Origin of the sequence: Arthrobacter sp. CAU 1506, from assembly GCF_005047635.1 — a bacterium.
In the GTDB taxonomy this organism is placed as follows: Bacteria; Actinomycetota; Actinomycetes; order Actinomycetales; family Micrococcaceae; genus Crystallibacter.
Genome location: NZ_SUKC01000005.1, coordinates 112,560 through 169,393, shown reverse-complemented (window position 1 = coordinate 169,393; position 56,834 = coordinate 112,560). Strand labels below are relative to the sequence as shown.

General features: G+C 66.9%; 52 protein-coding genes and 1 tRNA gene (2 of these 53 cut by a window edge). 15 read left to right on the top strand and 38 right to left on the bottom strand.

Annotated features, from left to right (window positions below; genetic code table 11):
• Nucleotides 1–435 carry the 5' portion of a hypothetical protein gene (locus E4J89_RS08180; RefSeq protein ID WP_205754439.1) on the bottom strand. It extends 456 nt beyond the left edge of the window, so the window shows 435 of its 891 coding nt (coding positions 1–435); the start codon lies at nt 433–435; its stop codon lies beyond the left edge, outside the window.
• Between the two features lie 177 nt (nt 436–612).
• On the opposite strand from E4J89_RS08180, the gene E4J89_RS08175 reads away from it, so the two are divergent.
• A complete protein-coding gene (locus tag E4J89_RS08175) occupies nt 613–864 on the top strand; it encodes a DUF6458 family protein (RefSeq protein ID WP_136785702.1) in 252 nt (83 codons plus the stop codon).
• A gap of 77 nt (nt 865–941) precedes the next feature.
• On the opposite strand, the gene E4J89_RS08170 is transcribed toward E4J89_RS08175, so the two are convergent.
• Together E4J89_RS08170 and E4J89_RS08165 are read right to left on the bottom strand one after the other, a co-directional pair.
• Nucleotides 942–1,340: a hypothetical protein gene (locus E4J89_RS08170; RefSeq protein ID WP_136785635.1), complete on the bottom strand. Its 399-nt coding sequence runs from the start codon at nt 1,338–1,340 to the stop codon at nt 942–944.
• Nucleotides 1,341–1,470: 130 nt separating this feature from the next.
• Entirely contained in the window at nt 1,471–1,701 is a 231-nt protein-coding gene (locus E4J89_RS08165; protein WP_136785634.1) for a hypothetical protein, read from the bottom strand.
• Between the two features lie 276 nt (nt 1,702–1,977).
• Between E4J89_RS08165 and E4J89_RS08160 the strand changes: the two genes are divergently transcribed.
• On the top strand, nt 1,978–2,508 hold the full coding sequence (locus E4J89_RS08160; RefSeq protein ID WP_136785633.1) for a hypothetical protein: 531 nt from the start codon (nt 1,978–1,980) through the stop codon (nt 2,506–2,508).
• Between the two features lie 152 nt (nt 2,509–2,660).
• Here the strand turns inward: E4J89_RS08160 and E4J89_RS08155 are convergent, their stop codons facing one another.
• On the bottom strand, nt 2,661–6,110 hold the full coding sequence (locus E4J89_RS08155) for a bifunctional proline dehydrogenase/L-glutamate gamma-semialdehyde dehydrogenase (RefSeq protein ID WP_136785632.1): 3,450 nt from the start codon (nt 6,108–6,110) through the stop codon (nt 2,661–2,663).
• A 154-nt stretch (nt 6,111–6,264) separates the two neighbouring features.
• On the opposite strand from E4J89_RS08155, the gene E4J89_RS08150 reads away from it, so the two are divergent.
• Nucleotides 6,265–7,173 (top strand): LysR family transcriptional regulator, encoded by a 909-nt coding sequence (locus tag E4J89_RS08150; RefSeq protein WP_136785631.1) that lies wholly within the window; start codon nt 6,265–6,267, stop codon nt 7,171–7,173.
• A gap of 201 nt (nt 7,174–7,374) precedes the next feature.
• On the opposite strand, the gene E4J89_RS08145 is transcribed toward E4J89_RS08150, so the two are convergent.
• Both E4J89_RS08145 and E4J89_RS08140 read right to left on the bottom strand, forming a co-directional pair.
• The gene (locus E4J89_RS08145; protein WP_169303942.1) at nt 7,375–8,820 is read right to left on the bottom strand and encodes a glycosyltransferase family A protein; all 1,446 of its coding nucleotides are present in this window, start codon (nt 8,818–8,820) and stop codon (nt 7,375–7,377) included.
• A 172-nt stretch (nt 8,821–8,992) separates the two neighbouring features.
• Nucleotides 8,993–12,064: an FAD-binding oxidoreductase gene (locus E4J89_RS08140; protein WP_136785629.1), complete on the bottom strand. Its 3,072-nt coding sequence runs from the start codon at nt 12,062–12,064 to the stop codon at nt 8,993–8,995.
• A gap of 405 nt (nt 12,065–12,469) precedes the next feature.
• On the opposite strand from E4J89_RS08140, the gene E4J89_RS08135 reads away from it, so the two are divergent.
• Together E4J89_RS08135 and E4J89_RS08130 are read left to right on the top strand one after the other, a co-directional pair.
• Nucleotides 12,470–13,273, top strand: coding sequence for an ABC transporter ATP-binding protein (locus tag E4J89_RS08135; RefSeq protein ID WP_136785628.1), 804 nt, complete (start codon nt 12,470–12,472; stop codon nt 13,271–13,273).
• A 68-nt stretch (nt 13,274–13,341) separates the two neighbouring features.
• Nucleotides 13,342–14,655, top strand: a complete 1,314-nt coding sequence (locus tag E4J89_RS08130) for an FtsX-like permease family protein (protein WP_240691792.1) — start codon at nt 13,342–13,344, stop codon at nt 14,653–14,655.
• A gap of 213 nt (nt 14,656–14,868) precedes the next feature.
• Here E4J89_RS08130 and thpD read toward each other — a convergent pair whose 3' ends face one another.
• The 5 genes from thpD to E4J89_RS08105 form a co-directional block, all read right to left on the bottom strand.
• Nucleotides 14,869–15,774: an ectoine hydroxylase gene (gene thpD, locus E4J89_RS08125; RefSeq protein WP_136785626.1), complete on the bottom strand. Its 906-nt coding sequence runs from the start codon at nt 15,772–15,774 to the stop codon at nt 14,869–14,871.
• A gap of 84 nt (nt 15,775–15,858) precedes the next feature.
• Nucleotides 15,859–16,257, bottom strand: coding sequence for an ectoine synthase (locus E4J89_RS08120; protein ID WP_136785625.1), 399 nt, complete (start codon nt 16,255–16,257; stop codon nt 15,859–15,861).
• A 126-nt stretch (nt 16,258–16,383) separates the two neighbouring features.
• Nucleotides 16,384–17,655, bottom strand: a complete 1,272-nt coding sequence (gene ectB / locus E4J89_RS08115; RefSeq protein WP_136785624.1) for a diaminobutyrate--2-oxoglutarate transaminase — start codon at nt 17,653–17,655, stop codon at nt 16,384–16,386.
• A gap of 142 nt (nt 17,656–17,797) precedes the next feature.
• The gene (ectA, locus tag E4J89_RS08110; RefSeq protein ID WP_136785623.1) at nt 17,798–18,307 is read right to left on the bottom strand and encodes a diaminobutyrate acetyltransferase; all 510 of its coding nucleotides are present in this window, start codon (nt 18,305–18,307) and stop codon (nt 17,798–17,800) included.
• A gap of 750 nt (nt 18,308–19,057) precedes the next feature.
• A tRNA-Lys gene (locus tag E4J89_RS08105) sits at nt 19,058–19,130 on the bottom strand.
• A gap of 192 nt (nt 19,131–19,322) precedes the next feature.
• On the opposite strand from E4J89_RS08105, the gene E4J89_RS08100 reads away from it, so the two are divergent.
• The 3 genes from E4J89_RS08100 (at nt 19,323) to E4J89_RS08090 (ending at nt 21,898) form a co-directional block, all read left to right on the top strand.
• Entirely contained in the window at nt 19,323–19,970 is a 648-nt protein-coding gene (locus tag E4J89_RS08100; protein WP_136785622.1) for a hypothetical protein, read from the top strand.
• Nucleotides 19,971–20,269: 299 nt separating this feature from the next.
• On the top strand, nt 20,270–20,887 hold the full coding sequence (locus E4J89_RS08095; RefSeq protein ID WP_136785621.1) for a nuclease PIN: 618 nt from the start codon (nt 20,270–20,272) through the stop codon (nt 20,885–20,887).
• A complete protein-coding gene (locus E4J89_RS08090; RefSeq protein WP_136785620.1) occupies nt 20,888–21,898 on the top strand; it encodes an inorganic phosphate transporter in 1,011 nt (336 codons plus the stop codon).
• Nucleotides 21,899–22,055: 157 nt separating this feature from the next.
• Here the strand turns inward: E4J89_RS08090 and pstB are convergent, their stop codons facing one another.
• From pstB to pstS, 4 genes are all read right to left on the bottom strand, one after another.
• A complete protein-coding gene (pstB, locus tag E4J89_RS08085) occupies nt 22,056–22,835 on the bottom strand; it encodes a phosphate ABC transporter ATP-binding protein PstB (RefSeq protein ID WP_136785619.1) in 780 nt (259 codons plus the stop codon).
• Nucleotides 22,836–22,860: 25 nt separating this feature from the next.
• Nucleotides 22,861–23,976 carry a phosphate ABC transporter permease PstA gene (pstA, locus tag E4J89_RS08080; RefSeq protein WP_136785618.1) on the bottom strand — a complete coding sequence of 372 codons (1,116 nt, stop codon included), beginning with the start codon at nt 23,974–23,976 and terminating at the stop codon, nt 22,861–22,863.
• Nucleotides 23,976–24,890 (bottom strand): phosphate ABC transporter permease subunit PstC, encoded by a 915-nt coding sequence (gene pstC / locus E4J89_RS08075; RefSeq protein WP_136785617.1) that lies wholly within the window; start codon nt 24,888–24,890, stop codon nt 23,976–23,978. The genes pstA and pstC overlap by 1 nt, the downstream gene beginning before the upstream one ends.
• 164 nt (nt 24,891–25,054) lie before the next feature.
• On the bottom strand, nt 25,055–26,167 hold the full coding sequence (pstS, locus tag E4J89_RS08070; RefSeq protein WP_136785616.1) for a phosphate ABC transporter substrate-binding protein PstS: 1,113 nt from the start codon (nt 26,165–26,167) through the stop codon (nt 25,055–25,057).
• Between the two features lie 273 nt (nt 26,168–26,440).
• On the opposite strand from pstS, the gene E4J89_RS08065 reads away from it, so the two are divergent.
• The 3 genes from E4J89_RS08065 to disA all read left to right on the top strand — a co-directional run bounded on the left by E4J89_RS08065 (nt 26,441) and on the right by disA (nt 30,144).
• Nucleotides 26,441–27,568 carry an FUSC family protein gene (locus E4J89_RS08065; RefSeq protein ID WP_136785615.1) on the top strand — a complete coding sequence of 376 codons (1,128 nt, stop codon included), beginning with the start codon at nt 26,441–26,443 and terminating at the stop codon, nt 27,566–27,568.
• 29 nt (nt 27,569–27,597) lie between these two features.
• Entirely contained in the window at nt 27,598–28,965 is a 1,368-nt protein-coding gene (gene radA / locus E4J89_RS08060) for a DNA repair protein RadA (RefSeq protein ID WP_136785614.1), read from the top strand.
• A gap of 105 nt (nt 28,966–29,070) precedes the next feature.
• Nucleotides 29,071–30,144: a DNA integrity scanning diadenylate cyclase DisA gene (gene disA / locus E4J89_RS08055; protein ID WP_136785613.1), complete on the top strand. Its 1,074-nt coding sequence runs from the start codon at nt 29,071–29,073 to the stop codon at nt 30,142–30,144.
• A gap of 25 nt (nt 30,145–30,169) precedes the next feature.
• On the opposite strand, the gene E4J89_RS08050 is transcribed toward disA, so the two are convergent.
• Nucleotides 30,170–30,796 (bottom strand): hypothetical protein, encoded by a 627-nt coding sequence (locus E4J89_RS08050; protein ID WP_136785612.1) that lies wholly within the window; start codon nt 30,794–30,796, stop codon nt 30,170–30,172.
• Between the two features lie 87 nt (nt 30,797–30,883).
• On the opposite strand from E4J89_RS08050, the gene E4J89_RS08045 reads away from it, so the two are divergent.
• Nucleotides 30,884–31,852 carry an A/G-specific adenine glycosylase gene (locus E4J89_RS08045; RefSeq protein ID WP_136785611.1) on the top strand — a complete coding sequence of 323 codons (969 nt, stop codon included), beginning with the start codon at nt 30,884–30,886 and terminating at the stop codon, nt 31,850–31,852.
• A gap of 147 nt (nt 31,853–31,999) precedes the next feature.
• On the opposite strand, the gene E4J89_RS08040 is transcribed toward E4J89_RS08045, so the two are convergent.
• The 20 genes from E4J89_RS08040 to dacB form a co-directional block, all read right to left on the bottom strand.
• Entirely contained in the window at nt 32,000–32,509 is a 510-nt protein-coding gene (locus tag E4J89_RS08040; RefSeq protein WP_136785610.1) for an amino-acid N-acetyltransferase, read from the bottom strand.
• 9 nt (nt 32,510–32,518) lie between these two features.
• Complete coding sequence (locus E4J89_RS08035) at nt 32,519–34,639, bottom strand: alpha/beta fold hydrolase (RefSeq protein ID WP_136785609.1); 2,121 nt, start codon at nt 34,637–34,639, stop codon at nt 32,519–32,521.
• Nucleotides 34,640–34,782: 143 nt separating this feature from the next.
• Nucleotides 34,783–37,281 carry an ATP-dependent Clp protease ATP-binding subunit gene (locus tag E4J89_RS08030; protein ID WP_136785608.1) on the bottom strand — a complete coding sequence of 833 codons (2,499 nt, stop codon included), beginning with the start codon at nt 37,279–37,281 and terminating at the stop codon, nt 34,783–34,785.
• A gap of 165 nt (nt 37,282–37,446) precedes the next feature.
• On the bottom strand, nt 37,447–37,779 hold the full coding sequence (locus tag E4J89_RS08025; RefSeq protein WP_136785607.1) for an Lsr2 family protein: 333 nt from the start codon (nt 37,777–37,779) through the stop codon (nt 37,447–37,449).
• Nucleotides 37,780–38,008: 229 nt separating this feature from the next.
• Entirely contained in the window at nt 38,009–38,167 is a 159-nt protein-coding gene (locus E4J89_RS19365) for a hypothetical protein (RefSeq protein WP_169303941.1), read from the bottom strand.
• A 2-nt stretch (nt 38,168–38,169) separates the two neighbouring features.
• On the bottom strand, nt 38,170–39,687 hold the full coding sequence (gene lysS / locus E4J89_RS08020) for a lysine--tRNA ligase (RefSeq protein WP_136785606.1): 1,518 nt from the start codon (nt 39,685–39,687) through the stop codon (nt 38,170–38,172).
• A gap of 63 nt (nt 39,688–39,750) precedes the next feature.
• The gene (gene panC / locus E4J89_RS08015; RefSeq protein WP_240691790.1) at nt 39,751–40,641 is read right to left on the bottom strand and encodes a pantoate--beta-alanine ligase; all 891 of its coding nucleotides are present in this window, start codon (nt 40,639–40,641) and stop codon (nt 39,751–39,753) included.
• On the bottom strand, nt 40,638–41,555 hold the full coding sequence (locus E4J89_RS08010; protein ID WP_136785605.1) for a DUF2520 domain-containing protein: 918 nt from the start codon (nt 41,553–41,555) through the stop codon (nt 40,638–40,640). Before E4J89_RS08010 ends, panC begins: the two co-directional genes overlap by 4 nt.
• On the bottom strand, nt 41,545–43,212 hold the full coding sequence (locus tag E4J89_RS08005; RefSeq protein ID WP_136785604.1) for a PH domain-containing protein: 1,668 nt from the start codon (nt 43,210–43,212) through the stop codon (nt 41,545–41,547). The genes E4J89_RS08010 and E4J89_RS08005 overlap by 11 nt, the downstream gene beginning before the upstream one ends.
• The gene (locus E4J89_RS08000) at nt 43,209–43,721 is read right to left on the bottom strand and encodes a PH domain-containing protein (protein ID WP_136785603.1); all 513 of its coding nucleotides are present in this window, start codon (nt 43,719–43,721) and stop codon (nt 43,209–43,211) included. The genes E4J89_RS08005 and E4J89_RS08000 overlap by 4 nt, the downstream gene beginning before the upstream one ends.
• On the bottom strand, nt 43,714–44,211 hold the full coding sequence (locus E4J89_RS07995) for a DUF3180 domain-containing protein (RefSeq protein ID WP_136785602.1): 498 nt from the start codon (nt 44,209–44,211) through the stop codon (nt 43,714–43,716). The genes E4J89_RS08000 and E4J89_RS07995 overlap by 8 nt, the downstream gene beginning before the upstream one ends.
• Nucleotides 44,212–44,233: 22 nt before the next feature.
• Nucleotides 44,234–44,743: a 2-amino-4-hydroxy-6-hydroxymethyldihydropteridine diphosphokinase gene (gene folK / locus E4J89_RS07990; RefSeq protein ID WP_136785601.1), complete on the bottom strand. Its 510-nt coding sequence runs from the start codon at nt 44,741–44,743 to the stop codon at nt 44,234–44,236.
• Nucleotides 44,740–45,123 (bottom strand): dihydroneopterin aldolase, encoded by a 384-nt coding sequence (gene folB / locus E4J89_RS07985; RefSeq protein ID WP_136785600.1) that lies wholly within the window; start codon nt 45,121–45,123, stop codon nt 44,740–44,742. Before folB ends, folK begins: the two co-directional genes overlap by 4 nt.
• Before the next feature lie 8 nt (nt 45,124–45,131).
• Nucleotides 45,132–46,037 carry a dihydropteroate synthase gene (gene folP / locus E4J89_RS07980; protein ID WP_136785599.1) on the bottom strand — a complete coding sequence of 302 codons (906 nt, stop codon included), beginning with the start codon at nt 46,035–46,037 and terminating at the stop codon, nt 45,132–45,134.
• 26 nt (nt 46,038–46,063) lie between these two features.
• Entirely contained in the window at nt 46,064–46,672 is a 609-nt protein-coding gene (gene folE / locus E4J89_RS07975; RefSeq protein WP_240691789.1) for a GTP cyclohydrolase I FolE, read from the bottom strand.
• Nucleotides 46,673–46,682: 10 nt separating this feature from the next.
• The gene (gene ftsH / locus E4J89_RS07970) at nt 46,683–48,722 is read right to left on the bottom strand and encodes an ATP-dependent zinc metalloprotease FtsH (protein ID WP_136785598.1); all 2,040 of its coding nucleotides are present in this window, start codon (nt 48,720–48,722) and stop codon (nt 46,683–46,685) included.
• A 157-nt stretch (nt 48,723–48,879) separates the two neighbouring features.
• A complete protein-coding gene (gene hpt, locus E4J89_RS07965) occupies nt 48,880–49,431 on the bottom strand; it encodes a hypoxanthine phosphoribosyltransferase (RefSeq protein WP_136785597.1) in 552 nt (183 codons plus the stop codon).
• 15 nt (nt 49,432–49,446) lie between these two features.
• On the bottom strand, nt 49,447–50,559 hold the full coding sequence (gene tilS, locus E4J89_RS07960) for a tRNA lysidine(34) synthetase TilS (RefSeq protein WP_136785596.1): 1,113 nt from the start codon (nt 50,557–50,559) through the stop codon (nt 49,447–49,449).
• On the bottom strand, nt 50,556–51,719 hold the full coding sequence (locus E4J89_RS07955; RefSeq protein WP_136785595.1) for a zinc-dependent metalloprotease: 1,164 nt from the start codon (nt 51,717–51,719) through the stop codon (nt 50,556–50,558). Before E4J89_RS07955 ends, tilS begins: the two co-directional genes overlap by 4 nt.
• Nucleotides 51,720–51,786: 67 nt before the next feature.
• Entirely contained in the window at nt 51,787–53,205 is a 1,419-nt protein-coding gene (gene dacB, locus E4J89_RS07950; RefSeq protein ID WP_136785594.1) for a D-alanyl-D-alanine carboxypeptidase/D-alanyl-D-alanine-endopeptidase, read from the bottom strand.
• Between the two features lie 164 nt (nt 53,206–53,369).
• On the opposite strand from dacB, the gene E4J89_RS07945 reads away from it, so the two are divergent.
• The 3 genes from E4J89_RS07945 (at nt 53,370) to E4J89_RS07935 (ending at nt 55,187) form a co-directional block, all read left to right on the top strand.
• Nucleotides 53,370–53,894: an inorganic diphosphatase gene (locus E4J89_RS07945; RefSeq protein ID WP_136785593.1), complete on the top strand. Its 525-nt coding sequence runs from the start codon at nt 53,370–53,372 to the stop codon at nt 53,892–53,894.
• 143 nt (nt 53,895–54,037) lie between these two features.
• Nucleotides 54,038–54,664, top strand: coding sequence for a hypothetical protein (locus E4J89_RS07940; RefSeq protein WP_136785592.1), 627 nt, complete (start codon nt 54,038–54,040; stop codon nt 54,662–54,664).
• 97 nt (nt 54,665–54,761) lie between these two features.
• On the top strand, nt 54,762–55,187 hold the full coding sequence (locus E4J89_RS07935; protein WP_136785591.1) for a DUF1761 domain-containing protein: 426 nt from the start codon (nt 54,762–54,764) through the stop codon (nt 55,185–55,187).
• A 31-nt stretch (nt 55,188–55,218) separates the two neighbouring features.
• Here E4J89_RS07935 and E4J89_RS07930 read toward each other — a convergent pair whose 3' ends face one another.
• Together E4J89_RS07930 and serS are read right to left on the bottom strand one after the other, a co-directional pair.
• Entirely contained in the window at nt 55,219–56,124 is a 906-nt protein-coding gene (locus tag E4J89_RS07930; protein WP_136785590.1) for an HAD family hydrolase, read from the bottom strand.
• 126 nt (nt 56,125–56,250) lie between these two features.
• Nucleotides 56,251–56,834, bottom strand: the 3' portion of a protein-coding gene (gene serS / locus E4J89_RS07925; protein ID WP_136785589.1) for a serine--tRNA ligase. The gene runs 706 nt beyond the window's last position; 584 of the gene's 1,290 nt are visible here — the last part of the coding sequence; its start codon lies off the right edge, out of view; the stop codon is at nt 56,251–56,253.

Sequence of the window (56,834 nt, the reverse complement as noted above, 5' to 3'; positions counted from 1 at the left end):
GCCCTCTTCGCCCATCAGGATGGCCATCACCATCGCCTGCGAGCGCTCCGGGTTTTCAGTGTCAATGCCGTGCAGTTCTGCAATGGATTGGGCAAAGAGCGCCGTGGATTCCAGAAAGCCGACAGTTGCCACCGCGGAAAGGCCCAGCGAGGCGACCGCGGTTATTCCGGGAACGACGGCGGTGGCCCCTACCGCCGCGCCGCCTGAGCTCACGGTTGTCAGATAGTGCTTTTCCAGCGTCGCCGCCAGGTCAGCCGGGGTGGCGTCCGGGTACTTACGCCGCAGCCGATCCAGATTTGCCAGCACCAGCGGCCGCTGGACGTCCAAAGCCTTCATGAAGGCTGTTGTTGTGCCGGGCTTCAGATTGCCCTGCTTATCGAACGCCGCATCCGTTGCCACCCGCATGGCTGGATTGATCTTCCGTCCTTTGGCCACAAAACCTCCTGGAACTCTCAGCACCGCGATGGTGTTCCGGCCTTAAGCCTAAATCACAGCTTCCGGGACGATTCCGGAAACAACAAGTATGCTGACAATTGCACCATGTACTTCCTCACCGACGGTCGGCAGCAGCACTTGCTCGCCGACCGCCCAATGTCAAAGGAGTTACTGGCTATGAGAATTGGATCTTCAATTGCGTTGATCGCCATCGGCGCGATCCTTGCTTTCGCTGTTGCTGACGTCGTGGATTTCGTCGACCTGACCCTGATCGGATGGATCCTGATGGGGGTCGGCGCACTGGGCCTGATCATCTCGATCGTCATGGCCATCCCACGCAACGACCGCCGCGTGACTGAAACCCGCCAGGTGCAGGACCCCAACACCGGCGAAACCATCCGTCGCGACGAAACCCGCGGCAGCCTCTAGGCCGGCCTCTAGAACCAAGCCTTTGCTGCCGCCGGGATGGGGTCCACTCCGGGTTGACGGTTCGGCTCCGTGAAGTTTCAGCGCGGCTTCTTGCTCCCCAACGCCACCAGCGACAGCACAATGCCCGCCCCGCAAACCAGCGTGGCGAGGTAAGCCAAGGCCGGCGTGCCGCTGGCCGCGCCCAGTGTCAGGCTGAGCGGTAGCCAGAGGACGGCCCAGCCGAGCACGCCGAACAACGGCGCATAGCGTTCGCCCCGAGCAGTCCACCGGTACGCAAAAATCGCCAGCACCACGACGGCGAGCGCACCGCCCAGGGAGATCGTGGCAAGCGCGCCGCCCGCGTCCGGCTCGTCCGGCGGACCGGTGGGCTGCGCGGTCAGCGCGTCCACGGCCATCACTATGGTCACGGCCGCAATGGCCAGCAGCAGGACGTTGCCTGCCTGGATTACCAGCATGCGGCGCACGTCGGGTCTCACGCTGCCTCCTCCTTGCAGGTCCGGCCATGGGGCAGTCTGCGTGCTAACGCCTCTACAAGTGCAGTGCCCCGGCGGAACCTGTCCGCCGGGGCACTGCGTTCGGGCACTGCATTCGGGCAGTGCGCAGTTCCTACCAGCGCACTTTCTTCTCCGGCGGACCCTGCCGGCCGCTGGCGTGCTTCGGCTTGTGGCTATTGCCGATGCTGTGCCAGCCGGGCAGATCGCCGGTTTTGGCGCCCCGCGGTGACCCCAACCTGGCCTGTTGCTCGGCGGTCAACTTGGCTGCGGCAACCGGGGATAGGTGGATGTTCGGTGCATTAAGTTCTGCGGGCTTCGGTGCCCGCGGATCAATATCAGTCATGGCTCTCCTTCGGTAATCTCGTCGAGCCTGCTGGAGACTTTTCCGCCGGATCAGTGCTCACGGCGAAGACGCCAAAAGAGCCGGATCGGATCCGGAAAGCGGGGTGGATTCAGGGAACCACTCGCGAGGTAGAGCCTCAGCAAGCATTGTTTCGGTTGTCGGTTTTGACCGGTCCAGGACCTAGTTACTCGAAAATCAGAATTCCCATGCGGCACAGCCTAACAGCGTTGCCCGGCATCCGGTAGATTCACAGAAAGGACGGCGACAAGGGGGACCATGTCCGCATCACGATCACAGTTCGACCAGCGGTACGACACGATCTACCAGCGCGGCGGGGACGCCGCGGAGACTGCGCGAAGCGTCGGCCTGACCGCCCCCGGCCCGGCAGCTGGCGCCACCCCGGCGGCACCCGTGGCCGAACAATCCCAACCTGCCTTCCGTGCGCCTGCAGCGGAGCTTGGGGGCGACAGCATGGCGCAATCGACCGGCATCGCCGAGGTGATTCCGCCGGACGCGGCACCACAGGTCCGGCCAGAGGGGGCTCCCGCCGCGCGCCGGAAGATCAATCCCTACCTGGTGGCACTCTGGGTGCTGGGCTTGGGGCTCACCGCCTTTGGTGCGTGGGGGTCGGTCGCGCCGTATCTCGTCGAAATGGATCCCCAGGGGATGCAGGGCTTTATGCCCAACGGTTTCCCTTGGTTCATTATGATCTCGACTCTGGCGCCGAATGTCGTGTTCGCCGGTCTGGTCATCATTGCCGGCGCGCTCACCCTGCATGCGGTCGGCTGGATACGGCGGCACGGCTGAGCAGTTGCGGCCGCCGTCCCACCGGAGCGTTCGCAGACGATCCAGTACCTACGCCATCCAATATTCAGCAGGCGCCCTTCTCAGACTTGAAAAGGACGTCTGCTGAATAGTCGGCCGGGTGGGACGGGGCCCAAGCCGTGTTGCCGGAGCGGCTAGATCAGGGCGTCGGACAGGTGGTTAGGTGTGCCGAAGCGGTGCGCGGTGATGCTGACCGCCTGCTCGTGCAGGAAGGGGAGCATTTCCAACCGGCCGGCCTCGGTCACCTCGTGGGCATAGACCGCCACGTCCGGCCGTCCACCGGTGGCAACGGCGAGCGCCTTGGCGTCCCCGCCAATCAGGCGGATCCGCCCGGCACCGAGCCGAGGCACCCGAGCCAACCAGGCGTCGTCGTCCTCCACCGTCACTGCGACGCCCAACTCCGTAGCCACCGCCTGCAATGCCGCAGGAAGCGCGACGGCGGTGGAAACCGCCACGTCGGAGCCTGCAAGCACGCCGGCGGCGAGCACGCGGACCAGTTTCGCCAGCGGTTCGCCTTCGGCCAGCCGGACCGTCACCGGAACCGGCAGGTAGCGGAACACATTGCGCTCCGCCGTCAGCCCGGAAATGTCCCGGGCCACGCCGAACTCGTCGGCCCAGGCCGCGGCATCGGAACGCAGTGACCGTTCCAGTCCGCTCAATTCCTCTGCGGACAGCGCCCGCCCGGCACGACGGGCGGCGTCCAGCAGCTTGGCCGATGCGCTGTGCACCTCCGCCGCAGCCGTGGACGGGGCGGTCTCCCACTCGCCCAGCCCCATCAGGTAGTTGGGCCCGCCGGCCTTGGTGCCGGCACCCACCGAGGACTTCTTCCAGCCTCCGAACGGCTGCCGGCGCACAATGGCCCCGGTGATTCCACGGTTCACGTAGAGGTTGCCGGCCTGAATGTTCTGCAGCCAGTGATCCAGCTCGTCGGCATCCAGCGAATGCAGGCCGGAGGTCAGCCCGTATTCAATGTCATTGGTGATGGCCACGGCTTCTTCCAGCGTTTCGGCGGTCATCACACCCAGGATCGGGCCGAAGAACTCGGTCAAGTGGTAGCGGGATCCGCGCGCCACCCCGGTCCGCACGCCCGGGCTCCAGAGCTTGCCGGAGTCGTCCAGCTGCTGGGGCTGGATCAGCCAGCTCTCCCCGGCGCCCAGCGTTGTCAGCCCGTCCAGCAGCTTGCCTTCGGCCGGCGCGATGATCGGACCCATTTGCGACGTGGGGTCCTCCGGGTACCCCACCTTCATGGACGTGACGGCGTCCACCAACTGGTTGCGGAACCGCGGCGAGGTGGCGGCGGATCCCACCAGAATCACCAGCGACGCCGCGGAGCACTTCTGCCCGGCATGGCCGAACGCGGAGTACGCCACATCCTTGGCGGCCAGATCGAAATCGGCGCTGGGGGTGACGATAATGGCGTTCTTGCCCGAGGTCTCGGCCAGCAGCGGCAGGTCCGGACGGAAGGAGCGGAACTGTTCGGCGGTCTCGTAAGCGCCGGTGAGGATCACGCGGTCCACCTCGGGGTGGGAGATCAGCTGTTTGCCCAGCTCCCGCTCGCCCAGCTGGACCATCTGCAGCATGTCGCGCGGCACGCCGGCTTCATCCAGCGCCTCCCACACCGCTTCAACCATGACGGCGCCGGTGCGTGCGGCCTGCTTGGCGGGCTTAATCACGACGGCGGAGCCTGCAGCGAGCGCGGCAAGCGCACCTCCGGCGGGGATCGCCGTCGGGAAATTCCACGGCGGGGTCACCACCGTCAGTTTCGCCGGCACGAAGTCCGCGCCGTCCACGGTGTCCAGCTTCCGGGCCAACTCGGCATAGAAATGCGCGAAGTCGGCGGCTTCGGAGACTTCCGGGTCGCCTTGGTCCAGAGTCTTGCCAGCCTCGGCTGCCATCACTTCCAGCAGCCGGGCGCGGTTCGCGTTCAGTTTGTCGCCGGCCTTGTGCAGCACCTCCGCACGCTCGGCCCCGCTCATCGCACCCCAGCTCTTGGACTGCTGCACGGCGTTGGCGATCACCTGTTCCAGCCCTGCCTCGTCCTTGATCTGGGCGGCCGCTACGGTGTCCAGGCCCAATGTCGAGGCCGGCACCCGGGCCAGGATCTCCCGGCCCCAGGCCAGATTGGCCGGCAGCGACGGATCGGTGTCCGGAATGTTGTCGAAGGAGTCGGCCGGGCGGGCCTGTTCCGGCTTCGCCCGGTCCTGCTGACGACCCGGTTCCGGTACGTCGTCGTCGAGCGCCTCCAGCGAGGCGAGGAAGCGCTGCTTTTCGCGTTCGAACAGCTGCTCGTTCTTGCTCAGTTCGAAGACCGCGGACATGAAGTTTTCGCTGCTGGCGCCTTCTTCCAGCCGGCGGATCAGGTAGGCGATCGCCACATCAAACTCGGCGGGATGGACCACGGGTGTGTAGAGCAGCAGCGACCCGACGTCCTTTTTCACTGCTTCGGCCTGGCCCTGCGCCATGCCCAGCAGCATCTCGAAATCGATGCCGGTCTCCACACCTCGCTGCTTGGCCAGCAGCCAGGCGAACGCGACATCGAAGAGGTTGTGCCCGGCCACGCCGATCCGCACGTTGCCCATCCGCTCCGGCTGCAGCGCGTAATTGATCACGCGCTTGTAGTTGGTGTCCGAGTCCTGCTTGGTTTCCCAGGTGGCCAGCGGCCAGCCGTGCAGCGACGCTTCCACCTGCTCCATCGGCAGGTTGGCGCCCTTGACCACCCGCACCTTGATGGCGGCGCCACCGCGGGAACGGCGGGCGGCAGCCCATTCCTGCAGCCGAATCATGGCGCGCAGCGCGTCCGGCAAGTAGGCCTGCAGCACTATGCCGGCTTCCAGTTGCTCAAACTCGGGCTGGTCCAGGATCTTGGTGAAGACCGCCATGGTCATCTCCAGGTCCTTGTACTCCTCCATGTCCAGATTGATGAACTTGCGCTTCGGGGAGTTGGCGGCCTGTCGGTAAAGCGGGGTGAGGCTTTCGACGACGTGCTCCACCGCCTCATCGAACGCCCAGTGCGAGTGCGGGGCCACCGTGGAGGAGACCTTGATCGAGACGTAGTCCACGTCGTCGCGGGCCAACAGCTGCTTGGTGCCTTCCAGCCGGCGTTCCGCCTCGCGGCTGCCCAGCACTGCCTCGCCGAGCAGGTTGATGTTCAGCCGGACGTCCTCCTGGCGGATCTTGGCGATCGCCGGCCCCAGCTTGGCGTCGGTGGCATCAACGATCAGGTGGCCAACCATCTCGCGCAGCACCTTGCGGGCAGCGGGGATGACCACCTGCGGCAGCACCGGCGCCATGGTGCCGCCCACGCGCACGGCGGCGCGCATGTACCAGGGCAGGAAGGACGGAGCCTTTGGCGCCAGCGCGGCCAGGTTCCGGGCGGCAACCCTCAGGTCCTCGGGCCGGATAACGCCGTCGACGAATCCGACGGTGAATTCCAGGCCATGGGGGTCGTTCAGCACGCCGGCCAGCTGCTCGGCCGCGGCGTCGGCGGGAATCTTCTCTGCTTCCGTCAGCCAGTGCCGGACCAGTTTGATGGTGTCGGCGGCAAGGTCGGCTACCTGCGCATCGGCAAAACTTGTGGTCTGCATCGGTGCCTCCTTGAGGACGTCGGTCACGGCAGCATCAGTCCTTTCAACGTAATTGCATTGCCTGTTAAGGACCAGTATGGAACTAGACTTCGTGAAGAAAAAGCGATCTTTTCCGACTGGTAATCATCGGCATTTGTAATGAATGGAGCGCGCCATGCTGGATGTCCGGAGACTGCGGCTGCTGCGGGAGGTCAAGGTGCGCGGCACCTTGGCCGAAGTGGCCAGCGCACTGAACCTGAGCCCGTCCTCGGTGTCCCAACAGCTGACGCTGCTGGAGAAGGAAGCCGGGGTGGAGCTGCTGCGCAAGGCCGGCCGCCGGGTGCAGCTCACGCCGCAGGCGGAGATCCTGGTGGCCCACACGGAGTCTCTGCTGTCCCGGCTCGAGCAGGCCGAAACGGACCTCGCGGCGTCGCTGACCACGGTGACCGGGAGCGTCCGGCTGGCGGTCTTCCAGTCCGCGGCGCTGGCGCTGCTGCCGGATGCGCTGACCAGCATGCGGCAGCGCTTCCCGGAGGTGCGGATTGAAATGGTCCAGCGGGAACCGGAAACCGCGCTGTACGAGACGTGGGCGCGCGACTTCGACCTGGTGGTCGCCGAGCAGTATCCCGGCCACGCGGCACCGCACCACCCCGACCTGGACCGCAAGAGACTGACCACCGACGCTATCCGGCTCGCCGTCCCGCCGGCTGGCCTAGCTGGCGGGGAGGCCAGATCGCTCGAAGACGCCAGCGGCCTGCCCTGGGTGATGGAGCCGCGCGGGGCAGCGTCCCGGCATTGGGCCGAGCAAGCCTGCCGCCAGGCCGGCTTTGAACCCGACGTCCGCTATGAAACTGCCGACTTGCAGGCCCACATCCGGCTGATCGAATCCGGTAACGCCGTGGCGTTCCTGCCGGACTTGGTGTGGAGCGGCCGGGGCACCAGCTGCCGGATGCTGGACCTGCCGGACGATCCCCGTCGGACCGTCTTCACCTCCGCCCGCCGGGCCTCGGCCAACCGGCCCGCCATTCTTGCCCTCCGGGAAGTCCTGGAAGAAACCGCCCGAAAAGTCAGCGCCCGGCAATAACCTCCCGGAGGTCACCGGTCTCTACTCGGCGCTGGCGTGCCTCCGTCGACCACCGGAAATTCGACGGCCCACCAAGCGAGCGCCATTAACCCCGGTGGTCGACCAAGCGAGCGCCAGCGAGCGCGTGGAGACCCCCCACCCACCGGGTCTCTACTCGGTGCTGGCGCGCCTCTGCCGACCACTGGTAAAAAGAGCCGCCGGTCAGCGGCGCTGGTCCAGGCTGAGGTTGCCGTGGACTGTGGCGTAGACACGCAGACCTCCGGACTGCACCGGCAGCCCCTCCCCCGGCGCCAGGATCCGCCGCGGAGGCCCTTCCATGCCACCCAGCCCCAGCTGCACAAACAGGTCCACCAGCACATTGCCCAGTCCGGCCAATTCCGTCCGCGGCAGTACGGCACGGTACTCGCCGGCGTCGCGCTTGACGTCGAAGGTCCGAGCTTCAGTGGTGCCCCGCCCGCGAGCGACCACGCGGACGGAATCGAACTCGGCTGCCGGTTCGAAGCGCAGGCCGAACGCCACCGACTCGTCGTCCAGCTGCGGCGGCAGGGCTCGTGCTGTCGGTTTCAGGGCCTCTTCGGTGTCCGCCAGCTTCAGCAGGCCTTCGGTGTCCCGGGCCCGGACCAGCTGCGAGCGCTGCCGGAACGGAAAGCCCAGCTGCGCCTCCAGCCGCTCCGGGATGTACTGGTCCACAAAGCCCGCATGGGCTTCGACCCAGCGCTTCCGGATGGCGGCGGGCATCTGACGAAAGCGGGAGGGAACGTAAGCGCGCAGAAGTTTGCGCCGGTACAGATCCAGTACCAGCAGTTCGGCCTCATCGGCGTCGTCATGGTTCTCGGTGATGATCCGGGCGATCTCGGACACCGAGCCGGTGTAGCTTTCCGGTGCGGCCTTCTGCGCGCTGATATTCGTTCCGTCTTGCCGGGTACGGATGAAGTAGTAGTCGTAGTCGGCCGCAATCGCATTCCGCCGCGAGGCCAGATAGCAGCGGGTCAGCAGCATGCCGTCTTCCAGGCGGACCTTGCCCTCCGGGAAGCGGAAGCCGTGGCTGTCCAGCAGTTCCCGCCGGATCAGCTTCTGCGGCGAGAGCGTAGCCAGGATTTTCCGCACCGGCACGTCGGGGACGGTCTCGGTAAAAAGCGAGGACTGGACCCGCCGGCCGCCGATCCCCACCATCTTGGGCGCCAGCACATCCACCTGGTGCCGGTCGGCGAAGGCCACCATGCGGCGCAGCGCCTCGGCGCCCAGCTTGTCGTCGGCGTCGCAAAAGAAAACGTAATCGGACGTGCCGGCGTTGATCCCTACATTGCGCGGTTTGCCCGGCCAGCCGCTGTTCTGCTGGTGAATCACGCGCCAGTTCGGATGCCTCGCCGCGTACTCATCCAGCAGCTTGCGGCCGTCATCGGTGGATCCGTCGTCCACGGCCACCACCTCGAACAGCGCGGGGTCCATATCCTGCGCGGCCAGCGAATCCAGCAGCTCCTTCAGGTACGGCATGGCATTGAACACCGGGATGACCACGGACACGCGGGCTGTCTGGGCACTGGCCGTCGGCCCGGAGTCACTCTCCCGCACGCGGAATTGCCCCGCCCGCGCCGCGTACTTCTTCAGCTGTCGCTGGGCCCCCGCCAGCTTGTCCTTGATGGCCACGATGTCCCCTTTGATCGCTTGCCGATACTGCATTCTGCCACGGCCGATGTGGAGCCGGACGGGCAGGAAATCGGCCTCACGATCCCCACCGGACACTTCCGGAGTTGCCCACTGCTCTCCCCTCCGTCATTGCCCCGGACACTTCCGGCTATGTCCGCTGCTCTCCCCTCCGTCATTCCTCCGGCATTCCCGGCCCCGCTTCCAGGCCGGCTCCGTCTGGCCCCGAAGCACCATCCAGCAGCTGCGCCAGATGCAGGCCGCGCCGGTCGGTGAGATCGGATAGCTGGGTTCTGCAGGAGAAGCCGTCGGCCAGCAGCACGGCGTCGGCTCCGGCGGACCTGACCGCCGGCAGCAACTGCGTCTCCGCCACGGCCACGGACACGTCATAGTGGCCACGCTCGACGCCGAAATTGCCGGCCAGTCCGCAGCACCCGCCCAGGCTCTGCACGTTGGCTCCGGCGTCGTGCAGCAGCGCTTGGTCGGTGCCCCAGCCGAGAACGGCGTGGTGGTGGCAATGCGGCTGGGCCACTACTTCCTCCCCCGCTAACGACGGCGGAGTCCATCCTTGGGTGCCCGCCAGCAGTTCCGCCAGGGTGCGGGTGGATTGGGCAACCGGCAGCGCCCGCTCACCGAGCAACTCCAGCGCATCGGAGCGCAGCACGGCGGTGCAGGACGGTTCCAGTCCCAGCACGGGCACGCCGGCAGCAGCGTAAGCGGCGAGCGTCTCAACGGTGCCGCTTAAGATCCTGCGGGCGGTATCGAGCTGTCCGGTGGAGATCCAGGTCAGGCCGCAGCACGGCCGATCGTCCGGAACGAGCACCTGGTAGCCGGCTCGCTCCAGCACCCTGACCGCCGCCTGCCCGATCTCGGGCGAGAAGTAGTTGGTGAAGGTGTCAGCCCACAACAGCACGGCGCCGTTCGGGGCATTGGATGCGCCGGCGGCCTCGCCTTGGTCGCGCCGGGTCCGGAACCAGTGATCGAACGTCTCCGGTGCGAACTGCGGAAGTCCGCGCCGTCCATCCACTCCGGCCAGCCGCAGACCGGCGTGCCGCAGGCCCGGGACTTTCAGCAGTCCATTGGCCAGCTTCGGTGCGAACGAGGCCAGTCTGGCCCAGCGCGGCAGCCAGCCGAGCGAGTAGTGCGACGCCGGCCGCAGGCGTCCGCGGTAGCTCTGGTAGAGAACCTCTGCCTTGTAGGAAGCCATGTCAATTCCGGTCGGGCAATCGGAGAGGCAGCCTTTGCAGGACAGGCAGAGGTCCAGCGCCTCATGCACGGCCGGCGAGCGCCAGTCCGGCGCCGCATCGGCCGGACCGCCGCTTCCGCCACCGCCCCCGCCGAGCAAGCCTCCGTCGTGATACTCCACGCCGTCACCAAGCCGGGCACCGCCGTCGTCACGTCGGATGCCGCCATCACCAAGCCGGGCACCGCCGTCATCGTCATGACCGCCCGAGGCCCGCAGGATCATTTCCTGAAGCGCACGTGCGCGGCCGCGGGTCGAATCCTTCTCCTCCTTGGTGGCCATGTAGGACGGGCACATCACCATGCCCGGCCGGGTCGGCGCGTCCGTGCGGCACTGGGCGATCCCGGTGCAGCGGTGGATCGCCCGGCTGAAGTCACCGCCGTCGCGCTGGTAGGAAAAACCCAGCGGGATGCGGACCGGCTTGACCGCGGCGGTGCGGATGTCCGCGTCCAAGGGCCGCGGGTCCACCAGCACGCCCGGGTTGAGCAGGTTGTCCGGGTCCAGGATGCCCTTGACCGTGCCGAACAGGCGGATGGCTTCCGCCGAATAGATCCGCGGCAGCAGTTCGCCGCGGACCCGTCCGTCGCCGTGCTCGCCGGAGAGCGAGCCGCCGTAGTGGGCCACCAGGTCGGCGGCGTCGGTCATGAAGGCGCGGTATTCGCGGCGGCCATCGGTTTCGTTGGGGCCGCGGTTGCCGAACGGGAAGTCCAGCCGCACGTGCACGCAGCCGTCGCCGAAGTGTCCATAGGGGAAACCGCCGAAGCCGTGCTGCTCCACCAGGTCGTCGAACTCGCGCAGGTAGGCGCCCAGCCGTTCTGCCGGCACCGCTGCATCCTCCCAGCCGGAGTGCGCCGGCTCGCCCGCCGGCGACCGGCCCGAGAGCGCGGAACCGTCCTCGCGGATCTTCCACAGCGCGGCAGCCTCCACCGGATGGTCCACCACCCGGGCATCCACGGCCTCCGGCAGCCGGAGCAACCGGGCGGCGCGGTCCGCCACCTCCGCGGGTTCATCGCCGGCCAGTTCCACGAACAGCCATGCGGCGCCGGCGGGCAGCTGCGGCACGGAGCCCGGCCCCTTCCGGCTGCGCACCACGTCCACAATCCGCCGGTCCAGCCCCTCGCAGGCGGTCGGCGAAAGTGCCATCACCTCCATCACCACGTCAGCGGCGGTACCGATGTCGCCAAATCCCAGCGCCACCATGGTTTTGTGCGCCGGGTCCTTGACCAGCCGCACTCCCGCTTCCAGCACGACGGCGAGCGTCCCCTCACTGCCCACCAGCGCCCTGCGCAGGTCGAACCCCTTCTCCGGCAGCAGGTGCTCGAGCGCATAGCCGGACACCTGGCGGCCGAAGCGGCCGAACTCCGTGCGCAACGTCCCCAAATGCCCGGCAGCCAGTTCGCGCAGCGCCCCGGTTTCCGGAGTCTCGGGGACCCGTCCGCCGTCCAGCCGAAGCCTGCGTCCGGAGCCAGTGACCAGCTGGAGGTGCTCCACGTTGTCCACCGTGCGGCCATAGGCAGGGGTGCGGGCGCCACAGGAGTTGTTGCCGATCATCCCGCCGATGGTGCAGCGGGTGTGCGTGGACGGGTCCGGCCCGAAACGCAGACCGTGGGCCAACGCCATCCGCTGCAGTGTGGCGTGGACCGTCCCGGGCTGCACCGTGGCGGCCCGGGCCTCCGGGTCCAGCCGCAGCACGCGGTTCATGTAACGGCTGAAGTCCAGCACGACGCCGGGGCCCACCGCATTGCCCGCAATGGAAGTGCCGGCTCCGCGGGAGGTCAGCGGGACCCCGGTTTCGCGGCAGGCTGCCAGCACGGCCAGAACCTCGTCAACATCGTGCGGGAAGGCCACGGCCGCCGGCCGCACCCTGAAGAGCGATGCATCGGAAGAGTAGAGGTCGCGGGTGGTGGCGTCGGCCCGGACGTCCGCCACCCCGTTCCGCCGCAGCACTTCAAGCACGCTGGCCGCCGCCGCGTCGTCTATCGCAGCCTTATCAACGGTCTGCATGCGGCTCACCCTACCGACGGCGCCGCCAGGTGTCTGCCCCTTCCGCCTTAGCACTCAGCGGAGGAGGTGTTCTCGATGGTGCGGCCTGTGGGTGCCACCGTCAGCTGGGCTCGTGTGCCGCGGGGAAGTGCGCCGCGCACTCGATACGCCACATTGGCTCGCGGGGCTCGCCAGCGGAGGCTCATTTGCGGAGGCAACAAGCTTTTTTCCTTGCTTTTGCGGGCAGCGTGGTCGTCGCCTGCCTCCAATGTGGCGTATCCCGTACGGCCGATTGGACGGTGAGATGACAGCGCGGCCTGAGGCGGGCCCAACCGGGGTGGCTCCACCCTGGGTATGAGCTCCAGGCCGCCGTTTTCAGCCTTCGGCCCGAGGCGCCGCCTCCGTCCGCGCCGCGACGATGGAATCATGAACGAGAACCGCGACTCCATCCCGGCCCCGGCTTCCCCAAGCGCTTCCGCGGCCGCCTACCTCCAGCACCCCAGCCACCCGCCGGTACTCAGCGCCCGCAACCTCACAAAGTCCTACGGCCCAACCACGGCACTGGCCGGACTCTCGCTGGACATCAGGACCGGCGAATCCGTAGCCATCATGGGCGCATCCGGTTCGGGCAAGACCACGCTGCTACACGTGCTGGCCGGCATCATCCGCCCGGACAGCGGGCAGGTGCACTTGAATCTGCCCGGGCAGAGCTTGCTGGTGGAAGCGCTCTCCGAGTCCGCGCGGTCCAGGCTGCGCCGCGAGGCCTTCGGCTTTGTTTTCCAGCAGGGCCTGTTGATCCCGGAGCTCAACGCGTTGGAAAACGTGGCAGTTGCGCTGATGCTGAACGGCACGTCGCGCCCGGCGGCCGAGCAAGCCGCAGCGGGTTGGCTACAGGCGCTGGGCCTGGGCGGAATGGAGCAGCGCCGGATCGGCGAGCTCTCCGGCGGCCAGGCGCAGCGCGTTGCTATTGCCCGGGCCCAAGTGACGGGCGCGGGCGTGATTTTCGCAGACGAACCCACCGGTGCATTGGACTCCGCCACCTCGGCCGAAGTGATGCAAGTGCTGCTGGAGTCCACCATTGGCGCCGGGAAAACCCTGATCCTGGTCACCCATGACGACGGCGTGGCGGCCAGTTGCGGACGCGTGCTCACCATGCGGGACGGCCGGCTGACGGGAGACAGCGCCGGCGGCGTGATTGCGGCAGGCCTGGCGCAGGGCGGCAACCGATGAGCGCCCCGGCTGCTTCCCCAACCTCGCCCGCCAGACCGGCGGCTCCGCGGGGCGGGAGCACCGCCGTCGTGCCGTGGAAATTGGCTTGGCTGCTGTCCCGTCCGGGGAAATCCGGCGGCGGAACTGCGCTGCTGCCGGTGGTGGCGTTCGGATTGGTCACCGCGCTGTTGCTGACCGTGTTGGCCGGCGCGCTGTCCTTCCTGCGCTGGCGCGACGAACTGGCGTTTCTCTACCAACTGCTGGCGGTGCTGGCGGTGATCCTGCTGGTCTTCCCGCTGCTGACCCTGGGCGGGTCGGCGGCGCGGCTCTCGGCCCGGCGCAGCGACGACCGGCTGGCCACCCTTCGTCTGCTCGGCGCAACCCCGGCCACGGTTGCCGGCATCACCATCATTGAATCAACGGCGCTGGCGGCTGCGGGCGCCGTGGCCGGGGTGGCCGGCCATCTGGTGCTGGGTCCGGCGGTGCAGCTGATCCCGTTCCGCGGCGAGCCGATCGGCGGAGCCTACTGGCTCAGCCCGCTGACGGTAGTCGCAGTGGTGGCCGGCGTGGTGTTGCTGGCCGCGATCAGTGCAGCCGTGGGCCTGCGCAAGGTGGTCATTTCGCCGCTGGGCGTGCGGACCCGCCAGGCCCCGGCGAAGATGCATTGGCTGCGCGCGCTGATCGCCGCTGCGGTTGTGCTGGCCGGCTTCGTCGTGATGAATGCCGGCTATGCTTCCACCGCCGTGGCGGTGGCCTTTGTGCTGGGCGCCTTTGCCGCCGGGCTGGCGGTGCTCAACCTCATTGGCCCGTGGGCGGTTGCCGTGATGGGCCGCCGGCAGCTGCGAAAGGCGGGAACGGCGGAGAAGCTGCTGGCCGTCCGGAGCATTCTTGAATCCCCGAAGGCAGCGTGGCGGCAGGTCTCCGGGCTGGCCATGACCAGCTTTGTGGCCGTTTTCGGCGGGACCGGTGTGGCCATGACGGACGGCGCGCCGGGGCCGGTTTCGGGTCCGGAGCAGTTCCTTAGCGGAGACATCCGGACCGGCATCCTGATCACCATCGTGATTTCGTTCGTGATGGTGGCCTGCTCGGCGGGAGTGAATCAGGCCGCGGCGGTGCTGGACCGCGCCGACCTGTACATCAGCCTGGACCACCTGGGCATGCCGCTGAAGACCATGAACGCGGCCCGGACCCGCGCCGTGATGCTTCCGCTGGTGCTGGTTTCGCTCGGCTCCGCCGCGGTCTCCTTCCTGCTGATCTTCCCGCTGGCCGGCATGGCCCTGGTGCTGGCCCCGCTCTCCATCCTGACCATCGCTGGCTGCCTGGGCGCAGGCATCCTGATGGTGTGGGCCGGTCTGCGCACCACCCGCCCGGTGCTCAGCAAGGTTCTGGCAGCCGGGCACTAGGTTCCGGCCTGCCGTCCAGGGTCGGGACCAAAGCGGTGGCCCGCCGTCCGCAGGGTTTCCTTCGGAAGGCGGGCCACCGCCGTCGTTATTTTTGACGTCAGTCCAGCACGGCGGGCGTTCCGCGTGGCGCGCCCGCACCGGACCGGCGGGGACCGGCGGAGCTACCGGCGCGACCGCAGAGAACTACCGGAGCTACCGGCCGGACGCGGGGGCCTACCGGCCGGCCGGGGTGAATTCCCGGGCGCCGATGTAGTCCGGCCGCGGGGACCTGGCCGCAAAGGGTTCCTCAGCCGTGTTGTCCACGCTGTTGTACACGAAGAACAGGTTGGAGCGCGGGTACGGCGTGACGTTGCCGTTGGAGGCGTGCATGCAGTTGCAATCGAACATGGTGGCCCCGCCCGCCTTGCCTTCCATCACATCGATCCCGTAACGGTCGGCGAAGTCGCGCAGCGTGGCCTTGTCCGGGGTGCCGGCGCCCTGCATCACCAGCGACTGTTTGTAGTTGTCATCCGGGGTCTCGCCCACACAGGAGATGTACTCCTGGTGCGATCCGGGCATGATCATCAGCGGCCCGTTGTAGGAGTAGTTGTCCGTGAGCGAGATGGAGATGGACACCGTGCGCATACGCGGCAGCCCGTCCTCCGCATGCCAGGTCTCGAAGTCGGAGTGCCACATGAACTCCTTGCCCTCGAACCCGGGCTTATAGTTCACCCGTGACTGGTGGATGTAGACGTCGGAGCCGAGCAGCTGCTTGGCCCGGTCCACCACGCGCGGGTCGTTGGCGATCCTGGCGAAGACCTCGCTGATCTTGTGCACCTCGAAGATGGAGCGCACTTCCTGGCTCTTGGCTTCGACGATGCAGCGTTCGTCCGCGCGGACCGTTGGATCCGCGGCGAGCCGATCAAGCTCCGCCTGGTAAGCCTTCACCTCCTCGGGCGAGATCAACTCCTCGATGTTGAGGTAGCCCTTCTGCTCGAAGCCGGCCAGCGTTGCGGCGTCCATGGGGCCTGTCTCCGCGGATCCCCAGACAACCTTGTCCTGACGGGGTTGCACGCTAGCTGTTCCTGCCTCCCGCGTGGGGTAAAGGTCAACACGGCTTAGGTCTGCGGTCGCAGTCATCTTTTTCCTCCTCGTGGGTTATTCCTTGTGCCGGGTACGGAAAAGCCCGGCCGGCAAGGTCGCCGACCGGACTCCCGGTGCCGGTCAGTGGACCGGCTCAGCCTCAACGAGCGGGTACACGCCGTTCTCGTCGTGGACCTCGCGGCCGGTGACCGGCGGATTGAACACGCACGCCATGCGCAGCTCGGTGGTGGCCCGGACGGTGTGCTTCTCGTGCCCGTTCAGCAGGTACATGGTGCCGTCGCGCAGGTCGTGGACTTCGCCGGTGACCTCGTTGGTGAGGGTGCCCTCGCCCTGGACGCAGTAGACGGCCTCGATGTGGTTGGCGTAGTGGAAGGTGGACGTGGTGCCCGCGTAAATCACGGTGTCATGGAAGGAAAAGCCCACGCCTTCCCCCGCCAGCACCATCCGGCGGCTGCGCCACGTCTCCGACTTCACGTCGCGGTCGGTGTTGTTCAGGTCGTTCAGGTTGGTAACAATCATGGGGTCTCCTCGTCTGGATGGTCTGTTTTACGTTGTGGCGGCGCTGGGCCGGCCGCGGCTGGCGCAGCAGCGCGGGCGGCCGGCCGCGGCTGGCGCAACTGCGCGGGCGTGGCCGCAGCCGACGGGCTAGTGGGCTCCGGCCAGTTCCGGAACCGCGGTCACGGCGCGGGTGGCCTCGATCAGGATGTCCAGGCCGCGGTCTAGGTCGGCGGCACTGATGGTCAGCGCCGGCATCAGCTTCACTACTTCGCTCTCCGGCCCGGAGGTTTCCACCAGCAGCCCGTTTTGGTAGGCCTCGGCGGCAATCTTGCCGGCGGTCTCGTCGTCGGCAAACTTGACCCCCGCCAGCATTCCCCGGCCGCGCACGCTGGCGCCTTCCACCGATCCGGCGATCCGCTCCAGACCCTCGTGCAGCTGCGTGATCCGAGCCTTGACCTGCTGCTGGAACTCTCCGGTGCGCCAGTACGTCTCGAGCGCGGCGGTCGCCGTGACGAAGGCCGGGTTGTGGCCGCGGAACGTGCCGTTGTGCTCTCCGGCGTCCCACACGTCCAGCTCCGGGCGGAACAGGGTCAGCGCCATCGGCAGGCCAAAGCCGGAGATCGATTTGGACAGGCAGACGATGTCCGGGGTGATGCCCGCTTCTTCGAAGCTGAAGAAGGTGCCGGTGCGGCCGCACCCGGCCTGCACGTCGTCCACAATCAGCAGGATCTCGTGCTTCCGGCACAGTTCGGACAGGCCGCGTAGCCAGCTGGCGCGCGCGGCATTCAGGCCGCCTTCACCCTGGACTGTCTCCACGATCACGGCCGCCGGCTTGTCCACGCCCGAGCCGCTGTCTTCGAGCACGCGCTCCAGCCAGAGGAAGTCCGTGGTCTCGCCGGAGAAGTAGTCGTCGTAGGGGATCTTGGAGCTGTTGGTCAGCGGGATGCCCGCGCCCCGGCGCTTCATCGAGTTGCCGGTCACCGACAGCGAGCCCAAGGTCATCCCGTGGAAGGCGTTGGTGAAGGACAGGATGTGCTGGCGGCCGGTGACCTTGCGGGCCAGCTTCAGCGCCGCTTCAACGGTGTTCGTGCCGGTGGGGCCTGGGAACATCACCTTGTAGTCCAGATTGCGCGGCCGCAGGATGACGTCCTGGAAGGTTTCCAGGAACTTCCGCTTGGCCGGGGTCTTCATGTCCAGCGAGTGGACTACGGCGCCGCTGGCCAGGTACTCCAGCAGCGGCTGCAGCAACTGCTGGTTGTTGTGCCCGTAGTTGAGCGCGCCTGCACCGGAGAAGAAATCCAGGTAGGTGCGGCCGTCCTCGGCGGTCAGGCTGCTGCCCTCGCCGCGGGTGAACACGGCGGGCCAGTTGCGGCAGTAGCCGCGGACCTCGGACTCCAGGGTCTCAAAAATGTCAGTCATAAAACGCTTCCTTCCTCAGCGCGGCCGCGAACGCTCCCGGGTACGGGGCAGCGCCACAGCAGCCGCAGGTCGATTCGTGCGGATGTGCGTTGGTGCAGATGGTGTTTGGCTGGCGTTCGGTGCGCGACGACGCCGGCGGAAATTAGGTGAGCGGGCCGATCCGGTACAGGTACTCGGTGTCGTGCCCATCGGGGTAGAGCTCCGCGGTGAACAGCGGCTCGCGCTCCATTGGCGCCTCCCGGCGCGACGCGAAGCCGGCGAACAGCCTGATGGAGGCCTCATTGTCCGCAGTGATGGTGGTTTCCACGCGCTCGGCCCGCACTTGCGTGGCCAGGCGGTCCAGCATCTCGGCGGCCAGCTTGCGGCCGCGGAATTCGTGGTCCACGGCGACCTGCCACACCATCAGGGTGTCTGGTTCGCCGGGCCGCATGTAGCCGGTAATGAAACCGGCCGGCTCGCCGTCCACTGTGGCCATTACCGACGTATCGGAGAAGTCGCGGGACCACAACAGATAGGAGTAGGACGAGTTCAGGTCCAGGACCTGCGAATCCCTGGCCATGCGCCACAGAGACTGCCCGTCGTTCAGGGTTGGTTTACGGAATTTTGCTTCGATCCTCGGCTTGGACTGGGCTTCTGCTAGTTCTTCAACCATCCCTTCCAACCTAACGAGGATCGGGGCGTTATCAACCTGAACCTGCTGGATTTGACAAGGGTTCCGGGCATATTGGCGATCCGTTTGCTCCTCCCCGGTCCCTCCGGATCCCTTGTGCCAGTTGCCCTCCGAGGGAATAACGACGGCGGCGCCCGACCCTCGATTTTTCGTTATCATTTCGTGACATAGGGGTTGTGACGGACAGCTCATTCCTTGATCCGAACGGCGGAAAGAGCGCCCTTCCGCCCGTTACGTGGGGCTGATCCGCACATGCGGCGGACCGGGACGGACTGGGGTGGATCGGGCAGCGCGGCCGGCCTGTGTGAACCCTGGCCGGGGTGGAACATCAGCAGCCGGGCCCGACAGCGACCTCGGCCGCCGATGCACTGTCCGTGTTTTGGCCGGCCCGCCGACGCTAGGGGGTTGCCCCACAGTGGTCGCCACCCTCGGTGCTGTCCAGGTTTTGGCCGGCCCGCCGACGTCGTCGCAGGTCAGCGCCATGTGGGCAGCCAAAAGATGGACAATTTGGCCTGAACTTGGACAGCACTGGCACCTGGCGGAACCAAGCGCCGTAGCCTGAGCCACCCACGCCCCAGTTAGATGAAGGAAATGCGGCACCGGCTGGCAAGCTACCAGTCGAAGCCGCTTGATGGAGACCACCAGATAGACCACCTTGCGGGCCCCCGGCCGCCCGCCGGCCAGATAGAAAAAATCCCCGCCGTTCCAAAGAACGACGGGGATTTTTAGCGGTGGGCCCTGCGGGGATCGAACCCGCGACCCGCGGATTAAAAGTCCGATGCTCTACCAACTGAGCTAAAGGCCCGCCAGCCGGTTCCGTCCATCCTGGTCGAGACCGGGAGGTGGGCGGATTTGGCCGGTTCACAGTTTATCGCACCCACTGCCGCGCATTCGAATCCGCCGTGCCGGTCGTGGCATTGGCCTTGCTGGGACCCTGCCGCTGCCCCTAGAGACTGCCTCCCTGTACCGGCGTCAGAGGCGGGAGTAAGGTCGTGGCATGAGCCCGAACAACGGAAATGACGTCCCCCGGCCGCACAAGCCGAAGCCTTTCGCCCCGCTGGATTTTGAGGACTTCGCCGGCGGCGCCGACCCGGCACGGGTTTCCGAAGCTGCCCATCTGGCAGCCCAGGCGTTGGTGCACCGCGGCCGTGGCTCCGATGACCCCGAGATCACCAAGCGCCTGGTCAAGCTCGCCGACCAACAGGGGCTCGAGGCCATTGCTGAGATGTGGTCCGAGAGTCCGGCGCGGTCCCTGCCGGGCGCACTGTGGCGGCTCTACGCCATCCGCGCTGCGGTTCAGTCCCACCCGGACAAGCTCGCAGCATTCTTCAAGGCGGGCACGTCATCGGCGGAAGTCTCCAAGGTCATTGCGGGCGTGGCGGAGCCGCCGGGGGCGGATGAAGTACGCGTCATGGCTGACACGATCCTGTCCGGAGCCTTCGACGGCGATTTCGACGTGGCGCTCGACCGGTCCGCGGCCTTTTGCCGGATCGTCGCGCTCGGCCAGACCCATCACGCTGATTCCGCCGAGCCTTCGAATGAGAATCACGCCACCAAGTTGACGCTCAGTTCGCACCGGCTGGTGAAGACCGCGGAGGACCTTGAGGCGGCTGCCGCCGCCTGGCGCCGCGGCGAACTCGACTGACCAACACCCCTCAAACATGACGTCAAACATGACGCGCGCGTGTACCACAAATACGCCGAGTTGACACGTTTTTCCACGATTTTCCGGGGCTGTTGACATCGGCTCTGAGGCGTAGAAAACTGAAGGTGGTGTCGAACCGTGGCAGCCCCGGGCTCCAACTTTTAGCCGCCTCGAGCGGCCTTCCGCCGAGAGGCGCTCCCGGTTCGGCACCATTAATCTTGTTCACCCAGAGGCGCTAATCTAGGCACGGCGGATGCTTCCCTTCCGCCGTTCGGACCAGTGAGAAAACCGCCGGTGACATGAAGCTAAGCCTCTTCCCCCAGGACACCAAGAGCCTGGAACTGCTCGCACAAACGGCAGCCGAGATCATGGCAGGGGTCAAGACCCTGTCGGAAATCCTCGGGGCACCCGCAGACGACTACGACAAGCTCGCCGAAGAGCTGCACGACCGGGACGGCAATGTCTCGCGCCTGCGTTTTGCACTGCTCACCACCTTGCGCACCAGCTTTGTGAATCCCCTACCGCGCGAGGACATGTTCCAACTCTCGCTGCATCTGGTCAGCACCTTCGAACACCTGGACGCCGCCGCCGAACTGATCGCCCTGAACCGGGTCAAGCGCCTCTCTGCCCGCGCTTCCGAGCAGCTGGAAGTGATCGGGCGGATGTCGGAGATGACCCGGGACGCCATGCCGCGGTTGAACTCTTTGGAGGACCTCGAGGAGTACTGCATCGAGATGGTCCGGCTGGCAAAACGCGCCGAACGTACCCACCGGGTGTGGGTGTCGGAGCTCTTGTCGGACCACAAGGGTGCCACCTTGGCTCGGCACCGCGACGTAGCCGACCAGCTGGTGGGTGCCACCAAGACCCTGCGCCAGGCGTCCCACCATGTGGGGCAGATCCTGGTCAAGGAATCGTAGGTGGAGCTTGTCCTGCTGGTGCTGGTCGTCGCTTTCGCCGGCTGCTTCGCCTTCATCAATGGCTTTCATGACGTATCCAATGCCGTAGCGGCGGCCGTGCGCACCCGCGCTCTCACGCCGCGCATCGCCGTCGTGCTGGCCTCCATCTGCAACCTCGCCGGCGCCTTGCTTTCCAGCACGCTGGCCTTGCTGATCAGTACCGGCTGGATCGGCCTGCCCTCGGGACAGTCCGGACTGGCCATCCTGTTGGCCGGGCTGCTGAGCGCCAGCGCCTGGGGCGTGTTCACGTGGTGGCTGCGGATGCCTTCGTCGTCAACGCACGCCCTGGTCGGCGGGCTGGTGGGGGCAGGAGCGGCGTCCACCGTGCTGGGCGGCGAGAACATCAGCGCCACCGAGAATCCGATCTGGGCCCAACTGGTGCTGCCGTTGCTGCTCTCGCCGCTGGTGGCTTTCGCGTTGTCCTACCTGGTGATGGTGCCGCTGACCTGGCTGGTGCGCTACCGGACGCCGCGCGAAGTGGGCCGTACCACCCGGTTGGCCCAAGCGGTGTTTGCCGGAACGTTCTCGCTGGGCCACGGGCTGCAGGACGGCCAGCGGACGATGGCGGTAGTCCTGCTCGCGCTGGTCGCGGCCGGCTACGCCACGGGCGAGCAAATGCCGATCTGGGTGCAAGTCTTCGCGGCCGTGCTGCTGGCGGTCGGCGCGCTCTTTGGCGGCTGGCGCATCTCGCACACCCTCGGTTCCCGGCTGGTGCGGATTGATCCTCTGCACGGGGCAGCCGCACAGGGGGTCGGTTCCGCGATGCTGTTCATCGGCGCGATCGGCCTGCACATGCCGCTCTCCAGCACGCAGACCATGACGTCCTCCATCCTGGGCGCCGGGGCGAGCCAACGGATGAATACGGTGCGCTGGCGGGTGGCCATCCGCGTGCTGGCCACCTGGGTGCTGACCTTGGTGGTTACGTCGCTGCTGGGTGGCATCCTGCTGCTGGCGATGGATCCGGTGCTCTGACCCGGACGGCCGACAGCCGCGGTCCAGCGGCGGCTGGGGCCTCCTGAGCGGACCTCTCCCGCGCCACGGAGCCTCCGGCCACCCCGGCCTCGCTTAAGCGCGACGGCGGTGCCTCCCGCGCGTGGGGAGGCACCGCCGTCGTGCTTGCTGAGGAGGTCTATCCGAAGCGGCCGGACACGTAGTCCTCGGTGGCCTTCTCGAGCGGGTTGCTGAAGATCGTCGGGGTATCGCCGTATTCGATCAGCTTGCCCGGCTTGCCGGTGCCGGCGATGTTGAAGAACGCCGTCTTGTCGGACACGCGCGCTGCCTGCTGCATGTTGTGCGTGACGATCACCACGGTGTACTGGGTCTTGAGTTCCTCGATCAGGTCCTCGATGGCCAGCGTGGAGATGGGATCGAGGGCGGAGCACGGCTCGTCCATCAAGATCACCTGCGGCGAGACCGCAATGGCACGGGCGATGCACAGACGCTGCTGCTGGCCACCGGAGAGGCCCGATCCTGGCTTGTTCAGCCGGTCCTTGACCTCATTCCACAGGTTGGCGCCGGTCAGCGACTTCTCCACCAGCGCGTCGGCGTCCGACTTGGAGATCCGCTTGTTGTTCAGCTTTACGCCGGCCAGCACGTTGTCGCGGATGGACATGGTGGGGAACGGGTTGGGGCGCTGGAAGACCATGCCGATCTGGCTGCGTACGGTGACCGGGTCCACGCCGGAGCCATAGAGGTTGTCGCCGTCCAGCAGGACCTCGCCCTCCACCCGGGCGCCGGGAAGCACTTCGTGCATCCGGTTCAGGGTGCGCAGGAAGGTGGACTTGCCGCAACCGGAGGGGCCGATGAAGGCTGTCACGGACCGGGCGTCGATGTTGATGTTGACGCCCTCCACGGCGCGGAAGTTGCCGTAGTAGACGTTCAGGTCCTTGACGTCGATGCGTTTGGACATGGGGTTCCTTCTCTTTGGTTCTGGCTCAGCGGCCGGTCTTGGGGGCGAAGATGCGGGCGATCAGCCGGGCAATCAGGTTCAGCAGCATCACGAAGACGATCAGGATCAGTGCTGCGGCCCAGGCGCGCTGCATGCTGGGTTCCACGTTGGTGGGCGAGGTGGGGTTCATCAGCTGGCGGTAGATGTAGGTGGGCAGCGTGGTCATCCAGCCGCCGAACACGTTCCAGTTGATGCTGTTGACGAAGCCTGCGGTGACCAGCAGCGGGGCGGTCTCGCCGATGATGCGGGCGATCGCCAGGGTGACGCCGGAGGCGATGCCGGAGATCGCCGTCGGCACGACGACCTTCAGGATGGTGCGCCACTTGCGCACACCCAGCGCGTAGGAAGCCTCGCGGAGTTCGTTCGGCACGATCTTGAGCATTTCCTCGGTGGAGCGGACCACCACGGGGATCATCAGCACGGAGAGCGCGACGGCGGCCACGAAGCCGGTGCGGGTGCTCGGCCCGAAAATGAGTCCGAACAGTGCGGCGGCGAACAGGCCGGCCACAATCGACGGGATGCCTGTCATCACATCCACGAAGAACGTGATGCCGCGCGAGAGCGCTCCGCCCTTGCTGTACTCGACCAGGTAGACCGCGGTGAGCAGGCCGATCGGGACCGAAATGATGGTGGCCCACATGGTGATCAGCAACGTGCCGACAATGCCGTGATAGGCGCCGCCGAGCACTTCGGTTCCGTTGGCTACCGTCTGGTTGTCCACCATGCCGGTCATGCCGTTCATGGAGGTGAAAACAAGGTTGTAGCTCAGCCCGGCAATGCCGTTCTGCAGCACCGTCCAGATCACCGAGATCAGCGGCACGACGGCAATGATGAAGGCGGCGAAGATCAGGTTGGTGGCGAAGCGGTCCTTGGCCTTGCGGGCGCCCTCCACCGAGAGGGTGACCAGGTAGCCGGCGATCACGAAGATCACGGCCGAGATCAGCGCCCAGGAGACCAGGCTGAAACCGAGCAGCGAGGATGCCGCAGCGCCGAGGACGAGCGAGCCTGCTGCGACGGCCCAGATGGCCCAGCCGGGCAGCTGGTTTTTGGTCAGCGTGTTGCGCTTGACCGGCGCGGGGGCGTCAGTGAGCAATTTGGACATCAGTTGGCTCCCGAGAATTCCTTGTGCCGGCTAATGATCCAGCGGGCGATCATGTTCACGGCCAGGGTGATGATGAACAGCACCAGGCCGGCGGCGATGAGTTCGGACAGCCGCAGACCGTATGCTTCCGGGAAGTTCAGGGCGACTTCCGCGGCAATGGTCTGGTTGCCCGACTTGATCAGGCTGGCGATCAGCCCGCCGCCGGACAGCACCATGGCCACCGCCATGGTTTCACCGAGCGCGCGGCCCAGTCCCAGCATCACGGCGCTGATCACGCCCGGGCGTGCGAACGGGAAGACGGCCATCTTGATCATTTCCCAGCGGGTGGCGCCCATGGCCAGGGCGGCCTCCTCGTGGAGTTTGGGTGCCTGCAGGAAGATTTCGCGGCTGAGCGAGGTGATGATCGGCAGGATCATCACGGACAGCACGATGCCGGCCGTCAGCATGGTCTTGCCGGTCTGGCTGGCCGGTCCCGCGAAGATCGGGATCCAGCCGGCGTTCTCCGCCAGCCAGGTGTAGGGTCCCACCAGCGCCGGCGCCAGGACGGCGATGCCCCAGGCACCGTAGACCACCGAGGGAATGGCCGCCAGCAGGTCAACCACGTAGCCAAGGCCTTGGGCGAGGCGGCGCGGCGCGTAATGCGAGATGAACAGGGCCACGCCCACTCCCACCGGGGTGGCCAGCACCAAGGCGATGGCCGCGGCGATCAGGGTGCCGATGACGATGGGCCAGATGTAGGCGAAGAAACCCTTTCCGCCGGTGAGCGCGGTGGGCTCCGCCCCAAACGTTGGCAGCGCCTGCCAGAGCAGGAACGCCGCCACGCAGAACAGCACGAAGAGGATCAGGCATCCTGCGGCAAGCGTCAGGCCGGAAAAGACCTTGTCGCCGGTCCGGCCTCTGCCTGTCTCGGTCATTGTTTGGGACACTTCACAACCCTTCGGGTTCCTTCTGTACTTCGTCTGGCTGTTCTGCCAGTCTTGCTGGTTCGTTCCGTCCCGGCAATGCTGCCAGGCCGGAACACGGCTGCGCCCCGCGCGTCAAACTGCGACGGCGCGGGGCCAACCGGATTCGATAATGACTAGGACTTCACCGAGATGGAGTCGATAGCCTTCTGGGCCTGCTCGCGCAGGTTCTCAGAGATCGGAGCGTTGCCGGCCGAATCCTGGGCGGCCTTCTGTCCTTCTTCGCTGATCACGTAGCTGCCGAAGGCCTTCACCAGGTCCACGGTGTTCTGATCAGCATAGGTGGAGCAGTAGATGTGGTACGAAACCAGCACAATCGGGTAGGCGCCCGACTCGGTGGTGTCGCGCTTGAGGTCCAGGGACATGTCCACGTCGCTGCGGCCCTCAACCGGGGTGGCTGCCTCGACGGCCTTGGAGGCTGCCTCGGCGCTGAGCTCGACGTATTCTTCGCCGACCTTGACCTTCACGGTGCCCAGTCCGCCCACGGCGGAAGCGTCCGCGTAGGTGATGGCGCCATCGGTGGCGGTGGTGGTGGAGACGACGCCGGAGGTGCCCTGCGCGTTCTCGGACTGCAGCTTGGCGGGCCAGTCGCCGGAAACCTCATCGGTCCAGACATCGCCGGCAGCAGCGGACAGGTACTCGACGAAGTTCTCGGTGGTGCCGGACTCGTCGGAGCGGTGCACCACGGTGATGGCGGTGTCGGGCAGCTCGACGCCCTCGTTCTGCGAGGCGATGGCCTCGTCGTTCCACTTGGTGATCTCGCCGCGGAAGACCTTCGCGATGGTCTCGGCGTCCATGTTCACCGAGTCGACGCCTTCGAGGTTGAAGGCGACGGCGATCGGGGAAACGTAGCCGGGGATGTTCATCGCGCCGTCGGGGCCGCAGATTTCCTGGGCCTGCTTCCACTCGTCGTCGTCCAGGTAGGCGTCCGAGCCGGCGAACTGCACGCCGCCGCCGAGGAACGCGTCGCGGCCGGCGCCGGAGCCGTCCGGCGAGTACTGAACGTTGGCTTCGGGATTCTTGGCCGTGAAGCCGGCCATCCAGGCCTGCATGGCCGAATCCTGCGAGGAAGCACCGGCACCGGACAGGGTGCCGGAAACGGTCGACGCGGACTCGGTGCTGCCGGATGCTGCCTGGTTTCCGGTGGCGTTGTCCGAGCCACATGCGGTCAGTGCCAGAGCTGCAACGGAGAGGACGGCGGCCGCGCGGCCGATGCGAATTGCCTTCACGAGTATGGTCCCTTTCAGGGTGAGAACGGATCACGACGACCGGACGTTTTTCCGCCCCCGTGTCGTGCTCCTTTGACGCTATGGGCGTCACGTAAAGAATGTGCACGACCAAGGTGAACGCAAAGTGAACAAGACCGGACTGTTTGCTAACGAACCGCGCGCATGCCTTGCCTTCGTGAGCAGCCTCATACTATGGAGCCGGTTTCGGCGGGCGGCCCGGCGGCGCAATCGTAGTCCGGCAGAATCGCGGATCGGCCCGCCTAGACTGGGAGCATGAGCGCAGGCACCCGGTTGACAGAGGCCCGGTCGTTCCTGCGCAGGCGGGCGCGTGCCGGCTACAGCCGCAGCAAGTCCTCGTTTATGCCCGCCCTGCGGATTACCTTCTGCGCCGTGGCCGCCTACGTCGTGGCCGAGCGCGTGCTGGGGCACGAGGGCCCGTTGTTCGCCGCCACGTCGTCCATCATCGCGCTCGGTTTCGTGAAGGGCCCCCGGGTTCGCAAGGTGCTCGAGGTAGCCATCGGCTGCACCCTGGGCATCACAGTCGGCGACCTGCTGCTGCACTTCCTCGGGCCTGGCATCTGGCAGGCCGCTCTGGTATTGCTGGTCTCCATTTTGCTGGCCAGGTTCCTGGACAGCGGCAGCATCTTCACCACCCAGATGGCGCTGCAGTCGGTGCTGGTGGTGCTGCTGCCCGCGCCGGCCGGCGGACCCTTTACCCGCAGCCTGGACGCGGTCATCGGCGGAGCCTTCGCTCTGGTGGTGACCATGTTGATTCCGGGGGATCCCCGGTCGGAACCACGCTCGCATCTGCAGAAGCTCCTGGACGAACTGTCCGGGGTGTTGCGCGACTGCTCGGATGCCTTGGCCAAGAGCGACCCCACCATGGCCTGGCACGCCCTGATCCGGGCGCGGGCCAGCCAGTCACTGATCGACGACGTGCGCGGCAGCTTCTCCTCGGCGCGGGAGGTGGCCCGGATATCCCTCGCCTACCGCCGGCACCGCGAGGAGGTCGGCGACCTGCAGGATTCTGCCGAGATGGCGGATCTGGCCATGCGCAACAGCCGGGTGTTTTCGCGCCGGCTGACCTCGGTGATCAACCACGCGGCCATGACGGACGAAGCGATCGAGGCCTTCTCCGAAGTACTGCAGGAAACGGCCGACGCCGTCGAGATCCTTGCCGAAGGCCTCTCCGACCGCGATCCGGGAGCCCGTGAGCGACGGCTCTCCGGTGCCAGGAACGACCTGGCCGAGATTGCCACCCGGCTGCATCCCAAGCATTTGGGCATTGCCACCATGGAAGGGGAGGGCCTGGTCCTGGTCTTCCGGCCGCTGATGGTGGACCTGCTCGAGGCCGCCGGGCTTAGCCACGACGATGCCGCGGCCTACCTGCCCAAACTCTGATTGTCTTTGGCCCCGGCTACGCTGGGTGCATGAGCACCAAGACCCGTTCCAAATCCCCTGCCTACCGCTGCGCCGAGTGTGGCTGGAGCACGGCGAAATGGGTGGGCCGCTGCGGCGAGTGCCAGGCGTGGGGAACCGTTGAGGAGGCCACGCCGGTGGCTGCGCGCACCACGGCCGCTGCCGCTGTCGCCCGGCCGGCCGAACGGATCGCCGATGTTGATGCCACGACTGCCGCGTTCCGGGCCACCGGGGTCGGCGAACTGGACCGGGTGCTCGGTGGCGGCCTGGTGCCGGGGGCAGTCATCCTGCTGGCCGGCGAGCCCGGCATCGGCAAGTCCACCCTGCTGCTCGACGTTGCGGCGCGGGTGGCGCGGCAGGATCGGGACGTCTTATATGTGACCGGAGAAGAGTCCGCTGCCCAGGTCAAGCTGCGCGCCGAACGGATCTCCGCGGTGGCGGACAATCTCTATCTGACCGCCGAGACGGACCTGGGCATTGCGCTGGGCCACGTGGAGCAGCTGCAGCCGTCGTTGTTGATCGTCGATTCGGTCCAGACGCTCAGCAGCAGCGCGGTGGAAGGCGCTGCAGGCGGCGTCACGCAGGTGCGGGAGGTCGCGGCGTCGCTGATCAATGCCGCCAAGACCAAGGGCATGACCACCATCTTGGTGGGGCATGTGACCAAGGACGGCTCCATCGCCGGGCCGCGGCTCCTGGAACACTTGGTGGATGTGGTGTGCCAGTTCGACGGCGACCGGCATTCGCGCCTGCGGCTGGTGCGTGCGGTCAAGAACCGCTACGGCCCCACCGACGAGGTCGGCTGCTTCGATCTGACCGAAGGCGGCATCGAGGGGCTGACCGATCCGAGCGGACTCTTTGTCTCCCGGACCAAGGACCCGGTCTCCGGCACCTGCATCACGGTCACGCTCGAAGGCCGCCGGCCGCTGGTGGCGGAGGTGCAGGCATTGTTGGCCGAGACGTCCAACGCCCAGCCGCGGCGCGCCACCAGTGGGCTGGATTCTTCCCGCGTGGCGATGATGATGGCCGTGCTGCAGCGTCGGGCATCAATGTCGCTGCACAAGGACGACAGCTACGTGGCGACGGTGGGCGGCGTCCGGCTGGGTGAACCGGCCACCGATCTGGCCACCGTGCTGGCCATTGCCTCAGCGAAAACCAACCAGCCGCTGCCGGCGCAACTCATCGCCTTCGGTGAAGTTGGCCTGGCCGGCGAAGTGCGGCCGGTGCCGGGCATCGGGCGGCGCATCCAGGAAGCGGAACGACTCGGGTTCACGCACGCGATCGTTCCGGCTTCCCCGGATGGAACGGGCCAGGTTCCGGCCGGATTCACGGTCAAGGAAGTGCATACCGTCTCCGAAGCGCTGTCTACGCTGTTCCGCTGAGCGGCCGGGGAGAAGGATAGCCCGAATCCGGCACTATCATGGAGCCTGAGGCTGTCCGGACGGCGGCCCTGCTCCCATGCCCGCCTGCCCTAAGGAAACGCCCATATGGTCAAGAGCCCCGAGGACGCCCTCAAGGCGACACTGGCCCGCGTAGCTCCGGGAACCCAACTGCGCGACGGGTTGGAACGAATCCTTCGTGGGCGCACTGGCGCGCTCATCGTGCTGGGCTACGACCAGCAGGTGGAAGAGATCAGCAGCGGCGGGTTCGATATCGGAATCGAATTCTCACCCACCAGGCTGCGGGAACTCGCGAAAATGGACGGCGCCATCGTCTGTGACAAGGACGCGGCGACCATCGTCAAGGCCGCAGTGCAGCTGGTCCCGGACCCTTCCATCGCCACCCAGGAGTCGGGCACCCGTCACCGCACCGCCGAACGCGTCGCGATCCAGACCGGGCTGCCGGTGATTTCGGTGAGCCAGTCCATGCAGATCATCGCGCTGTATGTGGAGGGCATCCGGCATGTGCTGGAGGGCTCCGAACCGGTGCTTGCGCGCGCCAACCAGGCGCTGGCCACCTTGGAGCGCTACCGCGCGCGGCTGGACCAGGTCACCGGCTCGCTCTCCGCGCTGGAGATCGAGGCCATGGTCACCGTCCGGGACGTGGCGGTGACCCTGCAGCGGCAGGAAATGGTCCGCCGCATCTCCGACGAGATCTCGCAATACGTCCTTGAGCTCGGCGTGGACGGCCGGTTGCTCTCCCTGCAGCTGGATGAGCTGACCTCGGGGCTGGGCCCGGATAGCGAAATGATCCTGCGCGACTACGCGGAAATCAAGGGCGGCATCGACGTGGACAGCGCACTCCAGACGCTGCGCAATTTCACCTCCAACGATCTGATCGATTTGGGCCGTGTGGCCAGCGTGATTGGCATCCAGCCCGGCCAGGACTCCTTGGATGCCGTGGTCCAACCCCGCGGCTACCGCCTGCTGGCAGGAGTGAAATCGGTGCCGCGAGCGGTAGCCGACCGCTTGGTCGACCACTTTGGCGGGCTGCAGTCGTTGATGGCGGCCAACATCGATGACCTGATGGCCGTTGACGGCATCGGCGAGCAGCGCGCACGGGTGATCCGCGAGGGCCTGTCCCGGATTGCCGAAACCAGTCTGCTGGACCGGTTCCTCTAGGATTTGGCGGGCCCGGAGGGCTCGGCTAACGCAGTTCGAACACGGTCTTCTTGCTGGATTTCTTGTCCAGCTTGGTGGTCAGGACATAGGTGCCAGGCTGCGGCTTGGCCTCCACCGAAGTGCAGCCCGGCGCGGTCCGGTTCCGCTCCCAGGTAAAACGCGCCTGCTCCTTCTTGCCCGGCTCAAGCGTCATCATCAGTGGTTCGGGGTCCACTTGGCAGTCCGCCGAAGAGAAAATCCGGTCATCGCCGCTGGTGACCACGAACTCCATGGCATCGGTGCCGACGTTGACTTCGCACGGGCTCTTGCCCTTGTTGGCCACTTCCAGAATGAGTGTGGGATTCTCCCCGCTCCCGTAAGCCGCGGCATCGGTTTCGGCCCGCACCACCACGTCCGAGTCCTCACAGCCCGCGCTGGCTGCGGGGCTGGCGGCCGGGGAGCTGGGCGCCGCCGGACCGGCCACGTCGGTCGAGGCGTCTTCCGGTGCCGGTCCCAGCAGGCTGGCGATCCAGAACCCGGCAGCAACGATGCTGGCCAGCACCAGCACCACCAGGGACAGCGCCACCAGCCGCCGGCGGCGATAGACCGCAGGGCTGGGCCGCCGAACAGGTGAACCCTGTCCGTGCCCGCCGGATGTGCCGCTGCCTGCCATACCTCAAGGTTAGGAGACCGCATCGGCCGGTACAGTCAGCACCACGCCGGGCAGTACAGTATTGGTTGGTCACATCGTAGGAGTTCCATGCCCCGTCTCGACGCCGCCGCTCCGGCTTCTTCCATCGAATCGGCAGAAGCCGACCTGCTGCACCGGCGCATCCGCGACTGGTTTGCGGCCAGCGCCAGGGACCTGCCCTGGCGTCGCCCGGAATGCGACGCGTGGGGCATCCTGGTCAGCGAATTCATGCTGCAGCAGACTCCGGTGGTCCGGGTGTTGCCGGTCTGGGAGCAGTGGATGCAGCGCTGGCCTCGACCTGCCGATCTCGCGGCCGATTCGGCCGGCGAAGCGGTCCGGGCCTGGGGGCGGCTGGGGTACCCCCGCCGCGCGCTGCGCCTGCATGCCGCGGCCACGGCGATTGTGGAGCGGCACGGCGGCCAGGTGCCGGACGACCTCGGCAGCCTGCTGGAACTCCCCGGCGTCGGAACCTACACCGCGGCCGCGGTGGCATCCTTTGCCTTCGGGCTGCCGGAAACCGTGGTGGACACGAATGTCCGCCGGGTACATGCCCGCCTGGTGACCGGCGCTGCCCTCCCGGCGCCAGCGCTGACCGCAGCGGAGATGCGCCTGGCGCAGGAACTGATGCCGGCCATCGGCTCCAAGGAATGGAACGCCGGTGCGATGGAGCTCGGTGCCCTGGTGTGCACGGCGAGGGCGCCGCGGTGCGACGCCTGTCCGGTGCTGGATCGTTGCGCGTGGGTGGCAGCCGGGCGCCCGGAACCGCATTACGTCCCCAAGGGGCAGGCCTGGGCGGGCACCGACCGGCAAGTGCGGGGCGCCATGATGGCCGTGCTGCGCGAAGCGGAATCGTCCGTTCCGCGCGAGGTCCTGCTGGGCAGCATCGACCTGGCGGCCCTGCCTGCTGCCTACCACAAGCCTCTTCGGGCGCTGCGGGCGCTGCCGGCCGGGGACGAACAGTTGGGCCGCGCTCTCGACGGGCTGCTCGCGGACGGACTGGCCGTCACCGCAGGCAGCGGGATCAGCCTCCCCGGCTAAACGTCGTTGGCCTGGTCGCTGGGTTCGCCCTGCAGTGCCCGGAGCAGTCCACGTCGACGGTCCGACCGGTTCTTCACGGTCGAACGCTGCGTATCCGGTGGGTAACTCGGCGGCGGAATCGAGCTGAACCCGCGGCAGCCCGGCGGCTCAGAGCGAACGGATCATCCGGGTGTTGCCCAGCGTGTTGGGTTTGACCCGGGCCAGGTCGAGGAACTCGGCCACGCCTTCATCGGTGGAGCGCAGCAGCTCGGAATATACCTCCGGATCAACCGCCGACTGGTCGGCCATCACCTCGAAGCCATGCCGGGTAAAGAAGTCCACCTCAAAGGTCAGGCAGAACACGCGGCTGACGCCCAGATCCCTGGCCGCGCCGATGAGTTCGTCCAGCAGCGCGTGGCCCACTCCCCGGCCGCGCCAATGCGCCGCGGTGGCCAGCGTGCGCACCTCGGCGATGTCCTCCCACATCACGTGCACGGCGCCGCAGCCCACGACTTCACCTTCCGGCGTCTCTGCCACCCGGAACTCCTGGATGCCTTCGAAGTAGGCCACCGCCTCCTTCTCCAGCAGCACGCGTTCGTCGGCCAGCGGCTTGACCAGGCGGCGGATCTCCGTGACGTCGGAAGTGCGGGCGGGGCGGATCTTGAAGGCGTCGGTCACCCAGTCAGTCTAAAGCCCCAGTTCGGCCGGCAGTTCCGTCTCCTGGTCCAGCACGTGCCGGGCCAGGAAGTTGCAGATCACCGAGTACCAGATCTTGGCGTGCTGCGGTGAGAGCACCCAGTGGTTCTCGTCGGGGAAGTACAGGAACCGGTGCGGTGTCTGCCCGTCCGTTCCCGCGGCCAGCTGCGACCGTGACAAGAGTTCGTACCAGAGCCGCAGCCCCTCGCCGATCGGCACCCGGTAGTCCTTGTCCCCGTGTACCACCAGCATCGGCGTGTTGATCTTCTCCACGTGCAGGTGCGGGGAGTTTTCCAGCGCCATCTCGGGCGTCATCTCCCGCTCCCAGTAAGTCGAGACATCCGTCGTCGGTCCGAACTGGTCCAGCGCCCAGAGGCTGGCGTGGGTGACAATGGCCCGGAACCGGTCGGTGTGTCCGGCGATCCAGTTGGCCATGTAGCCGCCGAACGAACCGCCCATCGCGGCCGTGCGGGTATCGTCGATGTCCTCGCGCTGCACGGCGGCGTCGGTGATGGCCATCAGGTCCGTGTACGGTGCCTGGCCCCACTGGCCCCAGCCCCGCCGGATGAAGTCGTCCCCGTAGCCGGTGGACAGGGCCGGATCCGGCAGCAGCACGGCGTAGCCCTGGGCCACCAGCAGCCACGGACACCAGCGCCAGCTCCACGCATTCCAGGAGCCAAGCGGACCGCCGTGCACCCACAGCAGCAGCGGCGCAGGGTTCTGCGCGGAAGCATTCTCGGGCAGCGCCAGCCACCCGCGCACCTCGGCCTGCTCGCCGTCGGTGCCCACCGTCGTGGTGATTTCCTCCAGCCGTCCGCCCAGCTCCGGCCGGGGGGCCGGCGCTGGCAACGCCGTGGTGTCCCCGGACGACAGGTGGATGCGGACCGGCTCGGGCGGGAACAGGTAGGAGCTGCGCAGGGCGTAGGCGAAGCGTCCGTCCGGGCTGACCACGACGTCGGAGTAGGCTGCATCGTCGTGCGTCACCTTGCGCACCGAGCCGGTGCCGGCGTCGATGTGGAACAGCGGGGCGCGGCCGCCGTCGTCGGCTGTCACCAGCAGGCCCGACCCGTCGGGCAGCCAGGCGGCGGGATGCGGCCAGCGATCCCAGTCTGCGGCCAGCGGACGCAGTTCGCCGCCGGCCAGCGGGAGGAGACCCAGGCTGACCGAAGGAACCGTCTGCGGCCCGGACACGGTCTCGCAGACCACCACCACGGTGCTGTTGTCGGGGCTGACCGGACCGGGAGAGTAGTCGGTATCCGCGCTATCCAGCAGGATCCGCCGTTCGCCGGTGCCGGTATCGACGGCGGCAAGTACGCTGCGGGCATCCCCCCGCGGCATGGGCTGGCGGACGTTGACCACCAGCGTGGCCCCGTCCGGGCTGAGTTCAGCGCCGGTTTCCATCAGGGCACTTCCCGCCCAATCGGTGATGCTGCGCAGGCTGCCGCTGGGCTCGTCGTCCACCGTGAAGGTTGTCTGCGCGTCATCCGCGGACTGCTGCAGGACGAAGTGCCGCTTCTCCCCCGGCCCCAGGTCGTGGTCCCAGAAGCGCACCGGGTAGCCGGAATGCAGGATGGCCGAGACCTTCTTGTCTTTGCGGGCGGTCCGGAGGTTCGCGTCAGCCTCTTCGCCGTCGGAACCTCGCAAAACCTGGGCATCCACCACCACGGTGTCTGCATCGCGGGCACAGCGCACCGCGGCCACTCCGCCGGGGCGCGACAGCACCACCCGGCCCTCTCCTCCGGCCGCCGCCAGGCGCCACAGGGCGGGCACCGGTTCTTCAGCGGCGTCATCGGGGCTGGGGCGGGCGGAGGTGAAGTAAAGATCGCCGTTGCGGGCGAAGGCTGCACCGGATTCGCCCTTGGAGCTGCGGGTGATCCGGCGGGCGGGACGCACACCGGCGGGGTCGACCTCCCAGAGGGCCGAGGTGTACTCGGTGGCGGCGGAGTTCAAAACACTGACACAGGTCACCAGCCGGCTGCCATCCGGGCTGAGCGCCAGCGAGCCCAGCCGCGGCAGGGCGATATAGCGGTCCAGGTCGCCGAACGGGGAACCGGAATCCTGCTGCAGGGGTGCCGCCGTCCGGATATCGGAAGTAAGTGCTTCAGAACTCATGGATTCAGTAAACACTACTTGTGCCACGGATCACAGATTGCCGCACAAAATGATTTCACGGTGTGCTGCCGGATCCGAGCGGTTAATACGGTTAAACCGGTGAACCCCGGCCGAAGCCGGGGTTCACCTTTGCGCAGTGCTTGCTACTGGGACAGTGCCGGGGTGTCCGGAACTTCCTCAATCGCCTTGGGGGCGCCGGTGCTGGTGAACACGAACGTTGCCGCATCGCCTTCGCCGTCGACGTCCACGTGGATGGTTTCGCCGGGGTGGAACTCGCCGAAGAGGATCTTCTCCGAGAGCTGGTCCTCGATCTCCCGCTGGATGGTCCGGCGGAGCGGACGGGCACCCATCGTCGGATCGTAGCCGCGGGTTGCCAGCAGCACCTTGGCCGGATCGCTCAGCTCGATCTTGAGGTTCTTCTCGGTCAACCGCTTCCGCAGCCGCTCGACGAACAGATCCACGATCTGGACGATTTCCTCTTCGCTCAGCTGCGGGAAGACCACCGTGTCGTCAACGCGGTTGAGGAACTCGGGCCGGAAGTGCTGCTTGAGCTCATCCTGAACCCGGGCGCGCATCCGCTCGTACCCGGTCTTGGTGTCCGTGCCCGACTGGAAGCCGGTCATGACGCCCTTGGAGATGTCGCGTGTACCCAAGTTGGTGGTCATGATGATCACCGTGTTCTTGAAGTCCACAACGCGGCCCTGGCTGTCCGTCAGGCGGCCGTCCTCAAGGATCTGCAGCAGCGAGTTGAACAGGTCCGCGTGGGCCTTTTCCACCTCGTCGAAGAGCACCACGGAGAACGGGCGACGGCGCACCTTCTCGGTCAGCTGTCCGCCCTCTTCGTAGCCGACGTAGCCCGGAGGGGCACCGAAGAGCCGCGAGACGGTGTGCTTCTCCGAGTATTCGGACATGTCCAGCGTGATCAGCGCGTCTTCCTCGCCGAAGAGGAACTCCGCCAAGGCCTTGGCCAGCTCGGTCTTGCCGACGCCGGTGGGGCCGGCGAAGATGAACGAGCCGGAGGGGCGGTTGGGGTCCTTCAGGCCGGCGCGGGTGCGTCGGATGGCCTGCGAGATGGCCTTGATCGCCTCGTCCTGGCCGATCACGCGCTTGTGCAGCTCGGCCTCCATGTGCATCAGGCGGCTGGACTCTTCCTCGGTCAGCTTGAACACCGGGATGCCGGTGGAGTTGGCCAGCACTTCGGCCACCAAGTCCTCGTCAACCTCGGCAATCTCATCCAGGTCGCCGGACTTCCAGGCGCGTTCCTTCTCCGCCCGCTCGTCCTGCAGCCTGCTCTCCTGGTCACGCAGCGTAGCGGCACCTTCGAAGTCCTGGGCATCGATGGCCGATTCCTTTTGCTTCTTCAGCTGCGAGATACGCTCGTCGATGTCCTTGAGCTCCGGCGGTGCGGTCATCCGGCGGATGCGCAGCCGGGCGCCGGCCTCGTCGATCAGGTCGATGGCCTTGTCCGGCAGGAAACGGTCGGAGATGTAGCGGTGTGCCAGATGCGCGGCGGCATCCAGGGCGCCGTCGGTGATGGAGACCCGGTGGTGGGCCTCGTAACGGTCGCGCAGGCCCTTGAGGATCTGCACTGCGTGCTCCACGGACGGTTCCTCGACCTGGATCGGCTGGAACCGGCGCTCCAGCGCGGCGTCCTTCTCGATGTGCTTGCGGTACTCATCCAGGGTGGTGGCACCGATGGTCTGCAGTTCGCCGCGGGCCAGCATCGGCTTCAGGATGGAGGCGGCGTCGATTGCGCCCTCGGCCGCACCCGCACCGACCAGCGTGTGGATCTCATCGATGAACAGGATGATGTCGCCGCGGGTCCGGATTTCCTTCAGGACCTTCTTCAACCGCTCTTCGAAGTCACCGCGGTAGCGGGAGCCGGCCACCAGCGATCCGAGGTCCAGCGTGTAGAGCTGCTTGTCCTTGATGGTCTCGGGCACGTCGCCGCGGACGATGGCCTGGGCCAGGCCCTCCACCACGGCCGTCTTGCCGACGCCGGGCTCGCCGATCAGCACCGGGTTGTTCTTGGTGCGGCGGGAGAGGACCTGCATCACGCGTTCCATCTCGTGCTCGCGCCCGATGACGGGGTCGAGCTTGGATTCACGCGCCGCCTGGGTCAGGTTGCGGCCGAACTGGTCCAGCACCACGGACCCGGCAGGAGTTCCCTCCTGCTGCTGGCCGGCGGTGACCGGTTCCTTGCCCTGGTAACCGGAGAGCAGCTGGATAACCTGCTGGCGTACGCGGTTGAGGTCTGCGCCGAGCTTGACCAGCACCTGGGTGGCCACGCCTTCGCCTTCGCGGATCAGGCCCAGCAGGATGTGCTCGGTACCGATGTAGTTGTGGCCAAGCTGGAGGGCTTCGCGCAGCGACAGCTCCAAGACCTTCTTGGCCCGCGGCGTGAACGGAATATGGCCGCTCGGAGCCTGCTGGCCCTGGCCGATGATTTCCTGGACCTGCTCGCGAACGCCGTTCAGGGAGACGCCGAGGAACTCCAGTGCTTTGGCGGCAACGCCTTCACCCTCGTGAATCAAACCCAGGAGGATGTGTTCGGTGCCGATGTAGTTGTGGTTGAGCATGCGGGCTTCTTCTTGAGCCAGCACGACAACGCGACGGGCACGGTCGGTAAATCTCTCAAACATCTCGCACACTCCTAGCTACTGCGTACTTTGATGCTACGTGCCCGACTGGCTCTGCGGAGGTCTGTTCGCCCTAGGGGTAATGCCCTGCCGGAGAGCGCAAAGCGGGGCGGACAGTTGCCTGTCCGCCCCGCCGATTGATCTGCCCGCATTGGAACGGGCCGCCCGTTATCCCCCGTGGGCAGCCTTGTAGGCTTCAATGATCTCGGACTGCACACGACCGCGGTCGCTGACGTTGTAACCGTTGTCCCGCGCCCACGCCCGAATTGCCGAGGCATCCTGACTGCGGGTGCTGCTGGCCGGCTTTCCGGCCCGTGCGCCGCGGGAAGGAATCTTCCGACCGGCGGAAATGTACGGCTTAAGTGCGTCGCGAAGGGCCGCGGCATTCGTTGAAGAAAGATCAATCTCGTAACTGCTGGAATCCATGCTGAAGCGGACCGTTTCATCCGCCGAGCCACCATCCAGATCGTCAACCAGAATGATTTTTACTTCTTGCGCCACGGAAGGCTCCTTTAGTGAGTGGATCTATTTGGCCGGGATTGCCGAACCAAATTGATTATTGCGCACACTCGATTTGAAGGCAATACGAACTGATTAATGAAAACTAGGAAAAATCCGGCATGAGTGATATTGGTTTGGCCATAATGGGCTCTAACCACATGTCCTGTAGTGCTTAAAGGAGAAACCCCGGACAATCGATCATTGTCCAGGGTTTCCGGGGCGTTCGCCGTTATTCGGTGCCGCCTTCGGCTGCGCGCCTATCCGCCTCGTGCTCCGCTTCCGCCAATGCTTCGCGTTCTTTGCGGTCGGCATTGAATATGGCTTTCATCACGAAATAGAACAAGAGCCCAACGCCGAGCGACGGCGCAAGTACCCAGAGATATTCCATCCTTAGCCCACCTCCGGCTTCAGCAGCGGGAACAGTATGGTCTCCCTGATTCCCACCTGGGTGAAGAGCATCACCAGTCGGTCAATGCCCAGCCCGATGCCGCCCATCGGCGGAGCACCGTATTCGAGCGCGCGCAGGAAGTCTTCATCCAGCTGCATGGCCTCCTCGTCGCCGGCAGCTGCCAAACGCGACTGCTGGGTCAGCCGTTCGCGCTGGATTACCGGATCAATCAGCTCGGAGAATGCGGTGCCGCGTTCCATTCCGCCGATAATCAGATCCCAGGCCTCAATCAGGCCCGGCTTATCCCGGTGGTTTCGTGCCAGTGGTTGCGCAGCGGGCGGATAATCGTAAACGAAGGTTGGCTGCAGCAGGGTGGGCTCGACGATTTCGCCGAACAACTCGACCACTGTTTTCTGCGTGTCCCACTTCGGATCGATCTTCACGCCGTGCTTGTCGGCAATTTCGCGCAGCACGTGCCCGCCGGTCTCCGGAGTGATTTCCTGGCCCACCGCTTCGGACAATCCCGGGTAGACCGCCAGCCAGCGCCATTCTCCATTCAGGTCGATGGTGCCCTGCGGGGTTTCCAGCACGCGGGTGCCCAGCCTGTCGGCCACATTAAGGATCATCTCCTTGATCCGGTCAGCCATCACGAACTGGTCGGCGTAAGCCTCGTAGCTTTCCAGGGTGGTGAATTCCGGGCTGTGCGTGGAGTCCACGCCCTCATTGCGGAAAATGCGACCCAGCTCGAAGACCCGGTCAATGCCGCCGACCACTGCACGCTTGAGGTAGAGCTCGGTGGCAATGCGCAGGGTCATGTCCTGGTTGAACGCGTTCAGGTGCGTTTCGAAGGGACGGGCCGTGGCACCGCCGTGGACCAGCTGCAGCATGGGCGTCTCCACTTCCACATAGCCGTGGGAGTGGAGGGTGTCCCGGATGGAACGGATCACGGCTGCGCGGGTGTACACCATCTGCCGGGCTTCGTCGCGGACCATCAGGTCCACATAACGCTGCCGTACCCGGGTCTCTTCGTTGAGGCCGGCGTGGAGCACGGGCAGGGGACGCAGCGCCTTGGAGGCCATTTGCCAGGTGTTGGCCATAACGGACAGCTCACCGCGCTTGGAGCTGATGACCTCGCCACGGATGAACACGTGGTCGCCCAGGTCCACCAGCGCCTTCCAGTCCGCCAGCGCTTCCTCGCCGACGTTGGCCAGGCTCAACATGGCCTGCAGCCGGGTGCCATTGCCTTCCTGCAAGGTGGCGAAGCACAGCTTTCCGGTGTTGCGGATGAAGACCACACGGCCGGACACGCCGACGATGTCGCCGGTGGTTTCGTCCGCCTCGAGGTGGCCGTACTTTTCCCGCACCTCGGCCAGCGTGTGGGTCCGGTCCACCCCCACCGGGTAGGCCTCCACGCCGCGTTCAAGTAGTTTGGCACGCTTGGCCATGCGCACGTGCATCTGCTCGGAGGCGTCGGCAGCCTCGGCTGTGGGATGAGGAGTGGGGGAATTTTCGCGGGTCACGGTAGTTAAGGGTACCGGTACCCGGGGCGGGCCAGCCAAACGTCCCACGTCAGTAGCTCAGCGTCAGTACCCCAGCTGCACGTTGTCGATCAGCCGCACCGGGCCGACCTTGGCGGCGACCAGCGCCAAGGCCTCGCCGGTGAACGGGGTTTCCCGGCAGTTGAAGGCCAGCGGCTCCAGGGTGTTCGGGTCCACCACTTCCAAGTAGTCCAACTGCACCAGCGGCACCGAGTCGATCATCGCCAAGGCGCCGTCAACATCCAGGGCTTCATGGCGATCCGCCTGTCGACGCAGGTACTCGAGGCTGCGGGACAGCACCAGTGCCGCGTCCCGCTCCGCTTCGGAGAGGAATCGGTTGCGGCTGGAGAGCGCCAGCCCGTCGTCGTCGCGCACAATGGGCACTCCCACGACCTGCACCGGGAAGTTCAGGTCCGCCACCATCCGCTTGACCAGGACCAATTGCTGGGCGTCCTTCTGGCCGAAGAACGTCCGATAGTCAGCTGCACCGACCGGCAGCCCGAGATGCAGCAGCTTGGCCACCACGGTGAGCGCTCCGTCGAAGTGGCCCGGACGGGAGGCCCCCTCGAACTTGGCGCCGAGATCGCCGGCGGTAATCCTGATCCCCGGGGCGCCGTTCGGGTAGACCTCCTCCACGCTCGGCGCAAAGACCACGTCCGCGCCGCACTCCGCCAGCAGGTCCAGATCGGCCTCCAGCGTGCGCGGGTACCGGTCCAGGTCCTCCGCTTCGCCGAACTGCAGCGGATTCACAAAAATGGAAACCACGACGACGTCGCTCGCCTCCCGCGCGGCGCGCACCAAGGCTGCATGGCCGGCGTGCAGCGCCCCCATGGTCAGCACCAGTCCCACCGACGGCCGGCCGCTTGCCCCGGCCAGGAGTCCGGCGGTGGCATCCTTCAGTTCGGCTTGGGTTGTCACAAGCTGCGGGCGGGTCACGGGTTCTCCTCCGGATGGGATTGGGCCAGAATGTCCAGAATTTCGGTGGCCTGCGCCTCTTTCAGCAGGCCCCGTTCCAACGCGCGCTGGGCGGTGGAACGGGCCAGTTCCTCGTAGGCCAGCCGGATGTCGGTGCTGCCCGAATCCACTTCGCGGCGCAGCAGCGCTTCATGATGGCTGCGGACCGTGCCGGCATCGCCGCGCGCCACCGGCCCGGTCAACGCCGATTCACCGGAGGCCAGCGCGTTCTCCAGGGATGCCCGCATCAGTGCGCTGAGCACCCGGTCCGGTTGCTCCACGCCGGCTTCGGCCAGCAGTTGGGCGGACTGGGCCGCAATCGTCACCAGGTGGTTTGAGGCATGCGCCAAGGCCGCGTGGTAAAGCGTGCGGTCCTGCTCGGCGATGACCACCGGCTCGCCGCCCATCTCCACCACCAGCGCCTGCGCTATCGGAAGGACCGTGGCTTCGGCGGTCACCCCGAAACTGCAGTCGGTCAACCGGGCCAGGTCAAGACTCATGCCGGTGAAGGTCATGGCGGGGTGGATGGCCAGCGGGATGGCTCCTTTGGCCCGTGCCGGTGCGAGCACGCCGGTGCCGAAGCGCCCGGAGGTGTGCACCACCAGTTGGCCCGGCTGCCAGACGCCGGCCGCGGCCAGGCCCTCCACCAGTTCGGGCAGCGCGTCATCCGGTACCGCCAGCAGCACCAGTTCGGCCCGTTCAACGATCTCCGGGATCTGCAGTACCGGGACGCCGGGCAGCAGGTTCTCCGCCCGCTCCCTGCTGTCCTCCGACACGGCGGAAACGCCGACGACGGCGTGCCCCACGCCCCGCAGCGCTGCGCCCAAGACGGCACCCACCTTGCCGGCGCCGATCACGCCAATGCCCAGCCGGCCGGGCCTTGTACTACCCGCCATGGTGGCTCTCCTGCTCCGGATGGTGTCCGTCCTGCTGCGGCTGCTGGGCTTCCTGCTGCGGTTGGTGCCCGGCCGGGCGCCCGGTGGCAGGCTCCGATCCGGGTCCGCTGAGGGCGTCCGGCGTGGCTTCGGACCTGGCTTCCAGCCAGCGCTCCGGAAGGCTGCGGCGCCGGGCCGCTGCGGCCCGGGACGCCTGTTCGTCGAAGAGCCGGCGGGCGGTGTCGGCGTCGATCTGGTAGACCACCGGCGTGACCGGCCCGGTGGTGGTGTGCAGCCGCAGGTCGGCCACCCGCAGGCGCCGGGCCAGCGGACCTTGGTGCAGCGCGATGGACTGGGTCCGCTCGTGCGGCACCACGGCGAGGCTGCGCCACAACCGGCCGCCGCGCGCCAACAGTGCGGTGCCCGTGACGGCAAAGCCGTTGCGCCGCCAGGTCAGCCAGGAGAGCCAGCGGACGCGCCGCGGCGAGGTGACGAAGCCGTCGTCGGAGGCGCCGCCGTCGTTCTGTTCCGTGTCGGCGATCCCGTCCAGGCCCGCGGCGAAAACCGTGAACGGATCCTCGGTGCCGGGGTCCGGGAGGACCAGGGCCAGCATCTGCATGACTTCCTGCTGGGTGCCCACCGGCAACAACGTGGTGCGGGCACCGGAATTCTCCGTGCTTACTCCGTAGCCGGCCACATTCACGCGCATCCGGTACCAGCCCTTGAAGCGCCACAGCGGCGACTGCATGATCTCCACCGCCTGAACCCGGCCCGGCGGAACGGTTTGCGCCCGGGTCTCCAGCAGCCCGTAGCGCAGCCGGATGCCGTCCGGGGATACCGCGGCCCGGAAGTTGTAGCCGGTGCTGAAGGTAGACCAGTAGCCCGCGGCCACACCGAACGCGGCGGGCAGCAGCAGGGCGGGGCCGAACGCTGCATCGAACACAAAGGTGGACAGCCCCGCCGCGATCAGCATGATGACAAGGAACACGGTGGTGCCGGAGAGCAGGGCCGCGCCGACAATGCGGCTGCCCGGCACGGCCAGGATCTGCTGCTCGGGGGCCTCGGGAACCGGTTCCTGGGCATGGCCGGGAGCGCTGGTCAGTCCGGCGGCGCGGGCCAGGATGGTGGCCCGAAGTTCCTGGGCCGAGGCCAGCGGAAGGTACGCCAACCGCACGGCGGACTCACCGGCGTCGGCCACCTCAAACTTGAGTTCGGCCAGGCCGAAAATCCGGGCCAGCAGGGGCTGGATGACGTCGATCGCCTGCACCCGGTCGAGCCTGGCCTGGCGGTGCTGGCGGAATAGCACGCCTGAGTTCACCCGGACGTGGTCGTCCGTGACTTGGTAGCGGGTGAACCACCAGGACAGGAAGAACCCGGCCAGCAGCAGCAGGACGACGCCGGCCACGATCAGCACGGTCCAGACCGCCCGGCCACCGCTTAGCCCCCAGAACTCCTCGCCGCGAAACACGGTCTCAAACCAGTCGCGGCCGAAGAAGTAGGCGATGGCCGCCACGGCAATCCAGCCGCGGACCAGCGGAGAAACGGGATGCACCCGGTGCCAGATGCCGGTGGGGTCCGGGGTGAGCGGCACGCCCTGGGAGGCCGGCAGGACATCGCCGGGCGCATCCGGTCCCCGCCCCTGCGGCGGGTCCTGCCCGGTGCTGCCGGGAACGGTCATAGCCCGGCCAGCCTTGCCTGCCCGCGGTCGGAGAGCTGTTCGCGCAGCCGTGCGCCTTCTGCCGCCGGCACACCCGGGATGCTGGCATTGGTCTGCGGGCTGGCGGTGTGCAGTTTCACGGAGCAGAGCCCGAACGCGCGCTCGAGCGGACCCACGGCGACGTCCACGTACTGCATCCGGCCGTAGGGAACCACCATGACGCGCTGGAAAAACAGGCCGCGCCGGATCAGCAGGTCTTCGTCTCGTTCCGCGTAGCCGATGGCCCTGACCTGGCGCGGAATCAGCAGTCCGATCCAGATGCGGGCCACCAGGGTGCCCACGCTCAGCAGCCAGGCAAGCCAGGCGGGGAAATCGGGCCACACGCCGGTCAGCAACAGGGCCAGCGGTACGGACAGGACGGCGAGTGCAACCACGGTGAAGATCGCCCAGCCGATCAGTTGTACCGTGATGTACTTGGGCGAGACCCGGATCCAGTTGATCCACGCCGGGTCGATCGCTTCGCTAGGCATATTCTCCCTCGCCTTGGGCCTCGGTTCCGTTGTTCTTGGCCGCGTCGGTGTCTTCAGGCGGGAGCTTGCAGAAGCGCTCCACCACCAGCCCTATCACCACCATGATCAGGCCACCGCCCATCATAGCCAGCACGGCCGGCAACGCTCCGAGGCCCGGCCGGTAGAGCAGCAAAACGAGTTGGTCCACCAAAATGCCGGTGTGCCAGCCGAAAATCAACGAACCGGCGTACGCACAGGCCTGGGCCAACACCAGAGTGCGGGCGGCCAGCACCGGATTCAATTCCTTGTCCCGTTTTCCGTTGCGCCAGCGACGCACTTTCAGGCCCAGCACCAGCGTGAACACGGCGATGGCCGCCATCGTGACCAGCGAGGAAAGATGCAGGAACGGCACCGGCAGCCCGTTGCGCTCGGTGATCTGGTTGCCCATCCAGCCCAGCGCCGCAGTGACGACGGCGATGGTCGCCAGGTAGCGGTACCTGATGGTCCTCACGAAGCCCCCACCCCGCCGGACACTACTGCCCGGCTTCGAACGGTTCGGCTTCGTAGGGCTCGACGCCGTCCAGGTCCCCGGCCGCCTTCGCCAGTTCGCCGACCGGGATGCCGTTGAGCGTGGCGTTGGAATCCATCCAAGCCCAGGGCGCCAGCACGAAGGCGCGTTCGTGTGCCCTCGGATGCGGGATGACCAGGTCGTCATCGTTCAGGGTCAGGTCACCGTAGGTGATGATGTCCACGTCCAGGGTCCGCGGGCCCCAACGCACTTCCCGCGTGCGGTGATGCTTGTTCTCCACAGCCTGGCAGTGGGCCAGCAGCTGGTGTGGATCCAGGTCGGTCTCCACTTCCAGCACCATGTTCAGGTAATCCGGCTGGTCCTCGGGACCGCCCACCGGCTTGGTCTGCACCACCGCTGACACTTCGCGCAGCCGCACGTGCGGGGTGTCCACCAGGTCTGCCACGGCGTGCGAGAGCGTGTCGCTGCGTTCGCCCAGGTTGCTGCCCAGCGCCAGCACGGCGCGCACGCTCATGGCTGCTCCCGGTAAATGCTGATGCTGACGTCGGAAAACTCCACCTGGATGGGCGCGTGCGGTTTGTGCACGGTGACCTCCACCGCCGCCACGGAGAAGGTGCGCAGCACGTGATCCGCGATCCGTTCGGCCAGGGTTTCGATCAGCTGCAGCGCCTCGCCGGTGATGATCGCTTCCACTTGGTCCGCGAGTTCGGCGTAGTTGGCGGTCTTCGTCAGGTCGTCGCCGGCCGCCGCCGGCCGGATGTCCGTGTGCAGGGCAACGTCCACAATAAACCGCTGCCCGTCGCGGCGCTCGTGTTCCAGCACGCCGTGATAGCCCACCGCGGCGATGCCGGTGAGCTTGATGATGTCCGGGCGCGCCGGTTGTCCTGCCGCCATGACCCGCCCTACTTGGCCCAGGCAGCGGCGACCTTGACCGCGTCCAGGGAGGCACCGGCGTCGTGCACTCGCACGCCCCACGCGCCGTTGGCCGCGGCCAGTGCGGAGACCGCAAGTGTGGCCTCGTCGCGTTCCTTGGGCGCGGCGGCCTTGCCGGCGGACGTCAGCAACGAGCCGAGGAACCGCTTGCGGGACGCACCGATCAGCAGCTTGTGTCCCAGCTGGGCGAACTGCCCGGTGGCGCGCAGCAGTTCCCAGTTGTGTTCGGCATTCTTGGAGAAGCCCAGGCCCGGATCCAGAATGATCTGCTCCGGCGCAACCCCGGCGGCAACGAACTTGTCGCGCAGTTCCGTCAGTTCCGCGAGGACTTCGGCCACCACGTCCTGGTAATCCGCCTTCGGATCCGCATGGCGGGCGTCGCCGCGCCGGTGCATCAGGATGTAGGGAACCTTCCGCTCCGCCACCAGCGCCGGCATCTCCGGGTCGAAGGTCATGCCGGACACGTCGTTGATGATGGCTGCCCCGGCATCAAGGGCCTTCGCTGCGGTGTCCACGTGCATGGTGTCCACGCTGATCAGGGCGCCGGCCTTGGCCAACGCCTCGATCACCGGCAAAATGCGCTGCTGCTCTTCTTCCGGCGTGATGGAGTCGGCGTTCGGGCGGGTGGATTCCCCGCCCACGTCGATGATGTCGGCGCCGCCGTAGAGCAGCTTCAGGCCGTAGGCGATCGCCGCTTCGCGGTTGGCGTGTTCCCCGCCGTCGCTGAAGGAGTCCGGCGTGACGTTCAATATGGCCATGACGACGGCCCGGTCGGTGGGCAGGTCCGCAAACTTCTTCGGTGCGCGTGCCTTGCGCAGCACGGGCAGGGGCGAGGTTGCGGGCCCGGTTCCGGGGACTGCGGCGAGTGAATCCATCTAGTTCTACCGTCTCTATCTTTTCGCTATCGTCCAATAATCAGGCTCATGGCCTCGGCCCGGGTGGCCTGCTCGCGCAACTGGCCGCGCACGGCCGAGGTGACCGTCTTGGCCCCGGGCTTGCGCACCCCGCGCATGGACATGCACATGTGCTCGCATTCGACGACGACGATCGCGCCCTTGGGTTCCAAGTACTTGACCAGGGCCTCCACGATCTGCGTGGTGAGGCGTTCTTGCACCTGCGGGCGGCGCGCATAGATCTCCACCAGGCGGGCCAGCTTGCTCAGCCCGGTCACTTTACCGTCATGCGACGGGATGTAGCCAATATGCGCCGTGCCATGGAACGGCACCAGATGGTGCTCGCAGGTCGAGTAGAACGGAATGTCCTTGACCAGCACCATTTCTTCGTGGTTGATGTCGAACGTGGTGCCGAGGACCTCTGCCGGGTCCTGGTGCAGTCCGGCGAAGACCTCAGCATACGAACGGGCGACACGCTGCGGGGTATCCAGCAGGCCTTCGCGGTCCGGATCTTCGCCGACGGCGATCAGGATCTCGCGCACCGCTTTTTCGATCCGGGGCAGGTCGATCTGCGGGTCAAAGTCCAGTTCGGCAACGACGTCATCGTAATCGGTCACGTATGCGATCCTAGCCGCTGGTGCCCAGAACGCCGCCTCGGCCCTCGTCCTCCGGCAGGTCTCCGCCGGCCGGATTCGGGTCCACGATCACGGCCGCATGGCTTTCTTCTTCTTGCTGGCCGTTGGCTGCGGCTTCGCGCTCCCGCCGCGAGACAACGGGCGGAATGTCGTGGACCGGCCGGGTCTCCTTGGACAGCCACACATCGCGCAGGTCGCGGCGGCGCAGGTCATGGAAGATCTCGGCGATCTCGCTCTGGTTCAGGGTTTCGCGTTCCAGCAGGGCCAGGGCCAGCCGGTCCAGCACGTCGCGGTTCTCGGTCAGGATCGCGTAGGCCTCGTCGTGGGCGTCGTCGATCAGCCGGCGAACTTCCTCGTCCACCACAAACGCCACGTGGTCGGAGTAGTTGCGTTCATGCGACATGTCGCGTCCCAGGAACGGCTCGCCGCCGCCTTGGCCCAGCTTCACGGCACCGACGCGTTCGCTCATGCCGTACTGCGTGACCATCTGCCGGGCGGTGCCGGTGGCCTTCTCAATGTCGTTCGAGGCACCGGTGGACGGATCGTGGAAGACAATCTCCTCGGCCACCCGGCCGCCCATGGCGTAGGCCAACTGGTCCAGCAGTTCGTTCCGGGTCACGGAGTACTTGTCTTCCTCCGGCACCACCATGGTGTAGCCCAGGGCCCGGCCGCGAGGCAGGATGGTGACCTTGGTGACCGGGGCGGAGTAGCGCAGCGCGGCCGCGACCAGCGCGTGCCCGCCTTCGTGGTACGCGGTGATCTTGCGCTCATGCTCCTTCATCACGCGAGAGCGCTTCTGCGGGCCAGCCATCACCCGGTCGATGGCCTCGTCCAATGCCCGGTCGTCGATCAGCTGGGCGTTGGAACGAGCGGTCAAGAGCGCCGCTTCGTTGAGCACGTTGGCCAGGTCTGCACCGGTGAATCCGGGGGCCCGCTTGGCCAGCGACTTCAGGTCCACGCCGGGGGCCATCGGCTTGCCGGCCGCGTGCACCTGGAGGATCTGGTGGCGGCCTTCGAGGTCCGGTGCCTCCACGGAGATCTGCCGGTCGAAGCGGCCGGGGCGCAGCAATGCCGGGTCCAGCACATCCGGGCGGTTGGTGGCGGCGATCAGGATGACGTTGGTCTTCACGTCGAAGCCGTCCATCTCCACCAGCAGCTGGTTCAGCGTCTGCTCGCGTTCGTCGTTTCCGCCGCCCACGCCGGCGCCACGGTGCCGGCCCACGGCGTCGATTTCGTCCACGAAGATGATGGCCGGGGCGTTGGCCTTGGCCTGCTCGAACAAATCACGGACACGGGAGGCACCGACGCCCACGAACATCTCCACGAAGTCCGAACCGGAAATCGAGAAGAACGGTGCACCGGCCTCGCCGGCCACGGCGCGGGCCAGCAGCGTCTTGCCGGTACCGGGCGGGCCGTAGAGCAGCACGCCCTTGGGGATCTTGGCTCCCACGGCCTGGAACTTTGCCGGTTCGGAGAGGAACTCCTTGATCTCGTGCAGTTCCTCCACGGCCTCGTCCGCCCCGGCGACGTCGGCAAAGGTCACCTGGGGCATGTCCTTGGAGATCATCTTCGCCTTGGACTTGCCGAACTGCATGACCTTGGAACCGCCGCCCTGCATGCGCGAGAGCAGGAACCAGAAGATCAGGCCGATGATCAGGATGGGCAGGATCAGGCTGATGAAGCTCATGAACCAGTTGTTTTCCACCGGCTGGTCGGTGAAGTTGTCCACACCGGAGGTGTTGATCGCTTTGACGATGTCCGGTCCGCGGTCACGGCTGTAGAAGAAGGTAATCGACTTGCCCTTGTTGGCGCCGTCAATCACCAGATCGTCGCGCAGCGTCAGGTCGACGCTCTGGGCGCCGTCGTTGATCCGGGCTTGTTCCGCCTTTTTATCCTGCAGCAGCGAAAGACCCACGCTGGTGTCCACCCGCGACGACTGCGGGCCGGCCAGGTTGGGCACGGCAATCAGGAGGATGACCAAGACCAGGACAATCCAGATGATTGGTCCCTTGAAAAGGTTCTTCAATTTCATGCGACTTGGGGGCTTGCGCCCGTCCCTCCTGCTTGTCCGCGCGTGATGGCAGCCCGGTGGGCTACTACAGCTATACACCGTCCGTCTTCATTCACGCTCGGCGGAGCCGATTAGTTCCCTCTCGGCGTAGCGCGGCCTGCGGAAGACGGTGCAGCGCTTATTCGTAGATGTGCGGCGCCAGCGTGCCGATGAAGTCCAGGTTGCGGTAGCGCTCGGCGTAGTCCAGCCCGTAGCCCACGACGAACTCGTTCGGGATCTCGTAGCCGACGTACTTGACGTCAATCTCCACCTTGGCGGCATCGGGTTTGCGCAGCAGCGTGCAGATTTCCACGCTGGCCGGGCCGCGGGAAATCAGGTTGGTCTTCAGCCAGGACAAGGTCAGGCCGGAGTCGATGATGTCCTCCACGATGAGCACATGCTTGCCCATCAGGTCCGTCTCCAGGTCCTTCAGGATCCGGACCACGCCCGAGGACTGGGTGCCGGAGCCGTAGGAGGAGACCGCCATCCAGTCCATCTTGACGTGGCTGTGCAGGGCGCGCGCCAGGTCTGCCATGACCATCACCGCGCCTTTGAGGACGCCGACGATCAGCAGATCGCGCCCTTCGTAATCCTTATCGATCTGGGCAGCCAGCTCGGTAATGCGCTGCTGGATCTGCTCCTTGGTGTAGAGGACGTGCTTGAGGTCTGCCTGGACGTCGTTGGAATCCACCACTTGCTCCCGGGTCTAGCGGTCTGACTGACCGGGGCTGCGGTCAGTTGTTCTCAACACAAGATTGCCATAGCCGGTGCCATCTTGGGGAACCGAATTGGCGGCAGTCCGTCGGTAGACGCTGACGAATCCGGCCAACTGCACGGGGCCAGCGGAGCCTTGACGGCGCAGCAGCGTTTCGGCCGCCTGCAGCCGTTCGTAGCTGGGATTCTCGCCACCCAGCTCCGCGGCTGCCAACGCGATCACGCGGTGCTTCATGGCGGCCGGAAGCCGTTCCATCCCGTCCCGCTGCAACTCCACTCCGTCCGGCGTCGCCAGCCGCACCCGGCGGTATTCTTCGACCGCCTGCGCCTGCAGGTACTCGGCATCCGCGGCCAGGATCCGGGCCGAACGCCACAATGCCTCTGCCACGCCGGGGCCCATTTCCTCCTCCAGGAACGGCATCACCCGGGTCCGGATGCGCGAGCGCATGAAGCGCGGATCCGAGTTCGTGGGATCGTGCCAGGGCTGCAGTCCGGCCACGGCGCAGACTTCTTCGGTATCCCGCCGCCGCAGCGCCAGGAACGGACGCAGGTACTGGCCCCGCTTCACCGGCATGCCGGCCAGCGAGCGGGTGCCGGAACCGCGGCCCAGGCCCAGCAGCACCTGTTCTGCCTGGTCGTCCAGCGTGTGCCCCAGCAGGACTGCGGCCGCCCCGAATTCCGCCGCCGCAGCATCAAGGGCCGCATAGCGCGCGGTGCGGGCGGCAGCTTCCGGCCCCATTCCGGCGGATTCCACCTGCACGCGGCGCACCTGCACCGGTGCCAGGCCCAGCGATTCGAGCTGCAGCCGCGCCCCCTCGGCCACCTCGGCACTGCCCGGCTGCAGTCCATGGTCGACGACGACGGCTCCCACCCGATAGGGACGGACGCCGTTGCGCGCGGGGCGGTTGAAAAACTCCGCGGCGATGGCCAAGGCGAGCGAATCCGGCCCGCCGCTGCAGGCCACCAGCAGCAGCGGGGCCTCGGCAGAGTCCGCGCCGGCGGGGGCCGGTCCACATTCATCCAGCGCTTGGCGCAGCTGGTGCCGGACGGCCCCCAGATGCGGATGGAGCCGGGGCTTGCGCCGGCCTGCTGCCACACCGCTCATGCGCGGCTAAGGTCCATGCGGCTGATCCACAGGTCGGGATGGTGGATCTCGTCTTCCGTGGGCAGGTTTTCCGGACGCTCCCACACGGCGTTGAAGCCTTCCATGCCGACCTGCCGGGTCACGGCACGGACGAACTTGGCACCATCGGAGTACTGCCGCGCCTTGGCGTCCAGTCCCATGATCCTGCGGACCCAGTTCTCCAGCGCGCCGCGGCTCTGACCGCGGGCATTGAAGCGTTGGCGGATGGTCTTCACCGTCGGCACAATCGAGGCGTCCACCGCATCCATCACCACGTTGGCGTGGCCCTCCAGCAGGCTCATCACCGCCGTCAGGTGCGAGAAGACCGCTTTCTCCTCCGGCCCCTGGATCAACTCCAGGACGGAACCTTTGAGCGAAGAACCCGGCGCTCCGCCGTCGTCCTTGCCGCTGTCCTTGGTCGCGGCGACGGCTGCCTTGACCGTCTGCTGCAGCCGCTCGCCCAGGGTGTCCGCCTTTTCCACCAGGGACGACGAGAGCTCGCCGATCTGCTCCATCATGTGGTCGCGCAGCCAGGGCGCCGCGGCGAACTGCACCCGGTGCGTCTGCTCGTGCAGGCAGACCCACAACCTGAAGTCGGACGGCACCACATTCAGTTCGCGTTCCACCGTCACGATGTTGGGTGCCACCAGCATCAGCCGTCCGGCCGCCGGACCGCCGGGCAGCAGCGAGCAGAACGGGTCGTACTGGCCCAGCACCTTGCTGGACAGGAAGGAGAGGATGGCGCCCATCTGGGTGCCGGTGAGAGCGCCGCCCACGACGGTGGTGGCGCTCTTGAGCTGCTCCGGGCGTTTCTCGGCGAGCGCGGTGAGGGCTGGAGCCAGCATGACTTCGAAGCTGCGGGCGTTGGCCTTTGACCATCCGGCGCGGTCGATGATCAGCACCTCGGAATCGCGGAGGTCGCGGGGTGCGTCAAGTCCGGTGATGCGGTGCACGTGGTCCACCGATACCTCGGCAAGCCGCCGCAGCTCTTCGACGGTGGCACGGATTTCCGATCCCTTCATTCGGGGACCGGCCGGGGTCAGTTTTGCTGCCGTGGCGGCGGCCAGTTCCCAATTGACCAGCCGCGGGGGCGGGCCAGAGGAGGCGCCGGATTCACTGGGGGTGGGTGCGCTGCTGTCCATGCGTTCCATCAGATCACACCAGCGCCAAGCCGGTCACTACCTCCCCGGCTCCCGGATCGGTGCCCGGTCAGCGGCAGCCGCAGCCGGCCAGCACGGTGGCGGCCCGGTCGGCGGCGGTGCGGGCGGCGTCGATCGAGCCGTTCAGCCCGTTGGCCACGAAGGCGAAAATCAGCAGCCGTCCGTCCGCGCTGGCCACGTAGCCGCTGAGCGATGTCACCGAGTTCAGCGTGCCGGTCTTGGCGCGGACCAGTCCGGCGCCGCCGGCGTTGGCCTGCAGGTACCGGCCGGACAGGGTGCCGGTCAGGCCGGCGATCGGCAGCGAACCGATGCCTGCCCGCAGGTCCGGGTCCTCGGCGGTGGCGATCAAGGTGACCGCAGCGGCCAGTTGCTCGGGACTGACCCGGTTTTTCATCGAGAGCCCGCTGGCATCGGCCAGCACCATCCCCGCCACCGGGATGCCCAGCCGTTCGGCCGCCTCCCGCACGGCCTCGGTGCCGCCGCCGAAGGAGCCGGGCTTGCCCACGGCCACTGCCGTGTTGCGTGCCAGCACCTCGGCCACGTAGTTGTCCGAATGCTGCATCATGTAGGCCACCTGGTCGGCGACCGGCGCGGACTGCACCTCCGCCAGCACGGTCCCGTCCGCCGGTGCCGCATCGCGTCCCACCGTGGCCGCCACGGTCAGGTCCTTCCCGGCCAGAGCTTGGGCCAGCGCATCCCTGAAGGCGGCCCCGGCCAGACCGGCGGCATCGGCCACCAGATCGCCCCCGCCGTCGGCCTGGTCCCGCCCGGCATTCAGCGCCAGCGGGTAGACGGGGGCTATTTCGCCGTTCTTTACATCGCCCGGATCCCAGGCGGCGCTGATGGTTGGCCCGGAGTAGAGCGAATCGTCCACCACCACGGTCAGCTCACCGGTGTAGCCGCTGGCAGCCAGTTTCCCGGCTGCCTGCTCCGCCAGCGTTGCCAGTCCTGCTTCACCCAAGACCGCGCCGGGCCGTGATTCCCCGGCTCCCAACAACGTATCGCCGCCGCCCACCAGGAACAGCACCCCCGGGTTGCTGCCGCGTTTGACCGTGGTGTAGAGCCGGCGGTCCGCGCCGAGCGACTCCAGCGCGGCGACCGCGGTGAGTGTCTTCAGGTTCGACGCCGGAATCACGGGGTCGGTGGCGGCCTTGTTGTACAGCACCTCGCCGCTGGCCGCATCGGTGACCGTCCCGGTGAAGCTGCCTGCGCCGTCGAACGCCAAGGCCTTCTCCAGCGCTGGTTTCAACGTGGCCGGATCGGGCAGCGGAGCGGTGCCGCTCGGTCCGGTCGCCAAGGGGACTTCGGCCAGCGTGGTGGGGGGCAACTGCGCCGCGGGCGTGCTGATGACCGGCTCCGGCTGAGGCCACTCGATGGCCTGCGCCAGGTTGAATCCTGCGGGCACGGCCAGCGCGGCGAACACCACGGCCAGCAGGCCTGAGGTGAGCACGCGGAAGCCACGCCCCATGCTGCCCCTCCTGAGGATTGTGATTGTTGCTTTTCGCCCGGCTCAACCCCGATGCCGGGGGGCGAAGGCAAGACCGATATCGTTAAGCGTAGTCGGCGCCGGGCCACGGTTGTGCACCGGCGGCGCCGAAGCCAAAAGTCTGAACGTCTCCAAGGAGCGAAGCCATGCAGCATGACGTCACCATCGAGATCCCCAAGGGATCCCGGGTCAAGTACGAAATCGACCACGAAACCCACCGCCTCCGCCTGGACCGGGTGCTGTTCACCTCCATGCAGTACCCCACGCACTATGGCTACTTCGAGGACACGCTGGGCGAAGACGGCGATCCGCTGGACGCCATGGTCATGCTGCAGGACTTCGACCTGCTGCCGGGCGTGCTGGTCGAGTCCCGCCCGATCGCCGTGTTCAACATGACCGACGACGGCGGCGGGGACGCCAAGGTGCTGTGCGTTCCGGCCGACAAGCGTTTCGACCACATCCAGGAGCTCTCCGATGTGCCGGAGTTCCTGGTCAAGGAGATCGAGCATTTCTTCACCCGCTACAAGGACCTGGAGCCGGGCAAGTGGGTCAAGGCCGAGGGCTGGGCGGACCGCGCAGCTGCCGAAGCCGAGCTGGAAGCCTCGATCAAGCGCTTTGCCGCGCAGGGCGAGCACTCGGCCGCTGACGAGCCGCAGGGCCGCGACGTCTAGCTGACGCTTCCGCCGGGCGACGGCGGCAACAACGACGGCGGTCCGGGCCCCTTGGGGTCCGGGCCGCCTGCCGTTGGTGCGCACCGGACACGCCACCAACCGAAATCGGTTGTTCCCACCGGGGTGGAGGCAATACTGGTGCCATGTATGTGCTCACGGTCAACCAGCGCGATTCCCGCGAGGTGGGCGACCTGGTGCCCGAACTGATCAAGTCGCTGCGCCACCTGCCCGCGGCCATCGCCTTCCAGCGTTCCGTCGGCGACGAAGCCATCGGCGCGGTTGCGGATGCTTCCACGGCCATCGACGCGGCGCTGATCGCGCTGCGCAGCCGGCGCTGGCACGTGGGCATTGGCGTCGGTGAACTGCGGCTGCCGCTGCCGGCGGAGATCAAGGACGCCGAGGGGTACGGGCTGGTCTATGCCCGCCGCGCCGTGAACCGTGCGCAGAAAACCGGCGAGCGCGTCCCGCTGGCCGTCTCCGGCCCGGACGCGGACGTCGCGGCCGAGGCAGAGGCGGTGTTGCGGCTGCTTGGCCAGATTGTCGCCACCCGCACCGACGCGGAGTGGAAGGTCCTGGACCTGATGACGCCGGGGGCCCGCGGCCAGCAAAAGTTCATTGCCGAGGAACTGGGCATTACCAGCCAGGCCGTGAGCAAGGCAGTGGTCCGGTCGCACTGGGTGGAGGAATGGGCGTGCCGTCCGGCTGCGGCGCGGCTGCTGGACCTGGTCTACGGGCCGCGGTCGCTGCCGGCCGCCGCGCTGCCCTACTGACCGGCCGCGTGCATGGCAACGGAGGGTGCGGCGTTTAGACTCCGTGTGAGGATGCCGCCGGCAATACGTCGGCGGCGTGGAACAAAGGAGTGCACACATGGTCCCCGAAATTAACGTCTGGGCGGTCATCGTGGCCACCATTTCGACCATGGTCGTCGGCTCCATCTGGTACACGCCGAAGGTCTTCGGCAACTATTGGATGAAGGTCGCCAAGGTCAGCCCCGGTGACGGCAAAAACGCCGTGCGCCCTATCATCATCACGCTGATTGTCAGCTTCATCAGCGCCTGGGTGCTGGCGGGCTCGGCTGCCATCGCGCAGGACTTCTACGGCGGCAACTTCCTCTGGAACACCGTGCTGACCGCCGTGATCCTGTGGGCAGGCTTTACCGCGGCACGGTTTGTCACCCATGATGCCTTCGAGGGGCGCCCGGCCGGGCTGACCGTGCTGAACATCGTGCACGAACTGGTCACGTTCCTGGTCATGGCCCTGGTCATCGGCCTCTTCGGGATCAGCGCAGCCTGACCCCCGCCAACCACCTGCACCAGCCCGGGTTTTAGTCCAGCAGGCTGAGCAGGATGGGGGCCGCTCCGTCTTCCTCCACGGTGCCGGTGACTTCGTGGGCGACGGCGATGACTTCCTCGGGCGCCTGTCCCATGGCCACGCCGCGGGCGGCCCAATCCAGCATTTCGATGTCGTTGCGCCCGTCGCCCATGGCAACCGTGTGCGACGGCTCCACATCCAGCTTTCGGCGCAGCGCTTCCAAGGCGCTGGCCTTGGTGACGCCGTTGGCCGCGATGTCCAGCCAGGCCGTCCAGCCTACTGAGTACGTCACGCCCTTGAGCCCGGCGGTGTCGATGGCTTCCTTGAACTCTTCGGGAGTGTTCTCGGCGCTGGATACCACCACGCGCACGGCGGTGGATTCCAGCAGTGTTTCAAAATCCACGCCCTTGGCTTCGATGCCGAAGCTGGCGTCCTGGAAGCGCTCGGTGGCCAGGAAGTTGCCCTCTTCGTCTTCCAGCGCAAACTTCGCGGTCGGCAGTTTCGAACGCATCACGCGCAGGGCGGGGCCGGGGTTGAACGTCACCCGGTCGACCACCTCGTACCCGGCGTCCAGCGAGGTGTCGATCCGCAGGGTGACGCCGCCGTTGGAGCACACCGCGTACCCCTTGGTCATGCCGATCAACTCGATGATCGGCAGCGTGGCATTCAGCGACCGACCGGTGGAAACGACCACTTCGTGGCCGGCGTCGACGACGGCGCGAGCCGCTTCGCGGACGGCATCGCTCATGTGGCCGTCGTGGTTGACCAGGGTGCCGTCCACGTCCAAGGCCACCAGTTTGCGGGCCCCGTTCTCCACAAAGTTTTCGCGCAGGGCCGCGCTGGACTGATCTTTCGTGTTTTCTGCTGCTATCCGCTGGTCGTCGATGCCAGCGTGAGCCTTATCAGCTGTAGTTGTCATCCACCTAGTGAAGCATGACCAAGCTACGGACGGGTAGAAGTTTTCTACGGGCGAATGACAGGCTGGTGAACGCCCGGGGGTCCCTAGACGCTTCCCGGGCCAGGGACCCGGCCGTGGAACCTGCTGTCAGGAGAGCACGGGAAGCACTTCCATGCCGCCCAGGTAGGGCTGCAGGGCAGCGGGGACGTTCACCGAACCGTCGGCGTTCTGGTGGTGTTCCAGGATGGCCACGATCCAGCGCGTGGTGGCCAGGGTCCCGTTCAGGGTGGCGACAGCCCGTGTGCCCTTCTTCTCGCCCTCGGCCGAGACTTGGCGTTCGCGGATGTTCAGCCTGCGGGCCTGGAAGGTGGTGCAGTTGGAGGTGGAGGTCAGCTCCCGGTAGGCCTGCTGGGTGGGCACCCATGCCTCACAGTCGAACTTGCGGGCCGCGCTCATGCCGAGGTCGCCTGCGGCGGTATCGATCACCCGGTAGGGCAGTTCCACCTTCGCCAGCATTTCCTCTTCCCAAGCCAGCAGCCGGGCGTGCTCGTCGGCGGCTTCCTCGACCGGGCAGTAGATGAACATTTCCAGCTTGTTGAACTGGTGCACCCGGATGATGCCCCGGGTGTCCTTGCCGGCGGCGCCGGCCTCCCGGCGGTAGCAGGAGCTCCAGCCGGCATAACGGGTCGGACCGGCGGACAGGTCAAGGATTTCGTCCGCGTGGTACCCCG

Coding starts and splice junctions, on each gene's coding strand:
- ftsH (WP_136785598.1), bottom strand. CDS start 48,722: ATGAAATTGAAGAACCTTTTCAAGGGACCAATCATCTGGATTGTCCTG.
- ectB (WP_136785624.1), bottom strand. CDS start 17,655: ATGACTGACATTTTTGAGACCCTGGAGTCCGAGGTCCGCGGCTACTGC.
- E4J89_RS08045 (WP_136785611.1), top strand. CDS start 30,884: ATGCCCCGTCTCGACGCCGCCGCTCCGGCTTCTTCCATCGAATCGGCA.
- E4J89_RS08065 (WP_136785615.1), top strand. CDS start 26,441: ATGAGCGCAGGCACCCGGTTGACAGAGGCCCGGTCGTTCCTGCGCAGG.
- radA (WP_136785614.1), top strand. CDS start 27,598: ATGAGCACCAAGACCCGTTCCAAATCCCCTGCCTACCGCTGCGCCGAG.
- ectA (WP_136785623.1), bottom strand. CDS start 18,307: ATGGTTGAAGAACTAGCAGAAGCCCAGTCCAAGCCGAGGATCGAAGCA.
- E4J89_RS08030 (WP_136785608.1), bottom strand. CDS start 37,281: ATGTTTGAGAGATTTACCGACCGTGCCCGTCGCGTTGTCGTGCTGGCT.
- thpD (WP_136785626.1), bottom strand. CDS start 15,774: ATGACTGCGACCGCAGACCTAAGCCGTGTTGACCTTTACCCCACGCGG.
- E4J89_RS08135 (WP_136785628.1), top strand. CDS start 12,470: ATGAACGAGAACCGCGACTCCATCCCGGCCCCGGCTTCCCCAAGCGCT.
- disA (WP_136785613.1), top strand. CDS start 29,071: ATGGTCAAGAGCCCCGAGGACGCCCTCAAGGCGACACTGGCCCGCGTA.
- E4J89_RS08140 (WP_136785629.1), bottom strand. CDS start 12,064: ATGCAGACCGTTGATAAGGCTGCGATAGACGACGCGGCGGCGGCCAGC.
- E4J89_RS07935 (WP_136785591.1), top strand. CDS start 54,762: ATGGTCCCCGAAATTAACGTCTGGGCGGTCATCGTGGCCACCATTTCG.
- E4J89_RS08035 (WP_136785609.1), bottom strand. CDS start 34,639: ATGAGTTCTGAAGCACTTACTTCCGATATCCGGACGGCGGCACCCCTG.
- E4J89_RS08160 (WP_136785633.1), top strand. CDS start 1,978: ATGTCCGCATCACGATCACAGTTCGACCAGCGGTACGACACGATCTAC.
- folB (WP_136785600.1), bottom strand. CDS start 45,123: ATGGCGGCAGGACAACCGGCGCGCCCGGACATCATCAAGCTCACCGGC.
- E4J89_RS08010 (WP_136785605.1), bottom strand. CDS start 41,555: ATGGCGGGTAGTACAAGGCCCGGCCGGCTGGGCATTGGCGTGATCGGC.
- E4J89_RS08100 (WP_136785622.1), top strand. CDS start 19,323: ATGAGCCCGAACAACGGAAATGACGTCCCCCGGCCGCACAAGCCGAAG.
- E4J89_RS07940 (WP_136785592.1), top strand. CDS start 54,038: ATGTATGTGCTCACGGTCAACCAGCGCGATTCCCGCGAGGTGGGCGAC.
- E4J89_RS08175 (WP_136785702.1), top strand. CDS start 613: ATGAGAATTGGATCTTCAATTGCGTTGATCGCCATCGGCGCGATCCTT.
- E4J89_RS07945 (WP_136785593.1), top strand. CDS start 53,370: ATGCAGCATGACGTCACCATCGAGATCCCCAAGGGATCCCGGGTCAAG.
- pstC (WP_136785617.1), bottom strand. CDS start 24,890: ATGACCGAGACAGGCAGAGGCCGGACCGGCGACAAGGTCTTTTCCGGC.
- folK (WP_136785601.1), bottom strand. CDS start 44,743: ATGAGCGTGCGCGCCGTGCTGGCGCTGGGCAGCAACCTGGGCGAACGC.
- dacB (WP_136785594.1), bottom strand. CDS start 53,205: ATGGGGCGTGGCTTCCGCGTGCTCACCTCAGGCCTGCTGGCCGTGGTG.
- E4J89_RS08155 (WP_136785632.1), bottom strand. CDS start 6,110: ATGCAGACCACAAGTTTTGCCGATGCGCAGGTAGCCGACCTTGCCGCC.
- E4J89_RS08120 (WP_136785625.1), bottom strand. CDS start 16,257: ATGATTGTTACCAACCTGAACGACCTGAACAACACCGACCGCGACGTG.
- pstA (WP_136785618.1), bottom strand. CDS start 23,976: ATGTCCAAATTGCTCACTGACGCCCCCGCGCCGGTCAAGCGCAACACG.
- E4J89_RS07930 (WP_136785590.1), bottom strand. CDS start 56,124: ATGACAACTACAGCTGATAAGGCTCACGCTGGCATCGACGACCAGCGG.
- pstB (WP_136785619.1), bottom strand. CDS start 22,835: ATGTCCAAACGCATCGACGTCAAGGACCTGAACGTCTACTACGGCAAC.
- folP (WP_136785599.1), bottom strand. CDS start 46,037: ATGGATTCACTCGCCGCAGTCCCCGGAACCGGGCCCGCAACCTCGCCC.
- E4J89_RS08005 (WP_136785604.1), bottom strand. CDS start 43,212: ATGACCGTTCCCGGCAGCACCGGGCAGGACCCGCCGCAGGGGCGGGGA.
- tilS (WP_136785596.1), bottom strand. CDS start 50,559: ATGAGCGGTGTGGCAGCAGGCCGGCGCAAGCCCCGGCTCCATCCGCAT.
- E4J89_RS08165 (WP_136785634.1), bottom strand. CDS start 1,701: ATGACTGATATTGATCCGCGGGCACCGAAGCCCGCAGAACTTAATGCA.
- E4J89_RS19365 (WP_169303941.1), bottom strand. CDS start 38,167: ATGGAATATCTCTGGGTACTTGCGCCGTCGCTCGGCGTTGGGCTCTTG.
- E4J89_RS08150 (WP_136785631.1), top strand. CDS start 6,265: ATGCTGGATGTCCGGAGACTGCGGCTGCTGCGGGAGGTCAAGGTGCGC.
- E4J89_RS08095 (WP_136785621.1), top strand. CDS start 20,270: ATGAAGCTAAGCCTCTTCCCCCAGGACACCAAGAGCCTGGAACTGCTC.
- E4J89_RS08050 (WP_136785612.1), bottom strand. CDS start 30,796: ATGGCAGGCAGCGGCACATCCGGCGGGCACGGACAGGGTTCACCTGTT.
- E4J89_RS08000 (WP_136785603.1), bottom strand. CDS start 43,721: ATGCCTAGCGAAGCGATCGACCCGGCGTGGATCAACTGGATCCGGGTC.
- E4J89_RS07955 (WP_136785595.1), bottom strand. CDS start 51,719: ATGGACAGCAGCGCACCCACCCCCAGTGAATCCGGCGCCTCCTCTGGC.